The 55,993-nt window shown below is 62.2% G+C and carries 56 protein-coding genes and 1 tRNA gene (2 of these 57 cut by a window edge); 30 read left to right on the top strand and 27 right to left on the bottom strand.

Translation table 11 applies throughout. The annotated features are described in order from the left end of the window. The 5 genes in view from ISX84_RS01015 to ISX84_RS00995 are tightly spaced (at most 49 nt apart) and all read right to left on the bottom strand, a layout consistent with a single transcriptional unit that may run on beyond the window. On the bottom strand, positions 1–313 hold the start of the coding sequence (locus ISX84_RS01015; RefSeq protein WP_195818463.1) for a hypothetical protein. 407 nt of this gene lie to the left of the window's left edge; 313 of the gene's 720 nt are visible here — the first part of the coding sequence; its start codon is at positions 311–313; the stop codon falls past the left edge of the window. 35 nt (positions 314–348) lie between these two features. Continuing rightward, positions 349–1,836: an Asp-tRNA(Asn)/Glu-tRNA(Gln) amidotransferase subunit GatA gene (gatA, locus tag ISX84_RS01010; RefSeq protein ID WP_195818462.1), complete on the bottom strand. Its 1,488-nt coding sequence runs from the start codon at positions 1,834–1,836 to the stop codon at positions 349–351. Then, entirely contained in the window at positions 1,836–2,123 is a 288-nt protein-coding gene (gatC, locus tag ISX84_RS01005; RefSeq protein WP_195818461.1) for an Asp-tRNA(Asn)/Glu-tRNA(Gln) amidotransferase subunit GatC, read from the bottom strand. The genes gatA and gatC overlap by 1 nt, the downstream gene beginning before the upstream one ends. A 30-nt stretch (positions 2,124–2,153) precedes the next feature. Continuing rightward, positions 2,154–2,810, bottom strand: a complete 657-nt coding sequence (locus ISX84_RS01000; protein ID WP_195818460.1) for a ceramidase domain-containing protein — start codon at positions 2,808–2,810, stop codon at positions 2,154–2,156. Between the two features lie 49 nt (positions 2,811–2,859). Then, entirely contained in the window at positions 2,860–3,309 is a 450-nt protein-coding gene (locus ISX84_RS00995; protein WP_195818459.1) for a nucleoside deaminase, read from the bottom strand. A 63-nt stretch (positions 3,310–3,372) separates the two neighbouring features. Between ISX84_RS00995 and ISX84_RS00990 the strand changes: the two genes are divergently transcribed. The 17 genes from ISX84_RS00990 (at position 3,373) to ISX84_RS00910 (ending at position 20,983) form a co-directional block, all read left to right on the top strand. Next, a complete protein-coding gene (locus tag ISX84_RS00990) occupies positions 3,373–4,248 on the top strand; it encodes a pseudouridine synthase (RefSeq protein ID WP_195818458.1) in 876 nt (291 codons plus the stop codon). Between the two features lie 286 nt (positions 4,249–4,534). Next, complete coding sequence (locus tag ISX84_RS00985) at positions 4,535–5,422, top strand: 5-bromo-4-chloroindolyl phosphate hydrolysis family protein (RefSeq protein ID WP_195818457.1); 888 nt, start codon at positions 4,535–4,537, stop codon at positions 5,420–5,422. A gap of 29 nt (positions 5,423–5,451) precedes the next feature. After that, a complete protein-coding gene (locus ISX84_RS00980) occupies positions 5,452–6,648 on the top strand; it encodes a toxic anion resistance protein (protein ID WP_195818456.1) in 1,197 nt (398 codons plus the stop codon). A 6-nt stretch (positions 6,649–6,654) separates the two neighbouring features. Further along, positions 6,655–7,602, top strand: coding sequence for a DUF2927 domain-containing protein (locus ISX84_RS00975; RefSeq protein ID WP_195818455.1), 948 nt, complete (start codon positions 6,655–6,657; stop codon positions 7,600–7,602). Between the two features lie 26 nt (positions 7,603–7,628). Further along, on the top strand, positions 7,629–8,738 hold the full coding sequence (locus ISX84_RS00970) for an SPFH domain-containing protein (protein ID WP_195818454.1): 1,110 nt from the start codon (positions 7,629–7,631) through the stop codon (positions 8,736–8,738). 3 nt (positions 8,739–8,741) lie between these two features. Then, positions 8,742–9,134 carry a Rid family hydrolase gene (locus ISX84_RS00965; RefSeq protein ID WP_195818453.1) on the top strand — a complete coding sequence of 131 codons (393 nt, stop codon included), beginning with the start codon at positions 8,742–8,744 and terminating at the stop codon, positions 9,132–9,134. Positions 9,135–9,138: 4 nt separating this feature from the next. Continuing rightward, a complete protein-coding gene (locus tag ISX84_RS00960; protein ID WP_195818452.1) occupies positions 9,139–9,672 on the top strand; it encodes a cytochrome b in 534 nt (177 codons plus the stop codon). 15 nt (positions 9,673–9,687) lie between these two features. After that, positions 9,688–10,113: a hypothetical protein gene (locus tag ISX84_RS00955; protein WP_195818451.1), complete on the top strand. Its 426-nt coding sequence runs from the start codon at positions 9,688–9,690 to the stop codon at positions 10,111–10,113. Next, positions 10,110–11,216: a TFIIB-type zinc finger domain-containing protein gene (locus ISX84_RS00950; protein ID WP_195818450.1), complete on the top strand. Its 1,107-nt coding sequence runs from the start codon at positions 10,110–10,112 to the stop codon at positions 11,214–11,216. The genes ISX84_RS00955 and ISX84_RS00950 overlap by 4 nt, the downstream gene beginning before the upstream one ends. Then, the gene (locus ISX84_RS00945; RefSeq protein ID WP_195818449.1) at positions 11,213–11,884 is read left to right on the top strand and encodes a nitroreductase; all 672 of its coding nucleotides are present in this window, start codon (positions 11,213–11,215) and stop codon (positions 11,882–11,884) included. The genes ISX84_RS00950 and ISX84_RS00945 overlap by 4 nt, the downstream gene beginning before the upstream one ends. Then, entirely contained in the window at positions 11,881–12,327 is a 447-nt protein-coding gene (dtd, locus tag ISX84_RS00940; RefSeq protein WP_195818448.1) for a D-aminoacyl-tRNA deacylase, read from the top strand. Before ISX84_RS00945 ends, dtd begins: the two co-directional genes overlap by 4 nt. Next, positions 12,324–13,424 carry a glycerate kinase type-2 family protein gene (locus ISX84_RS00935; protein ID WP_195818447.1) on the top strand — a complete coding sequence of 367 codons (1,101 nt, stop codon included), beginning with the start codon at positions 12,324–12,326 and terminating at the stop codon, positions 13,422–13,424. Before dtd ends, ISX84_RS00935 begins: the two co-directional genes overlap by 4 nt. A gap of 112 nt (positions 13,425–13,536) precedes the next feature. After that, entirely contained in the window at positions 13,537–15,528 is a 1,992-nt protein-coding gene (locus ISX84_RS00930; protein WP_195819327.1) for a CocE/NonD family hydrolase, read from the top strand. A 113-nt stretch (positions 15,529–15,641) separates the two neighbouring features. Further along, positions 15,642–17,231, top strand: a complete 1,590-nt coding sequence (locus ISX84_RS00925) for an ABC transporter substrate-binding protein (protein ID WP_195818446.1) — start codon at positions 15,642–15,644, stop codon at positions 17,229–17,231. Positions 17,232–17,246: 15 nt separating this feature from the next. After that, positions 17,247–18,266, top strand: coding sequence for an ABC transporter permease (locus ISX84_RS00920; protein ID WP_195818445.1), 1,020 nt, complete (start codon positions 17,247–17,249; stop codon positions 18,264–18,266). Between the two features lie 175 nt (positions 18,267–18,441). Continuing rightward, the gene (locus ISX84_RS00915; RefSeq protein WP_195818444.1) at positions 18,442–19,254 is read left to right on the top strand and encodes an ABC transporter permease; all 813 of its coding nucleotides are present in this window, start codon (positions 18,442–18,444) and stop codon (positions 19,252–19,254) included. 91 nt (positions 19,255–19,345) lie between these two features. Then, positions 19,346–20,983 (top strand): ABC transporter ATP-binding protein, encoded by a 1,638-nt coding sequence (locus tag ISX84_RS00910; RefSeq protein ID WP_195818443.1) that lies wholly within the window; start codon positions 19,346–19,348, stop codon positions 20,981–20,983. A gap of 45 nt (positions 20,984–21,028) precedes the next feature. Here the strand turns inward: ISX84_RS00910 and ISX84_RS00905 are convergent, their stop codons facing one another. Continuing rightward, positions 21,029–21,349, bottom strand: a complete 321-nt coding sequence (locus ISX84_RS00905) for an ArsR/SmtB family transcription factor (protein ID WP_195818442.1) — start codon at positions 21,347–21,349, stop codon at positions 21,029–21,031. 48 nt (positions 21,350–21,397) lie between these two features. Here ISX84_RS00905 and ISX84_RS00900 point away from each other — a divergent pair, with 48 nt between their 5' ends. Beyond that, complete coding sequence (locus ISX84_RS00900; protein ID WP_195818441.1) at positions 21,398–22,213, top strand: alpha/beta fold hydrolase; 816 nt, start codon at positions 21,398–21,400, stop codon at positions 22,211–22,213. Positions 22,214–22,294: 81 nt separating this feature from the next. Here the strand turns inward: ISX84_RS00900 and ISX84_RS00895 are convergent, their stop codons facing one another. Continuing rightward, positions 22,295–22,798, bottom strand: coding sequence for a thioredoxin family protein (locus tag ISX84_RS00895; protein WP_195818440.1), 504 nt, complete (start codon positions 22,796–22,798; stop codon positions 22,295–22,297). Positions 22,799–23,026: 228 nt separating this feature from the next. Here ISX84_RS00895 and ISX84_RS00890 point away from each other — a divergent pair, with 228 nt between their 5' ends. Together ISX84_RS00890 and ISX84_RS00885 are read left to right on the top strand one after the other, a co-directional pair. Continuing rightward, positions 23,027–23,698: a PAS domain-containing protein gene (locus ISX84_RS00890; RefSeq protein ID WP_195818439.1), complete on the top strand. Its 672-nt coding sequence runs from the start codon at positions 23,027–23,029 to the stop codon at positions 23,696–23,698. Positions 23,699–23,874: 176 nt separating this feature from the next. Continuing rightward, positions 23,875–24,711, top strand: coding sequence for an alkaline phosphatase family protein (locus ISX84_RS00885; protein ID WP_195818438.1), 837 nt, complete (start codon positions 23,875–23,877; stop codon positions 24,709–24,711). Here ISX84_RS00885 and ISX84_RS00880 read toward each other — a convergent pair whose 3' ends face one another. The 9 genes from ISX84_RS00880 to ISX84_RS00840 all read right to left on the bottom strand — a co-directional run bounded on the left by ISX84_RS00880 (position 24,712) and on the right by ISX84_RS00840 (position 33,844). After that, the gene (locus ISX84_RS00880) at positions 24,712–26,607 is read right to left on the bottom strand and encodes an acyl-CoA synthetase (RefSeq protein ID WP_195818437.1); all 1,896 of its coding nucleotides are present in this window, start codon (positions 26,605–26,607) and stop codon (positions 24,712–24,714) included. A gap of 177 nt (positions 26,608–26,784) precedes the next feature. Beyond that, a complete protein-coding gene (locus ISX84_RS00875; RefSeq protein WP_195819326.1) occupies positions 26,785–28,596 on the bottom strand; it encodes an ABC transporter transmembrane domain-containing protein in 1,812 nt (603 codons plus the stop codon). Positions 28,597–28,729: 133 nt separating this feature from the next. Then, positions 28,730–28,803, bottom strand: a tRNA-Gly gene (locus tag ISX84_RS00870). A gap of 206 nt (positions 28,804–29,009) precedes the next feature. Further along, positions 29,010–29,633, bottom strand: a complete 624-nt coding sequence (locus ISX84_RS00865; protein WP_195818436.1) for a LysE family translocator — start codon at positions 29,631–29,633, stop codon at positions 29,010–29,012. A gap of 235 nt (positions 29,634–29,868) precedes the next feature. Further along, the gene (locus ISX84_RS00860; protein WP_195818435.1) at positions 29,869–30,468 is read right to left on the bottom strand and encodes a short chain dehydrogenase; all 600 of its coding nucleotides are present in this window, start codon (positions 30,466–30,468) and stop codon (positions 29,869–29,871) included. 242 nt (positions 30,469–30,710) lie between these two features. Beyond that, positions 30,711–31,451: a maleate cis-trans isomerase family protein gene (locus ISX84_RS00855; protein ID WP_195818434.1), complete on the bottom strand. Its 741-nt coding sequence runs from the start codon at positions 31,449–31,451 to the stop codon at positions 30,711–30,713. 10 nt (positions 31,452–31,461) lie between these two features. Then, positions 31,462–32,628, bottom strand: a complete 1,167-nt coding sequence (locus ISX84_RS00850) for a M24 family metallopeptidase (protein WP_195818433.1) — start codon at positions 32,626–32,628, stop codon at positions 31,462–31,464. Beyond that, positions 32,625–33,224, bottom strand: a complete 600-nt coding sequence (locus ISX84_RS00845; RefSeq protein WP_195818432.1) for a hypothetical protein — start codon at positions 33,222–33,224, stop codon at positions 32,625–32,627. Before ISX84_RS00845 ends, ISX84_RS00850 begins: the two co-directional genes overlap by 4 nt. A 155-nt stretch (positions 33,225–33,379) precedes the next feature. Then, entirely contained in the window at positions 33,380–33,844 is a 465-nt protein-coding gene (locus tag ISX84_RS00840) for an Lrp/AsnC family transcriptional regulator (protein ID WP_195818431.1), read from the bottom strand. 103 nt (positions 33,845–33,947) lie between these two features. Here ISX84_RS00840 and ISX84_RS00835 point away from each other — a divergent pair, with 103 nt between their 5' ends. Further along, the gene (locus tag ISX84_RS00835; protein WP_195818430.1) at positions 33,948–34,997 is read left to right on the top strand and encodes a pyridoxal-phosphate dependent enzyme; all 1,050 of its coding nucleotides are present in this window, start codon (positions 33,948–33,950) and stop codon (positions 34,995–34,997) included. 58 nt (positions 34,998–35,055) lie between these two features. Here the strand turns inward: ISX84_RS00835 and ISX84_RS00830 are convergent, their stop codons facing one another. From ISX84_RS00830 to ISX84_RS00795, 8 genes are all read right to left on the bottom strand, one after another. Then, the gene (locus ISX84_RS00830) at positions 35,056–35,250 is read right to left on the bottom strand and encodes a DUF2783 domain-containing protein (protein ID WP_195818429.1); all 195 of its coding nucleotides are present in this window, start codon (positions 35,248–35,250) and stop codon (positions 35,056–35,058) included. After that, complete coding sequence (locus ISX84_RS00825; RefSeq protein ID WP_195818428.1) at positions 35,241–36,866, bottom strand: FAD-dependent oxidoreductase; 1,626 nt, start codon at positions 36,864–36,866, stop codon at positions 35,241–35,243. The genes ISX84_RS00830 and ISX84_RS00825 overlap by 10 nt, the downstream gene beginning before the upstream one ends. 18 nt (positions 36,867–36,884) lie before the next feature. Further along, a complete protein-coding gene (locus tag ISX84_RS00820) occupies positions 36,885–37,835 on the bottom strand; it encodes an MBL fold metallo-hydrolase (RefSeq protein ID WP_195818427.1) in 951 nt (316 codons plus the stop codon). An 83-nt stretch (positions 37,836–37,918) separates the two neighbouring features. Continuing rightward, positions 37,919–39,400, bottom strand: a complete 1,482-nt coding sequence (locus tag ISX84_RS00815) for an aldehyde dehydrogenase (RefSeq protein ID WP_195818426.1) — start codon at positions 39,398–39,400, stop codon at positions 37,919–37,921. A gap of 15 nt (positions 39,401–39,415) precedes the next feature. Continuing rightward, on the bottom strand, positions 39,416–40,450 hold the full coding sequence (locus ISX84_RS00810; protein WP_195818425.1) for an LLM class flavin-dependent oxidoreductase: 1,035 nt from the start codon (positions 40,448–40,450) through the stop codon (positions 39,416–39,418). A gap of 1 nt (position 40,451) precedes the next feature. Further along, positions 40,452–41,351 (bottom strand): flavin reductase family protein, encoded by a 900-nt coding sequence (locus ISX84_RS00805; RefSeq protein WP_195818424.1) that lies wholly within the window; start codon positions 41,349–41,351, stop codon positions 40,452–40,454. Next, entirely contained in the window at positions 41,341–42,153 is an 813-nt protein-coding gene (locus ISX84_RS00800) for an alpha/beta fold hydrolase (protein WP_195818423.1), read from the bottom strand. Before ISX84_RS00800 ends, ISX84_RS00805 begins: the two co-directional genes overlap by 11 nt. Then, positions 42,125–42,724, bottom strand: a complete 600-nt coding sequence (locus tag ISX84_RS00795; protein ID WP_195818422.1) for an amino acid synthesis family protein — start codon at positions 42,722–42,724, stop codon at positions 42,125–42,127. Before ISX84_RS00795 ends, ISX84_RS00800 begins: the two co-directional genes overlap by 29 nt. Before the next feature lie 107 nt (positions 42,725–42,831). Between ISX84_RS00795 and ISX84_RS00790 the strand changes: the two genes are divergently transcribed. Further along, on the top strand, positions 42,832–43,731 hold the full coding sequence (locus ISX84_RS00790) for a LysR family transcriptional regulator (protein ID WP_195818421.1): 900 nt from the start codon (positions 42,832–42,834) through the stop codon (positions 43,729–43,731). A 116-nt stretch (positions 43,732–43,847) separates the two neighbouring features. Here ISX84_RS00790 and ISX84_RS00785 read toward each other — a convergent pair whose 3' ends face one another. Then, the gene (locus ISX84_RS00785) at positions 43,848–45,770 is read right to left on the bottom strand and encodes a fasciclin domain-containing protein (protein ID WP_195818420.1); all 1,923 of its coding nucleotides are present in this window, start codon (positions 45,768–45,770) and stop codon (positions 43,848–43,850) included. A gap of 23 nt (positions 45,771–45,793) precedes the next feature. Then, positions 45,794–46,285 carry a fasciclin domain-containing protein gene (locus ISX84_RS00780; protein ID WP_195818419.1) on the bottom strand — a complete coding sequence of 164 codons (492 nt, stop codon included), beginning with the start codon at positions 46,283–46,285 and terminating at the stop codon, positions 45,794–45,796. Positions 46,286–46,409: 124 nt separating this feature from the next. On the opposite strand from ISX84_RS00780, the gene ISX84_RS00775 reads away from it, so the two are divergent. Both ISX84_RS00775 and ISX84_RS00770 read left to right on the top strand, forming a co-directional pair. After that, entirely contained in the window at positions 46,410–47,252 is an 843-nt protein-coding gene (locus tag ISX84_RS00775; RefSeq protein WP_195818418.1) for a DUF6502 family protein, read from the top strand. After that, positions 47,239–48,162: a DUF5666 domain-containing protein gene (locus ISX84_RS00770; RefSeq protein ID WP_195818417.1), complete on the top strand. Its 924-nt coding sequence runs from the start codon at positions 47,239–47,241 to the stop codon at positions 48,160–48,162. The genes ISX84_RS00775 and ISX84_RS00770 overlap by 14 nt, the downstream gene beginning before the upstream one ends. A gap of 31 nt (positions 48,163–48,193) precedes the next feature. On the opposite strand, the gene ISX84_RS00765 is transcribed toward ISX84_RS00770, so the two are convergent. Further along, positions 48,194–49,210: a LacI family DNA-binding transcriptional regulator gene (locus ISX84_RS00765; protein ID WP_195818416.1), complete on the bottom strand. Its 1,017-nt coding sequence runs from the start codon at positions 49,208–49,210 to the stop codon at positions 48,194–48,196. Between the two features lie 177 nt (positions 49,211–49,387). On the opposite strand from ISX84_RS00765, the gene ISX84_RS00760 reads away from it, so the two are divergent. The 6 genes from ISX84_RS00760 to ISX84_RS00735 form a co-directional block, all read left to right on the top strand. Further along, positions 49,388–50,470 (top strand): ABC transporter ATP-binding protein, encoded by a 1,083-nt coding sequence (locus ISX84_RS00760; RefSeq protein ID WP_195818415.1) that lies wholly within the window; start codon positions 49,388–49,390, stop codon positions 50,468–50,470. Positions 50,471–50,503: 33 nt separating this feature from the next. After that, positions 50,504–51,841 carry an extracellular solute-binding protein gene (locus ISX84_RS00755; protein ID WP_195818414.1) on the top strand — a complete coding sequence of 446 codons (1,338 nt, stop codon included), beginning with the start codon at positions 50,504–50,506 and terminating at the stop codon, positions 51,839–51,841. A gap of 194 nt (positions 51,842–52,035) precedes the next feature. After that, a complete protein-coding gene (locus ISX84_RS00750; RefSeq protein ID WP_195818413.1) occupies positions 52,036–52,953 on the top strand; it encodes a carbohydrate ABC transporter permease in 918 nt (305 codons plus the stop codon). Then, positions 52,953–53,825 (top strand): carbohydrate ABC transporter permease, encoded by an 873-nt coding sequence (locus ISX84_RS00745; RefSeq protein WP_195818412.1) that lies wholly within the window; start codon positions 52,953–52,955, stop codon positions 53,823–53,825. Before ISX84_RS00750 ends, ISX84_RS00745 begins: the two co-directional genes overlap by 1 nt. Further along, positions 53,825–54,562 (top strand): cytochrome b561 domain-containing protein, encoded by a 738-nt coding sequence (locus ISX84_RS00740; RefSeq protein WP_195818411.1) that lies wholly within the window; start codon positions 53,825–53,827, stop codon positions 54,560–54,562. Before ISX84_RS00745 ends, ISX84_RS00740 begins: the two co-directional genes overlap by 1 nt. Positions 54,563–55,005: 443 nt before the next feature. Next, positions 55,006–55,993, top strand: the beginning of a protein-coding gene (locus tag ISX84_RS00735) for an EAL domain-containing protein (RefSeq protein WP_195818410.1). 2,348 nt of this gene lie beyond the right edge of the window; only the first 988 of its 3,336 coding nucleotides appear in the window; its start codon is at positions 55,006–55,008; its stop codon lies off the right edge, out of view.

Raw genomic sequence — 55,993 nt, 5'->3', positions numbered from 1 at the left:
CGGGCGCGGGATTGGACGGGCTGGCCTGCACAGGGGCCACGCCAGAGTTCAACTGGGGGCTGTCCGGGGCACCGGGCCGGGTTTCGGCCAGAATACGTGTGGTCTCGGCCGCGGTTGCTTCTGCAGAGCCGGGCGTTGGGGGCACAACCGTGTCCGGCAGGCGGGTCTGGCCGCCCGAAAGCGCCGCATCACGCTGCTGTTGTGCCTCAAAGGAATTGTCGAACCCGACCCCCTGCCCGCTGTCGGGCACCTGTGGCGCACAGGCGGAGACCGCCGCCAGAGCGATTGCTGCGAAAAAGACACGTGGTGCCATTGGATGTCTGCCTGTTGTTGTTGGTTGGCGCGAGATTACCACCATTTCGCAGGCTTGGCCACAAAGCCAGCGGCCTGCTCGAGCACATGAGCGGTGCACAGCAGATCGGCCTCGGCCCAGGGCTGACCGATCAGTTGAAGCCCCAAGGGCAGCCCCTGTTTATCGAGCCCGGCGGGTACGGCGATGCCCGGAAGACCGGCAAGGTTCACCGTGACGGTGAAGACATCGTTGAGGTACATGGCGACCGGGTCCGCATCCGTCATTTCGCCCAGCCCAAAGGCGGCGGAGGGCGTTGCCGGTGTCAGGATCGCGTCGATGCCTTGGGCAAAGACATCTTCGAAGTCCTTCTTGATCAGCGTGCGGACGCGGCGGGCACGGTTGTAATAGGCATCGTAGAAGCCTGCGGAGAGCACATAGGTGCCGATCATCACGCGGCGTTTGACCTCGTCTCCGAAACCTTCGGCGCGGGTTTTCTCGTACATCTCGGTGATGCCGTCGCCCTGGTCGAGCCGGGCGCGGTGGCCGTAGCGCACCCCGTCGTAGCGGGCGAGGTTTGAGGAGGCCTCCGCCGGAGCGATCACATAGTACGCGGGCAACGCGTATTTGGTGTGCGGCAGGGAAATGTCGACGATCTCGGCGCCTGCGTCCTTCATCATCGCGATGCCGTCGGACCAGAGTGTTTCGATCTCCTGTGGCATGCCGTCCATACGGTATTCCTTGGGGATGCCGATTTTCTTGCCCCGGATGTCGCCGCTTAGGGCCGCCTCGAAATTGGGCACAGGCAGGTCGGCGGAGGTGCTGTCCTTGGGGTCATGGCCGCACATCGCCTCCAGCATGATCGCGGCATCGCGCACGGATTTGGTCATCGGTCCCGCCTGATCGAGGCTCGACGCGAAGGCCACGATGCCCCAGCGGGAACACCGCCCGTAGGTGGGCTTGATCCCGACGGTGCCGGTGAAGGCGGCAGGCTGACGGATGGAGCCGCCGGTGTCGGTGCCGGTGGCCGCAAGGCAGAGGTCGGCCGCAACCGCCGAGGCGGAGCCGCCGGAAGAGCCGCCGGGCGTCAGCTGCGCGTCATCATTGCCGCGCCGCCAAGGGTTCACGGCGTTGCCGTAGGTCGAGGTCTCATTCGAGGAGCCCATGGCGAATTCGTCCATGTTGAGCTTGCCCAGCATGACGGCGCCTGCGTCCGCAAGGTTTTGGCTGACGGTGGATTCGTATTCCGGCAGGAAGCCTTCGAGGATGCGTGAGCCTGCCTGGCTCGGCACGCCCTTGGTGCAGAAGAGGTCCTTGATGCCGATGGGCAGGCCGCACATGCCGGGCGCGTCACCTTTGGCGATCCGGGCGTCGGCAGCAGCGGCACGTTCCAGCGCCAATTCCGGCGTGTGGTGCACGAAGGCGTTGAGCGCACCGGCGCCCTCAATGGCGCTGAGGCAGGCTTCGGTCAGCTCTTTTGACGTTGTCTCGCCCGCGCGCAGGGCATCGCGGGCGGCGCTCAGGGACAATTCGTTCAGCTTGCTCATCACTCAACCACCTTCGGCACGGCAAAAAACCCCTCGCGGGCATCGGGCGCGTTGGAGAGGACCTTGTCCTGCTGATCGCCATCGGTGACCACATCTACACGGCGCTTGAGCACCTGCGGGGTGACCGACGTCATCGGCTCTACACCCGCGATATCCACCTGGTTCAACTGTTCGATAAACCCCAGAATGGTGTTGAATTCGCCGGCAAGCGCGGGCAGCGCCTCGGGCTCAACCTTGATCCGGGCCAGCTTGGCCACACGGGCGGCGGTGGTCTCGTCAATGGACATTGCGTTTCCTCATCTGCTTGGCATCGGCGTTTAGCGGTCCGCGCGGGCCTTGCCAAGAGCGGCGCGCAGGTAAACCGCAATCATCCAGCCCAGCATCAGCCCGTTGAGCAGATGCCATGCGAAATGCGTGCCCAAGGGCCAGTTGGGGCAAAGCGGCATATCGAGTGTCCGGAAGGTGAGCGACAGGATCAGCAGGCCCGCGCCGATGGCCAGCCCGCGCGCGAGCTGTGGTGCGCGGCGGTACAGCAGCAGCGCGTAAATCCCGATCAGCAGTGGCACCGGTGCGTAACCGGCCGATGATCCGAGGCCGGGCACCTTCTGGAAGAGCGGCACGGTGAGAGCGGCGTAGGGGATGAAGAGCGCGGTCGCCCCCAGCGCGGCGAGAGGAGACATGCCCCAGCCCACGCGGTTGATTGCAAAGATATAGATCAGAATGAAGGCTGCGATGGGCAGGACATCGGTCAGGGCCGCCCAGGTCTGCGCATGGGTGTGAAAGAGGTAACTGCCGACCCCGATGGCGAAGAGCGTGGCACAGAGAAGCTGTGCCAGCCTGTCCCCCTGGCTGCGTCGCCACATGAAGATCGCGGCAAGAATGAAAGCGAGGTTGGTCACCGCATTGATCGGTTCGGCCCAATAGTGAGGCCCCATGCGCTCGCAGTAGCTGTCGATGGTCCGGGTCCAATCCATTCGGGTCTTTCCACATCAGTTGGCGGGTAAGGTGGCCTGAAAGCCCACCCTACCTGCGGGCGGTAAAGAAGGCGCGCAAATAGGCCTCTGATTCTGCGGCGGCGATACCGTCGAAGACGTCCGGCACGTGGTGGCATTGCGGGTGGGCAAAAACGCGAGCACCCTGCGCGACGCCGCCGGATTTGGGATCGCTTGCGCCATAGTAAAGCCGTGCGATCCGGGCTGCCGCGATGGCAGCGGCGCACATCGCGCAGGGTTCCAGCGTGACGTAGAGTGCGTGATCCACCAACCGCTCTGAACCGGCAGCGGCACAGGCCGCGCGGATCGCCAGTATTTCCGCATGGGCCGTCGGATCGTTCAACTCTCTTGTCCGGTTTCCTGCCGCCGCGACTACAGCGCCTGCGGGGTTGACCACCACCGCCCCCACGGGCACTTCGCCGCGCTTGGCGGCGGCGCGCGCCTCTGACAGCGCCGCCTGCATATGCGTGTTGAATTCCATGCTCCATGAGTGCCCGCAAAGCGCGCCCTTTCGCAAGCCCCGCAAAGAGGCTATGGCAGGCGCATGTCCAAGCCTGACCCTGAAAAACCGGCCGCCAAAACGCATGATGGCGAGCGCATCGCCAAAATCCTCAGCCGTGCCGGTGTTGCCAGCCGGCGCGAGGCGGAGCGCATGATTGAAGCGGGACGCATCAGCGTGAACGGCGCGCAGATCACTTCGCCCGCGCTGAACGTAACCGATGCGGATGAGATCACGGTGGATGGCAAACCGCTGACGGCACCGGAACCGCCCCGGCTTTGGCTCTTTCACAAGCCAACCGGGCTGGTCAGCACCGATCACGATGAAAAAGGCCGCGAGACGATCTATTCTGCCCTGCCCGAGGACATGCCCCGGGTGATGAGCGTTGGGCGGCTCGACCTCAATTCCGAAGGGCTTTTGCTGCTGACCAATGATGGGGGCATCAAGCGCAGGCTGGAGCTGCCCTCGACCGGTTGGCTGCGGCGCTACCGGGTGCGCGTCAACGGGCGCCCCACGGATGCCGTGCTGGAGCCGCTGCGCAAGGGTGTGACGGTCGATGGCGAGGCCTTTCAGCCGATGACGGTCACGCTGGACCGGCAACAGGGGGCCAATGCCTGGCTCACCATTGGCCTGCGCGAGGGACGCAACCGCGAAATCCGGCGGGCGCTGGCCGACGTGGGCCTGTCCGTGAACCGCCTGATCCGGGTCAGCTATGGCCCCTTCCAGCTTGGAGAGCTGAAACCCGGTGCCGTCGAAGAAGTCAGACGCAAGATCCTGCGCGATCAACTGGGCCTCGATGCGGGCGATGACACCGGCACCGCCGCGAAAAAGCCGACCCAGGCCACGCGCAGACGCACGGCCCGCCCGCCGCAATCGAAATCAAAGTCCGGCGTACATCGGCCGCAACGCCCCAAGCGATAGGCGGACGGCTGACACTTTTGAGCAAAAATTCCCCTCGCAACGGCGTGTTTCTGTCATCAAATGTGTAAAAAGCCATGGCACTGCGGGACCGGGCGTGGTCAGAATGGCCGATAAGACGCCCGGGCATCGGTAAAACTGGTCAGCGGCAGCGCATGCGCCTATATTTGCGGTAACGTCGGTCTGGGGAGACACTATGACGCCGAGCACGTTTCAAAAATTCGCCTATGTGGCGCTGCTTGTCCTGATGACAGGCGTGGCGTCCGGCATTCTGGGCGGTCTTTGACGCATGGCGAAACGGTTCGGCGGAAAATACAGCCCCCACGGAAGCCCGGAAACCGCGAACCCGCCGGCGCGGTCTGCCTATAGCGGCGCCAGCGTGGACCCGGTGGGCGCCCGTGCAAACCTGATGTTTCTGCCCGCTGTCGTGCTGCTTTTCGTGTCGCTGACCCAAGGCGCGCTGGGGATGAGCCTCGGCCTTGCGGGTGCGGGCGTTCTGGCGCTTGCGGCGTGGTTACTGCGGGGTGGATTGGTCGCCGAAGCCGCCTGGCGCGGCCGCAAGGTGGCGCGCCGCCCGGCTGTCCCCCGCAAGATCCTGGCCGCCGCCCTTGCCGGGCTTGGCACGGCACTTGCCGCGCTGAGCCATGACGGCAATCTGATTGCCGCGGTCCTCTTTGGCGCAGCCGCTGGCGGCTTGCATCTGGCCGCTTTCGGCATTGATCCGCTGACCAGCAAGGGCATGGAAGGCATCGACACTTTCCAGCAGGACCGCGTGGCCCGTGTGGTCGACGAGGCCGAAGCACATCTCACGGCCATGACCGACGCGTTGAGGCGTGCGGGCGACCGGCGTGTGTCTGCCCGGATGGAGCAGTTTCAGGACGTGGTCCGCGATCTGATCCGCACGGTGGAGGAAGACCCGCGTGATTTGACGGCGGCGCGCAAATACCTCGGTGTCTACCTGCTGGGCGCGCGCGATGCCTCCGTCAAATTCGCCGATATCTACGCCCGCACCCAGGACGCCAAGGCGCGCGAGGACTACCTTGCCCTGCTCGACGATCTTGAACGTAACTTCACCGACCGCACTGCCAAGATGATGCTGGATGATCACAGTGACCTCACGGTCGAAATTGAGGTCCTGCGGGACCGTTTGCAACGCGAAGGCGTGCGCCTGGACTGACGGCGCCCAAGGACAAAGGACTTGAACGAATGAGTGAGACAATACGCGAGAAAGCCGCCCAGGATCTCAAGATGGTCGAGGAAGTAACCGCCGTGGTGCTGCCTGAACCGGCAGATGCAGGTGCCATCGTGCCGCTGGCCGACGCGGACGCCCCGGTGAGTGCGGAGATTTCCAAGCGGATGGCCGAGATCGACATGGAAGACACCAATTCCATTGTCGCCTTTGGCAGCCGCGCGCAGGTCGAACTGCAGGAAATCAGCCAGGCGATGCTGGGTGGGGTGCGCAACAAGGATGTGGGGCCTGCGGGTGACAGCCTGCGCAACATCGTGACCACCATTCGCGGCTTTTCCATTGACGAACTCGACGTGCGGCGCAAGCGCAGCTGGTGGGAAAAGCTGATGGGCAAGGCCGCCCCCTTCGCCAAGTTCACCGCGAAATTCGAAGAGGTGCAGGACCAGATAGACCGCATCACCGACGAGCTTTTGAAGCACGAGCACACGCTGCTGAAAGACATCAAATCGCTCGACATGCTCTATGAAAAGACGCTGCAGTTCTATGATGAGCTGGCGCTCTACATCGCGGCGGGTGAGGAAAAGCTCAGCGAGCTGGACGAAAAGATCATCCCCGCCAAGGCCGCAGAAGTCGAAAAAGCCCCCGAAGACGATCAGGTCATGGTCGCACAGGAACTGCGCGATTTGCGCGCGGCACGTGATGATCTGGAACGCCGGGTGCATGACCTGAAACTGACCCGTCAGGTGACCATGCAATCCCTGCCGTCAATCCGGCTGGTGCAAGAAAACGACAAAAGCCTCGTGACCAAGATCAATTCGACGCTGGTGAACACCGTCCCGCTCTGGGAGACGCAGCTGGCACAGGCCGTGACCATCCAGCGGTCTGCGGAGGCGGCACAGGCCGTCCGGCAGGCCAATGATCTGACCAATGAATTGCTGACCGCAAATGCCAAGAACCTGCGCGAGAGCAACAAGATCATCCGCGAAGAGATGGAGCGTGGCGTCTTCGATATCGAGGCCGTGAAACAGGCCAATGCCGACCTGATCGGCACCATCGAGGAATCGCTGCAGATCGCGGATGAGGGCAAGGCCCGCCGCGCCGCCGCCGAAACCGATCTGCAGGAGATGGAAGCAAAGCTGCGCGACACGCTGGCCAGCGCCAAAGCCAAGGCCACCGGTCTGGGTGACACCGCCGCCACCTCCGTGCCGAACTGAGGCATCGTGGCGCGGCGCCAGACCTTCCTGCGCTGGGGCGCGCTCGGCATTGCCGGTGCCGCGCTGATCGCCTGTGACGTCCCGCAGCCGGTGGCGTCGGTGAAAACGCCGCGCGCACGACCCAGTGTGCTGGCCGAAACCCAGCTGCGCCCCACCTCCGAGGCCAGCGCGGCCCTGCGCAGCTATCTGGTTCAGGTGCAGGCCGCCCAGCTCAAGCAGGGACTGCTGCGTGAGGATGGCGGCGGGCCGGACACGCCCTTTACCTCGGAAATGCTGGCGCGAAACTTTGAACGGATCGTGTTTTTTAACGAATACGAGCGCGCCTTGCAGGGACGGGGCGGCGAAAGCCCGCTGCGCCGCTGGTCCGGACCGGTGCGGATCGGCACGATCTTTGGCAACAGCATCCCGCCCTCGCAACGCGCCGCAGACGGCAGCGCCATCCGCAGCTATGCTCGCCGTCTGGGCCAGATCACCGGGCATCCCGTCATGACCTTCGGCACACCGAATTTCGTTGTGATCGTTGCCAGCGAAGACGACCGGGGCGAAGCGCTGGATGCCGCCGCCGCCCGCGTCCCCGGCATCACGCCGGACAGCCTCAACGCGCTGCGCAGCCTGTCGCGCGATACCTATTGCGCGGTGGCCGCCTATGCGGCCGGATCGGATGCGAACACCTACACGGCAGCCGTCGCCGTGATCCGCGCAGAAAACCCCAGCTTGCTGCGGCTCAGCTGCATTCACGAGGAACTGGCCCAGGGCCTTGGCCTGGCCAATGACAGCCGCGATGCGCGGCCCTCGATTTTCAACGATGATGATGAGTTTGCCTTGCTGACCCGCCATGACGCGCTGTTGCTCAGGATGCTCTACGACCCGCGCCTGAAGGCGGGCATGTCAGCGTCCGAGGCCGCGCCCATCGCCCGCACCATCGCCCGCGAACTGACCGGCGGGCCGAGCTGAGACCACGCAATAAAGGACTGACCGATATGGGTATTTTTGATTTTCTTTCCGGTGAATTCATCGATGTCATCCATTGGACGGATAACACCCGCGACACCATGGTCTGGCGGTTCGAGCGCGAGGGGCACGAGATCAAATATGGCGCCAAGCTGACGGTGCGCGAAGGGCAAGCGGCGGTTTTTGTGCACGAAGGGCAGTTGGCGGATGTCTTCACCCCCGGTCTCTACATGCTCGAGACCAACAACATGCCGATCATGACGACGCTGCAGCACTGGGATCACGGCTTCAAAAGCCCGTTCAAATCCGAGATTTACTTCGTCAACACCACCCGATTCAACGATCTGAAATGGGGCACGAAAAACCCGATCATCTGCCGCGACCCGGAATTCGGCCCGGTGCGCCTGCGCGCCTTTGGTACCTACTCGATCAAGGTCAGCGATCCGGCGAAATTCCTCGTGGAGATCGTCGGCACGGACGGCGAATTCACGATGGATGAGATCAGCTTTCAGATCCGCAACATCCTCGTGCAGGAGTTCTCCCGCACCATCGCGCGGGCGGGCATCCCGGTCATGGATATGGCGGCCAATACGCGGGAACTTGGCCAGCTGGTGGGCAAGGAGATCGCGGCACAGCTCGCCGAATACGGGCTGGCGATGCCGGAGCTTTACATCGAGAACATCTCGCTGCCGCCCGCGGTTGAGGAGGTGATGGACAAACGTTCGTCCATGGGCGTGATCGGAAATCTCAATGAATACATGCAGTTCCAGGCGGCAGAAGCACTGGGCCGCGAGGGCGCGGGCGCTGCCGCAATCCAGGCCGGGCTTGGCGCAGGTCTGGGCATGCAGATCGGCAATGCCGCTGCACAACAGGGCCCCTGGGGCGCCCGCGCGGCCAGCCCCGCCGCCGTGCCGCCCCCGCCGCCACCGGTCGAGCATGTCTGGCATGTGGCGGAGAACGGCCAGACAAAGGGGCCTTACTCAAAGGCCGCGCTTGGCCGTATGGCCACCGACGGCGCTCTGACCCGCGAAAGCATGGTCTGGACCCCGGGACAGGACGGCTGGATGCGCGCCGAGGACGTGGCCGAACTGGCACAGCTCTTTACCGTGCTGCCACCGCCGCCACCGCCCCCGGCCTGAGAGATGAGGCAGGCCATCGTCCCGCAGGCGCTGAAACAGGCCGCAGCTGCAACCGGCTTCTCTCCGGCCATCCGCGCGGGTGACTTTCTGTTCCTGACCGGCGCGACCGGGGGGCGGGAAGACGGCTCGATGCCCGAGAGCGCCGCCGATCAGGCCAGAAAAGCGCTCGACAAGGTGCAAACCGTTCTGGCAGCCGCTGATGCGAATGAAACCCGTGTGGTCGAAATGACCAGCTACCACGTGAACATCAGCGCCACCTTTGCCGCAGTGCAGTCCGTCGTGGAGGATGTTTTTTCGCCCCCGATACCCGCCTGGACGGCCGTCGAAGTGGCCGGCTTGCGCCGCCCCGGCGCGCTGGTGGAATTCCGCATCGTCGCCCACGCGCCCGAGGTCTGACGCAATGACCCTGCGCCGTCGCACCTATCTCAAGTGGCTGCATTGGCTGCTGGTGCCGCTTTTTATCTGGTTCCTGCTGGTGACGCCCGACGATGTGCTGCCCTTCGGGCCCCGCGCCTTCCAGTTTCATTCGATCCTTGCGCTGATCTTCGTGAGCCTGTCGCTGCTCTGGACTGCGGATCTCATGTGGCGCGGTCTGGCCTCCCGTCCGGGGCCAAAACTCAAAGGCTGGCAGCGCCGCCTGCACCGCGGGCTGCATCTGACGCTGATCTGGGGGCTTTGCCTGATCGCAGTGGGGGGGTTTCTGCTGGGGCTGACGTCGTCACGGCTGCTCAAGGCGGGTGGGTTTCTGCCCATCGCGCCGCCGATGGGGTGGCCCGAATGGAACGCGGCGGTCGGCAGTTTTCACATCTACCAGTTCTACGCCTTGGGGCTGGTGGTCGTCGCCCATGCGGCATTTCACATCTGGCGGCACTACCGCTTGCGCGACGGCGCGCTGCGTATCATGCTACCCAGAGCCCTGCATCGCTACCTCTGACGAAAGGCCCCCCGCATGACCCGCCGCCGCGCCACCATCCTGCTGCACTGGTCCGTGCTCACCCTGCTGATGCTGGCGCTGGCAGGCGGGCTGGACAGCGCAGCACTCAATGTCGCCTTCGGGCTCACGGGGCTGGCGATGGTGGCGCTTGCGGTTGTCTTTGGTCTGATGAACGGTCCCGGCCCCAGGTTGGAGGGCGTGCTGCGCACAGCGCACCCCTGGCTCAGCCGCGGCATGTACGCCCTGCTCGGCTGGGCGTCACTGAGCGCCCTTGTACAGGCCTTTGGCGCCCCTCTGCCCGGACCACCCCTGCGCACCCTGATGGTTGCGCTTTTCGCCGCCTCCGCCCTGCACGCGATCTTTCACCTTTGGCGTCACACGGCCCTGGGGGACGGGGTGCTGCGCCGGATGACCCCTAAATCCTTGCACGGCATGTTATGAGTACAGACATTCAGGCCCCTCTGGCCGAGCACCATTTTCCCTGCGACGCCTGCGGGGGGGACCTGCGGTTCGATCCCAACGGGCGGCAGCTGGTCTGCGATCACTGCGGCAACACCCAGCGCCTCGACAGCGGCCCATGGGGCAAGGTGCAAATCAAGGAACTCGACTTCGACGCCGCGCTCAACAAGGCCCTGCCCGCGATGGAGATGGAAGAGACGCGCGTCTCCAAATGCCCCAATTGCGCGGCAGAGGTCGAATTCGACCCGGAGGTGCATGCCACCGAATGCCCGTTTTGTGCCACGCCTGTGGTCACCGACACCGGCATGCACCGGCACATAAAACCGCGCGGCGTGCTGCCCTTCGCCCTTGATGAGGCAACGGCGCGCGAGGCGATGACCCACTGGCTCGGGCGGCTCTGGTTCGCGCCGAACGGGCTGCAGGAATATGCGCGCAAGGGGCGCCGGATGCAGGGCATCTACGTGCCCTACTGGACCTTCGATGCCGACACCACGAGCCAATACACCGGCGAGCGCGGCACCGTGTATTACGAGACCCGCACGGTGATGCGTGACGGCAAGCGCCAGCAGGTGCAGGTGCCAAAAGTCCGCTGGCGCGGCGTGCGGGGCCGCGTGGCGCGGTTCTTCGACGATGTGCTGGTGTTGGCCTCGACGTCGCTGCCCAAACGGTTCACGGATGCGTTGGAACCCTGGGATCTGGGCGACATGCAGCCCTATGCGCCGGAATATCTCGCAGGGTTTCGCGCCGAGGGCTACGCGGTGACACTCAAGGACGGGTTCGTTGAAGCGCGGCAGAAGATGGACGGTATTATCGCCCGCGATATCCGCTTCGACATCGGCGGGGACCGCCAGCGCATTCACAGCGTGGAGACGGACATGCGCGACGTCACCTTCAAACACGTGCTGCTGCCGGTCTGGCTGGCGGCCTATAAGTACCGGGGCGAGACCTACCGTTTTGTGGTGAACGGGCGTACCGGCAAGGTGCAAGGGGAACGCCCCTGGTCCGCCGTCAAGATCGCTGTGGCGGTGATTTTGGGGCTCGTGGTTGCTGCGGGCATCGGCTATGTCGCGGCGATCAGCCAATGACCGATTTCGATGTTCTGACACACCTGCTCGAAGCGCGTTATTCCTGTCGTGCCTTTCGACCCGATCCGGTGCCGCGCGCGGATGTCGAAAAGATCGTGGCCGCAGCGCGCCATGCGCCGTCATGGTGCAATGCGCAGCCCTGGCAGGTGACGGTCACCGGCCCAGAGGCCACGGAACGCTTTCGCGTGGCCCTGAGACGCGCGGCCGAAAACAGCAGTGCAACACCCGATCTCGCATGGCCCGAAACCTACCCGGGCGTCTACGGTGACCGCCGCCGCACCTGCGGCTGGCAGCTTTATGAGGCAGTGGGCGTCAAGAAAGGCGACCGCGCCGCCTCCGCCGCGCAGATGATGCGCAATTTCGATCTTTTTGATGCCCCGCATGTGGCGCTGGTGTCCAGCCCGCGTGCCCTGGGCGGCTACGGCGCGATGGATACCGGTGGCTTTGTCACCGCGTTCACCCTGGCCGCGCGCGCGTTGGGGGTGGACAGCATCGCACAGGCCGCCGTCGCGTCCTATCCGGATGTCGCGCGCGAATGCTTTGAGATTGACGCAGATCGCATGATCCTCTGCGCGATTTCCTTCGGCTATGCCGATTTGGATCATCCCGCCAACAGCTTCCGTACCGCGCGTGCCGAAGTGGCCGATATCATGGAGTGGCACCCATGAGAGCGCTCGTTCAGCGGGTGCGGGAGGCACAGGTCACGGTGGACAGCACCCTTGTGGGTCGCACGGGACCCGGTCTGCTGATCCTTGTCTGCGCAATGTCGGGCGATGATGAGGCAACCGCCGCAGCCCTCGCCACCAAGATCTCGAAACTGCGCATTTTCAGAGATGAGGCAGGCAAGATGAACCTCAGCCTCGTGCAGACCGGCGGTGGTGCGCTTGTGGTCAGTCAGTTCACGCTGGCGGCGGATACCTCGCGCGGCAACCGCCCGGGCTTTTCCGGCGCGGCGAAACCGGATATCGCCGAAGCGCTCTACCTGCATTTTGCTAAGGTGCTGAAGGAGCTGGGCATCGCGACCGAAACCGGCCGTTTCGGCGCGGAGATGCAGGTGCAGCTCACCAACGATGGCCCTGTAACTCTATGGCTGGATACCGACATACCATGACCGACCTTCGTACACTCTTTGATGCCGGTGTGGCCGCCGTGGGCGGTGACACATCCGTCGCCACCAGTCTGACCGCGGACCCCGTCGCCCCGCCAGATCAGATCATCGCCGTGGGTAAGGCCGCCACCGCGATGGCGCGCGCTGCACATGAGGTTTTTCCGGAAACGCCGCTGTTGATCGTGACAAAGTATCATCATGCGGAAGGTGCACCTGCGGCGGCGGACGTCATGGAAGCGGCGCATCCCGTGCTCGATGAAAACAGCATCGCCGCAGGCACGCGGGTCCTGGAAACGGTGCAGAACATGTCTGCGGACCGTCACCTGATGCTGCTGGTCTCGGGCGGGGCCTCTGCCCTGGTCGAAGCCCCAGCAGACGGGCTGAGCCTGGATGATCTGTCCTCCCGCGCACAGCAGATGCTCGCCTCGGGCGCGGATATTCACGCGATGAACGCCGCGCGGATGCAGGCCAGCCGGATCAAGGGGGGCAAACTGCTGGGCGCATTTCGCGGCGCGCGGGTGACCACACTGGCGATTTCCGATGTGGAAGGCGACAGCCTGCAGGTGATTGGCTCCGGCATCGGTGCGGCGCCCGTAGAGCCTGCGTTTACCTTTGAGGCGCGCATTGTGGCGAGCAATGCCATTGCGCGTGCCGCCGTGTGCCGGGCCGCAACCGACGCGGGGCTGATCGTCGGTCATGATGAAGAAACGCTCTATGCAGATGTGAACGCGGTTGCGCCCCGCATTGCTGCCGCGCTGAAAAACGCGTCACCGGGGGTGCATCTCTTTGGTGGCGAACCGACCGTCGTGCTGCCCCCAGACCCTGGTCTGGGCGGGCGCAATCAGGCGCTGGCGCTTCTGCTGGCGCGGGAAATTGCGGGCGCCCAAGGCCTGCAGATTCTGGTGGCGGGCACCGATGGCACGGATGGGCCTACGGATGCGGCCGGGGCCATCGTCGATGGGGAAACCTGGGAGGCCTCAGGGCAGGAGGCGCTGGATCGCGCGGATGCGGGCCGGTGGCTGGACGCGCGCGGCGCGTTGCTGAAGACCGGGCCCACCGGCACCAATGTAATGGATCTGGTGATCGCACGGAAATCATGAGCACCTCAAAAGGTGGCCTGAAAGCCCACCCTACCTGCCAATACGAAAGTCCCGGCGCGTATCGGGGGTGCAGCCGCTTGACAACATTCGCCGTCAGGGCAACCGTCTGCGCATGACGCTCGACAACACGCTCCGCGAGATCGAAGACCTGCCGGATTTCGGCCTCACCCTCAGCGATGGATGCCGTCTGTCCGCCCGGGTCTGGCGCCCGGTGGACGCGGCGGATGATCCGGTGCCGGTGATCCTGGAATACCTGCCTTACCGCAAGCGCGACGGCACTTGCGCCCGCGATGCGCTGACCCACCCGTGGTTTGCCGCGCGGGGCTACGCCTGCGTGCGCGTCGACATGCGGGGCAATGGCGACAGCGACGGGCTGATGGCGGATGAGTACACTGCGCAGGAGCTGAGTGACGCGGTTGAGGTCATCGAGATGCTGGCGGCGGAACCCTGGTGTTCCGGCACCGTTGGCATGATGGGGATCAGCTGGGGGGGCTTCAACGGGTTGCAGGTGGCGGCTCTGGCCCCGGAGCCGCTGAAGGCAGTGATCACGCTCTGCTCCACCGTTGATCGCTTTGCGGATGATATCCACTACAAGGGCGGTTGCCTGCTGAACGAGAACCTCGGTTGGGGCGCGACCATGTGGTCCTACTCCTCCCGTGCACCGGACCCGGCCTTGCGCGACAACTGGCGCGAGATGTGGCTGCAACGCCTTGAAAACGAACCCTTCCTGCCCTCTATCTGGCTGCGCCACCAGCGCCGCGACGCCTATTGGCGGCATGGGTCCGTGATCGAGAATTACAGTGCGATCAAGGCCAAGGTGCTGGCCATTGGCGGCTGGGGCGACGCCTATAAGAACGCTGTGCCGCAGCTAGTGCAAGCGCTGCCGGGGGCCAAGGGTATCGTTGGTCCTTGGGTGCACAAATACCCGCATTTCGCTGTGCCGGAACCGCGCATCGGTTTTCTGCAAGAGGCGCTGCGCTGGTGGGATCACTGGCTGAAGGGCACCGACACCGGCGTGCCGGATGATCCTGACTATCGCGCCTACCTGATGGATGCGGTCCCGCCCGCGCGCTGGTACACGGAGCGACCGGGGCGCTGGGTGGCCGAAGCCGATGGCGCGATCAGCCATATCCCGCACCGGACGCTGTACCTGTCGAAACATGGGCTGTCAGACGGGCGCGGCCCGATTTCGGTGCCAGTCAACTCTCCACAGGACTGCGGGGCGGAGGCCGGAGAGTATTGCGCCATCTGGCTCGGTCCGGAGATGCCCGGCGACCAGCGGGGCGATGATGCGATGTCCGCCTGTTTCGACACGGCAGCGGCGGACCACGACACCGATATCTTTGGGGCGCCAAAGGTCCGGCTCCAGCTCACATCAGATCAGCCGCAAGCACAGATTGCCGTGCGCCTGTGTGACGTGCATCCGGACGGCTCCTCGACCCGCATCACCTACGGGGTGCTGAACCTCAGCCACCGGGAAGACGCCGAGGACCCGGTGCCGATGCCTATTGACGCGCCCGTGCCGATCGAACTCTGGCTCGATACCATCGCCTACCGCCTGCCCGAGGGGCACCGCCTGCGCCTTGCGGTATCCACCAGCTATTGGCCCCTGCTCTGGCCCGCGCCGAACGCCGCTACCGTCACCCTGCTCGGCGGCAGCCTGCACCTGCCCGTGCGCCGCACGGCCCGCCGGGACGAAGTCAGCTTTCCACCCCCCACGTCTGCCGATCCTTGGGAAACCGAAACCCTGCGCGCGGCGAAAAACACCCGCACTCGGGAAGTCGACATGGCCAGCGGTATTGTCACCCTGCGCATAGAAGACGATTTCGGCAAGCTGCGTGACAGCGACCACGGGCTGATCAGTGGCTCCGTCGCACGCGAAGAATGGGCGATCCACCCGAACGATCCGCTCTCTGCAACCGGGGCGTGCCACTGGCGCGACGAATTGGAACGCGGCGACATCCGCCTGCGCACCGAAACCAGCTGCCAGATGTGGTCGGATGCAACGCATGTCCACCTCAGCGCAAGGCTCGAAGCCTATGAAAACGACGTCCTGATCTACGAACGCGACCACACCGACAGCATCGAACGGGATCACCTCTGAAACTGGCCCTACAAAATGGGGGCAAAAGCCCTTGCGACAGGGCCAGAAATGCGCATGCTTTGGGCACAAATGAAAAAAGCACGAAACGTGCACCATCCAATCGGGAGACACCAATGAACGACGCACTCAAGCATCTCAGTACCCGCGTGACCAAAGGACTGATGACTCGCCGCGAATTCGTAGGACGCGCCGCAGCCCTGGGCGTCACCGCCGCCGTTGCCAATTCCATGCTCGCCTCGGCGGCCAAGGCCGCTGGTCCGGTGAAGGGCGGCACGCTCAAAATCGGCACCTCCGGCGGCGAGAGCACCAACACGCAGGACCCCGCTGCAGCCGCCTCCGAGGCGCCGATCACGAACCTGCGCCTATGGGGCGAACCGCTGGTCAACACCGCGCCCGATGGCGGCCTGGATTTCCGTGCCGCCGAGAGCGTCGAGGCTTCTGCAGATGCCAAGACCTGGACCTTCAAGATCCGCCAGGGCGTGGAATTTCACAACGGCAAGAGCCTGACCGCCGAGGACGTGCTGGCCACGATGCAGCGCCACTCCAACGACGACAGCCAATCCGGTGCCCTGGGCATCATGAAGGGCATCGAGAACATGAAGGCCGATGGCGACAACTTCGTTGTGGAACTGAGCGTGGGCAATGCTGACCTGCCTTATCTCATGGCCGACTATCACCTGATGATCCAACCGAATGGCGGGATGGACGACCCGACAGCCGCCATTGGCATCGGTGCATACACGCTGGAAGTCGATGAACCCGGTGTGCGCCACGGCTTCAAGAAGAACCCCAACTACTGGGACGACACGCGCGGGCACGCGGATGAGGTCGAGGTGCTGGTACTCAACGATTCCACCGCCCGTACCGCCGCGCTGCAATCGGGTCAGGTGCATCTGATCAACCGGATCGATCCGAAGGTGGCGGGCCTACTGGACCGTGCGCCGAACCTTGGCGTGAAATCCGTCTCCGGCCGGGGGCATTACGTCTTCATCATGCATGTGGACACGGCGCCCTTCGACAACAACGAACTGCGTCTCGCGCTGAAATACGCCATCAACCGCGAGGAGATGGTTGACAAGATCCTGCGTGGCTACGGCTCGATCGGGAACGACATGCCGATCAACAAGGCCTATCCGCTGTTTGACGAGACTATTCCGCAACGTGAACATGATCTGGCCAAGGCCGCGGAGCACTACAAGAAATCCGGTCACGACGGTTCCCCCATCATTCTGCGCACTGCCGATGGCGCCTTCCCCGGTGCTGTCGATGCAGCCGCCCTCTTCCAGCAATCTGCGCAAGCCGCTGGTATTCCGCTGGAAATCAAGCGCGAACCCAATGACGGATACTGGTCCGAGGTCTGGAATGTGCAGCCCTTCTGCGCCTCCTACTGGGGTGGCCGTCCGGTGCAGGATCAGATGTACTCGACCGCCTATCTCTCGACCGCCGACTGGAACGACACCCGTTGGAAACGCGAGGACTTCGATGCCAAACTGCTCGCCGCGCGGGCAGAATTGGACGAAGCCAAGCGCAAGGCGATCTACTCCGAGATGGGCCGCAACCTGCGCGACGAAGGTGGGTTGATCCTGCCCATGTTCAACGATTTCGTCGACGGCGTCTCCAACAACGTCGGCGGCTGGATCGAAGATCCCAACGACCAGATGATGAACAATCTGGCAAGCGTGAAGTGCTGGGTGAACGCCTAAGGCGGACGCGCACAGATGCACCCCATATTGACACTGGTTGCCCAACGCCTCGCGTTGGGCTTCCTGTTGCTCTTCGCCGCCTCGATCCTGATCTTCGTGGGCACCGCAATCCTGCCCGGCGACGTGGCGCAATCCATCCTCGGCCAATCCGCAACCCCCGAGGCGCTCGCCAACCTGCGCGCCGAACTGGGCGTGGATCAGCCCGCAATCACGCGATACTTCAGTTGGCTGGGCGGCGTGCTGCAAGGCGATTTGGGCACCGCGCTGACCAATGGCCGTGACATTGCGGAAAGCCTCAGCAGCCGGTTGGGCAACACGCTGTTCCTCGCCTTCTGGGCAGCTCTCATCGCCGTCCCGCTGGCGATCACTCTGGGCCTGCTGGCGGTGCGCTATAAGGACCGCTGGCCCGACAAGCTGATCTCTGCAATCACCCTGACGACGATCTCCATTCCTGAATTCATGATCGGCTACCTGCTGATCTTTTTCCTGTCGATCCAGCTGCCCCTCCTGATCGGCGGGATGGAATTCCTGCCGGACGGCCTGCGGTCCTGGCTGCTGTCGAACCTGCGGTTTTCCTCCGTTGCGCTGATGAACGACAGCATGACGCTGATCGAAAAGATCAAATCCATCACCCTGCCGATCATGGTGCTGACACTGGTGGTGCTGGCGCATATGATGCGCATGACCCGCGCCGCCATCCTAAACGTGATGCAATCGGCCTACATCGAAACCGCCGAGCTCAAGGGTCTCGGCATGCTCAAAATCATCCGCAAGCACGCTTTCCCCAACGCCATTGCCCCCATCGTGAACGTGGTGATGCTGAACCTTGCCTATCTGGTGGTGGGCGTCGTGGTGGTCGAGGTGGTCTTCGCCTACCCGGGCATGGGACAATACCTGGTCGACCACGTCAGCAAACGGGACGTGCCCGTGGTGCAGGCCTGCGGGTTGATCTTCGCGGCGGTCTACATCGGGCTGAACCTGATTGCGGACATCGTCTCGATCCTCGCCAACCCCAGACTGAGGCACCCAAAGTGATCGGACCTATTGAAAATAGGACCCGGTCACGTCGCGCGGACAGAGCGGGCTCACCCCACAAACCTGCGGCGTCCAGCACCCCCTCTCCATCTCAAGCGCCCGCACGGGACGGCGGGCGGGGCGCCTTGCGCGCCCGCGCAACAGCGCCGCCCAGCCGCCCCCGAAAGCAACGTCCATGAGAATACCCCTCGCCGCTCTCATCGGCCTCTTTTTCACCGGCCTCTTCTTTGCAATGGCCATCTTCGCCCCGCTGATCGCCCCCTATGGCATGGCCGAAGTGGTGGGCGACGTCTGGGAACCGCCCTCCGACCAATTCCTGCTGGGCACCGACAGTATTGGACGCGACCTGCTCAGCCGCATAATCTATGGCGGCCAGACCACCATCTTCATCGCCACCGCCGCCACGGCGCTCAGCTTCATTATCGGCTCTGTCCTCGGCTTCTTTGCGGCGGTCTCGGGCGGCTGGGTCGATCAGAGCATCAGCCGCTTCGTCGACCTGATCATGTCAATCCCCACACTCATCTTTGCGCTTGTCGTGCTCTCGGTCATGCCCACGACCATTACCATCCTGATCGTGCTCATGGGCCTTCTGGACTCAACCCGCGTCTACCGCCTCGCCCGTGCCGTCGCCGTCGATATCACGGTCATGGACTACGTCGAGGCTGCCCGGCTGCGCGGCGAGAAAATCGGCTGGATCATTTTCCGCGAAACCCTGCCCAACGCGCTCTCGCCGCTCGTGGCTGAAATAGGCCTGCGCTTCATCTTCGCCGTCCTCTTCGTCTCCACCCTCAGCTTCCTCGGCCTCGGCGTGCAACCGCCTCAGGCCGACTGGGGCGGCATCGTGAAAGAAAACAAGGAGGGCATCAACTACGGCATCTCCGCCGCCCTCTACCCCGCCTACGCCATCGCAGTGCTCTGCATCTCGATCAATCTGGTCGCCGACTGGGTGCTGAACCGCACCACCTCCCTCAAAGGGGGCCGCGGATGATCAGACCCCTTGCATCCCTGCCGCCCCTTCATTGTTCGTCAAATATGCCGGGGGTGTGGGGGCAGCGCCCCCGCCCGGTAGCGGAGCACCCATGACAAACCCCCTCCTGAAAGTGCGTGGCCTCAAGATCGGCGCCACCATCTACCCGCCCGGCGAGAAATCCCGCGATATCGAAATCGTGCATGGCGTCGACTTTGACCTCGCCCCCGGCAAGGTCCTCGGCCTCATCGGGGAATCCGGCGCGGGCAAATCCACCATTGGCCTGGCCTCCATGGCCTACGGGCGCGGTGGGGTGGAGATCACCGGCGGCAGTGTCGAGGTGAACGGCCGCGATATCCTGCACTCCGGTTTGCGCGACGTCCGCCGCCTGCGCGGCGCCGAAGTGACATACGTCAGCCAATCCGCCGCCGCCTCCTTCAATCCGGCCAAGCAGATCATGGAGCAGGTCACCGAAGCCGCCATCTTCCAGAACAAATTCTCCCGACAAGACGCTGAGGCTCGCGCGGTTGAGCTCTTCCGCAAACTCGGTCTGCCGGACCCCGAAAACATCGGCTCCCGCTACCCGCATCAGGTCTCCGGCGGCCAGCTGCAGCGCTGCATGACCGCGCTGGCCCTCTGCCCCCAACCCGATCTCGTGGTCTTTGATGAGCCAACAACAGCCCTCGACGTGACCACCCAGATTGACGTTCTCGCCGCGATCAAGGAGGCGATCCGCGACACCGGTGTTGCCGCCCTCTACATCACCCACGACCTCGCCGTGGTGGCCCAGGTCTCTGATCACATCATGGTGCTGCAACAGGGCGCCATGGTCGAATACGGCACCACCGATCAGATCATCAATGCACCCAAGGAAGACTATACCAAAGCGCTGGTCTCCGTCCGCTCGATCACCCATGAGGAAAAACAGCCTACTGCCACACCCGTACTCCAGGTCGAAGGCATCACTGCCCGTTACGCCGGTACAAATTTCGATGTCCTCAAGGACATCACCGTCGATCTGCACCCCGGTCAGACCCTGGCCGTGGTGGGCGAAAGCGGCTCGGGCAAATCCACCCTCGCGCGGGTGATCACCGGCCTGCTACCGCCCAGCGCCGGGCAGATCACCTTCGACGGGCGCACCCTGACCCCTGACCTCGCCACCCGCCCGCTCGAAGACCTGCGCGAGCTGCAGATGATCTACCAGATGGCCGATACCGCGATGAACCCGCGCCAGACCGTGGGCACCATCATCGGCCGTCCGCTGGAATTCTACTTCGGCCTCAAGGGCGCCGAGAAACAGAAACGCATCCAGGAGTTGCTCGACGAGATCGAACTCGGCGACGGTTTTCAGGACCGCTACCCGGCAGAGCTCTCGGGCGGGCAAAAACAGCGGGTCTGCATCGCCCGCGCACTGGCCGCCAAGCCCAAGCTGATCATCTGCGACGAGGTCACCTCCGCGCTCGATCCGCTGGTGGCTGACGGTATCCTGAAACTGCTGCTGAACCTGCAAAAGATCGAGGATGTCGCCTATCTCTTCATTACCCACGATCTGGCCACCGTACGGGCCATCGCCGACAGCATTGCGGTCATGTATCAGGGCAACGTCGTGCGCTACGGGCCCAAAAGCGAAGTGCTCTCGCCGCCCTTTGACGACTACACCGACCTTTTGTTGAGTTCTGTGCCGGAAATGAAGCTCGGATGGCTCGAAGAGGTGCTGGAACATCGCAAAATGGAAAGTGCCGGCAACTGACCCCGTCATATTGGCGCGTCGGAAGTGACCATCGACACAGTCCGATCAGGCATCGGATTGCGCCAGAACCTCCGTACTCAGCCACGTCAAATAGTCTTTGATCGCAGCCTCATTGCGTTTGCAATATGACCATTTCATATGCCTCTGTGTCGTGATGAAGCCTGCCTGTTTCAAGATGTCCAGATGGCGACTGGCCGTCGGTTGCGCAACGCCCAGAGCCTCGGCGATCAGCGTCATACACACCCCGAACTCCCCCGCATCCGCCGACCATTGATGGCCAAAATGCCGGTCGGGCTCCGCCAAGAGTCGTAGGGCCTTCAGCCGCGGCGCGCTCGCCATGGCTTTCATTTGCGTTGATCTATCCATATCGACAATCATATAGTTACTTAGCTAAGTGTAAATATGAGAATCGCAATGCTGGACTTGCCCTACACTTCCGTCATCGCAGGAAATGAAATCCGTTGGGGAAAATCCGGCCAGGGTCCGGCCCTTGTCGCCATCCACGGGACACCTTTCTCCTCTCAGGTCTGGCGGCGGATCGTCCCCCATCTCATCGATCACCGAACGGTCTACTACTTCGATCTCGCGGGATACGGGCAATCGGAGATGCGCGCGGGGCAGGACGTCTCCCTCGCTGTGCAAAACAAAATCCTCGCAGCACTTTTCCGGGAATGGGGGCTCGATCGTCCTGATGTTCTGGCCCATGATTTTGGCGGTGCCACAGCCCTGCGTGGCTACTATCTCAATGGGTTGCGCTATGGCTCACTGACGATTTTCGACGCCGTGGCACTCGCGCCTTGGGGCTCGCCCTTTGTCCAGCACGTCCGGCAACATGAAGACGCGTTTTCCGGGATGCCCGACTACATGCACCGCGCCCTATTGCGGGCCTATCTGCAAACCGCCGCCCATAATCCGCTTTCGGACGAAGCGTTTGATGTCTACTCCGCACCTTGGCTGAGCGCGACGGGTCAATCGGCCTTTTACCGCCAAATCGCACAAATGGATCAGGCCTATACCGATGAAATCGAAGGTGCGTATGCTGTGATGGAGTGCCCGGTCACGGTGCTCTGGGGCGCGCAGGATGCGTGGATTCCATTCGAAACCGGGCAGAAGCTGGCCGGATTGATTTCGGATCGGGACTGCATCGCAATTCCGGATGCCGGTCATCTGGTGCAGGAAGATCGGCCGGAGGCGATTGTGGCCGCCGTGCTGAAAAACAGTCTCCCCTGACATGAATTGCTTTCCCTCCACACGAGCAATGGGTCGCAACCATTAAAACGACCGGCGGGGTGGCCTACTGGCTCCGGCATCTCAGCTTGAGACGCCCCCATAAGCGTCCTGATGATCCCGAAGGATTGGCAAAAGCTGATCCTGGCTGCGCATCCCCTGCACCGTACGCTGCAACCCGCCCTCGGGATCGAAAAGCATAAGCGTGACGTTTCCCACGCCGTGGCGCACGGCAAAAGCCTGGCCCTCCGGCGTGTTGATATCCGCGATCAAATAGACCAGATCGCATTCGCCAAACTCTTTCAGCGCCTTTCGTGTCTGCTTTTGCAGCGCCGTGCAGGTCGGGCATTGCGGGTCATGCACCTGCACGACCACAGGCTTGCCCTGTCCCAGACGGTTGAGATCATGTTCAGCGGCGTAGGCCCGGTATGACCCAACCCCGAAATAGCCGCCGCCGGCAAGAACCGCCGCACCGATGCCACCGTTGCGCAGCAATTTCAGCATATCCCGCCGCGAAGTGTCCGGCACCGCAGCCCTGCTCGCCTTGGATTTTGACTTCCGCTTCTGGGATTTGCGGGATTTGCTCATGCCCTACTCCATGCGTTGCACTGATCGAAACGTATCGGACGTCAGGCGGTCCAGGCAAAAGCTTTCCCCGCTCCCGATGTCACAATCTCGTGCGCCCAGTGCGACGGACGGCCGGTGCACTGGCAGCGATCCCTTCACGCGATGGTTGAAATTCCCCCTGAACACACTTAGTTGTTAACAATTGGCTAACAGAATTTGCGGAAAAACGCATGGCAAAGGGGACGTAAGATGCCGGACGATCCGGGTTTCGGGGAGATGCTCGATGCAGCCGTTAGAGCGGCGGGCGACGCTCTGGACGTCCCGATCACCATTGCAGACCCCGAACAGGACGACACCCCTCTTGTCTACGTAAACCCGGCCTTTGAAAAACTGACACTTTACAAAGCCGCCGAAGTCATTGGCCGGAACTGCCGGTTCCTGCAGGGCGATGAAACCGATCGCACCGTCACGGATGAGCTGGCCGATACCTGCAGAAACAAGAAGGCAGACACCTACTGCCTGGTGAATTATCGCAAAGACGGCACGGCTTTTTTCAATCTGGTGGCCATCCAGCCAATCTCGATCACCCGTGCCCACAAGATGCTGATAGGATGCCAGTTTGCGTTCACACCAACGCAGACCGCAGGCACCTTAGCGCGAACCTGCGCCATAATCGACCGGGCACAACGTCAAGTACGGCATGGTGCCAGAACAGAGGCCACCCAGATCAACACCCATGATACTTTTCGTCTGGACACAGTTGCGATGCGGTTCGAGGCCGCGTTTGTCCGCATAAACGATCAATTGCTCAAAAGCGCCAATGGCAGAATGCTGAACGAGCTTGCCCTGGGTCGTGAGCACATGCGGTATCCGCGCGATCTGATCAACGCCGCGCCTGATGAGCTCGCCGAAACGCGGTAAATGCGATCCTGCCCAACCTGAACACGATGCTCCGTCTCCGGACCATTGCGGGGATGAGTTTGAGTGTAGACCGGACACCAGAGCACCCTTTGTGAATTTTTTCTGACAGGTCGCAATCGTCGTTGCGCGAAAATCTGAGTTCGCTTCAGATAGCGCTCAGGGCAACGGAGGGCGTCATGGACACCAAACTACTTCTGATCATCATCGATGGCGTGCCTTGGCGCAACTGGCGCCGGTTGTTCGGCAATCTGGAAGGCTGGGTCGACAGTGGCGACGCCCGCGTATGGAAGATCCGTTCCGTACTGCCCTCGACCTCGGCAAGTTGCTACGCCTCGATCCATACCGGCGTGGTGCCCGCAGCGCATGGCTGTACCGGCAATGACAATGTCTTTCGCCTCACCCAAGCGGATGTTTTCGGTCAGATCCGCAAGGCCTGTGGCATCACCGGGGCCGTGGCCCATTCCTACTGGTCGGAGCTTTTCAACCGGGCGCCGTTCGATCCGGTCCGGGACATCGAATATGACGAGCCCGAAAGCGACACGATCAACCACGGGCGGTTTCACACCATGTCAGGCTACGGGCTGATCAACCAGATGACCCCGTCGGATGCCGACCTCTTTGCCACCTTGACCCACTTGTGCGAGACCTACCAGCTTGACTACGGGATGCTGCACAGCTGCACGCTCGACAGCATGGGGCATCGTTTCTTTCATGACTGCCAGGAGATGGATCACGCCTGTTTCGTGCTGGACGCGATGCTGGCCCCCTACATCACCCGCTGGCGTCAGGCAGGGTACGAGGTGATCGTGACGGCAGACCACGGACAGGACGCACGCGGCCATCACGGCGGGCGGGACCCGCTGCAGCAAGAGGCCGCACTTTATTACTTTGGCCCGGCAGAGGGGCCTGCCCCGGACACGGTGATCGACCAGTTGCAACTGGCGCCCACGATCCTGACACGTCTCGGGGCGCCGATTGCCGATACAATGAAGGCGCGGGCTTTCCTGCGCTGATTACTCGGCGGCCACGGCAGTGCTGGCCAGCACCCAAGGACGCACAAAGGCACTGAGCGCGTGGGCAATGGCCTCTTCCCCTGCCCCATTCGCGTCGATCTGCGCGACCAACCCGCGTTTCTTATCATCCACCACAGAGACGACACGCGCCGCCACCCCGGCCTGCTCCAGTGCCTGATTGTAAATCCGGGTGATCGCCATCTTGCGCAGGTCGGGTTTGAAGATCTTGCCGACAGCCGTCTTGGGCAGCTCATCCATGATGGTCATATGCTTGGGCTGTGCCGCGCGCTCGTGCACGTGTTCCTTGCAGAAGGCCAGCAGTTCTTCCTCGCTCACACTCGCCCCGTCCACCAATTCGACAAAGGCACAGGGCACCTCACCTGAATGCGCATCCGGCTGGCCGATGGCCCCGGCAAAGGCGACCGCCTCATGGTGCAGCAGGGCTTCCTCGATCTCCGCCGGGTCGATGTTGTGACCGCCCCGAATGATCAGATCCTTGGCGCGGCCCGTGATCCACAGATAGCCATCGGGATCGACGCGGCCCAGATCACCGGTGCGCAGGTAGTCGCCATAGTAGAGCTCTTTGTTCTTCTCTTCCTCGGTATAGGTATGGCCGACAAAAACACCGGGGTTGGACACGCAAATCTCACCGATTTCATCGACATCAGCCTCGACCGGACCGTCATTGGTGGTCTTGTAGATCTTCACCTTGCAATAGGGGAAGGGAATGCCAATACTGCCGACCTTCTTTTCCCCGTCCACCGGGTTGCAGGACACAAGGCAGGTCGCCTCGGTCAGCCCGTAGCCTTCGACCAGCGTCACGCCCGTCGCCTTTTCGAACCGACGGAAAAGCTCCAGCGGCAGCGGGGCAGAGCCGGAAAACGCCGTCTTCACCGTGCTGACGTCGGCGTTGATCGGGCGTTGCATCTTGGCGGAAATCGCCGTCGGCACCGTGATGATAAAGGTGATTTTCCACCGCTCCACCAATTGCCAGAAATTATCCATCACACCTTCGCCGCGATAGCCCTGCGGGGTGGGAAAGATGACATGTGCGCCAGAGGTCACCGCCGCCATGAAGATCACGTGGCAGGCAAAGACGTGAAACAGCGGCAGCGGACACATGATGTTGTCTTCTTCGTTAAAGAGCAGCTCTGTCCCGATCCAGCCGTTGTAGATCATCCCCGAATAGCGATGCTGCGCCACCTTGGGCATGCCCGTGGTGCCACCGGTGTGGAAATAGCAGGCGACGCGGTCTTCATCGACATCCTCAAAGCTCAACGTCGTGGGTTGCTTGGCCACTTCCTCGCGGAAATTCAGATATTTTGCGTGGTTCTGCACGCTGCGCTTGGGCCGAATGAGCGGCACGATCCAGGACTTCGGCGGCGTCAGGTAACGCAGCAGATCAACTTCCAACACTGTGGTCACATTGGGGGCAAGGGCGACGGCTTCCGCGGTCTTGTCGGCCACATCCGTCTTGGGGAACGGGCGCAGGGTCACCACAACCTTGGCATTGGTTTCGCGCAGGATGGAGCCGATCTGCTCCGCGTCCAGCAGCGGATTAATCGGGTTGACGATTCCCGCCACGGCCCCACCCATCAGGGTCAGCACCGTCTCATTGGCATTCGGCAGAATGTAGGCGACGACATCTGTCTCCGTCACCCCGAGGGAGCGGAAGAGGTTGGCCGTCTGGGTGACCTGATCCTTGAGCGTCGACCAGGTGATGGTTTCCGCCTTGTCCTTCGGGCCCGAAAAAATCTGGTAGCTCACCGCGTTGTGGTTGGGGAATTTCCCTGCCGTTTCACTCAGCAAACCATAGAGGGTATTCGGCAGCGGACGGTCCGCCCACGGCATTGCAGCCTCGATGGCATCGCGATCTTCGATCCCGGCAAAAGTCATTCAGTTTCCTCCCAAAACGCCCATTTTCGAGCTTATTCTCAGTGGCAAGAAAGATGGAGCCAAATACCCGATTGTGCAAGCTTTCCCGGCACGCACGCGCCTTTCGGAACGCTGCGTAAAATCATGTGACGTAAGGACACGAAAAGACTGTAGCCGCAGCAGCTCTGCAATCACAGGTTATTCTGCAGCGATGCCATCTGTGAACTGCAACCGCGCCAACCGGGCATAAAGCCCGTCTTCGGCCACCAGCTTGTCGTGCGGGCCGCTGGCCACCACCCTGCCCTGATCCAGCACGACAATCCGGTCGGCCTTTTTGACCGTGGCCAGCCGGTGCGCAACGATCAGCGTCGTGCGCCCTTTGCTGAGCGTGTCGACGGCGGTCTGCACCGCGCGTTCGCTTTCCGCATCGAGCGCGCTGGTGGCTTCGTCCAGCAAGAGCACGGGCGCATCCCGCAGGATGGCACGCGCAATGGCGATCCGTTGTTTCTGTCCGCCAGACAGCATGACGCCGCGCTCGCCCAGATAAGCGTCATATCCGTCAGGCAGCTTTTCGATGAACTCATGCGCGGCGGCGGCGTTGGCAGCGGCCTCAATCTCGGCATCTGACGCATCGGGGCGGCCAAATCGAATGTTGTCCCGTGCAGAAGCAGCAAAGATCACCGGATCCTGCGGCACCAGCGCCACGACCTTGCGGAACACATCCCGCCGCAGGTGCGACAGGTCCACGCCATCAAGGGTTATGCGCCCTGAATCCGGGTCGTAGAACCGCAGGATCATCTGGATAATCGTGGTTTTACCCGCGCCCGACGGGCCGACAAAAGCCACGGTTTCCCCCGGTTCAATCTCAAGGGTCACCTGCTCGAGCGCGTTGATCCCCGGGCGCGCCGGATAGGCGAAACTCACATCCTCGAAGCCGATGCGCCCGGTCACGGGCTCCGGCAGGTCGAGACCGGTGTCAGGGTCCTTGACCGTGTCTTCGGTCTGCAGCAGTTCCACCAGACGTTCCGTCGCCCCTGCAGCACGTTGCAATTCGCCCCAGATTTCCGACAGGGCGGCCACGCCACCGGCCACCATCACGGCGTAGATCACGAACTGCACCAAAGCGCCTTGGGTCATGTCGCCGGCGCGCACATCCCGCGCCCCGATCCAGAGCACGCCGACGATGCCGGCAAAGACCAGAAAAATAACGATCACGGTCATCAGCGCCCGTGTGGATATCCGGCGACGGGCCGCATCGTAGGACAGCTCCGTGACGTCCGAAAACTGCGTGCGGCTGGCAGCTTCATGGGTGAAGGCCTGAACGGTCTGAACGGCGCTCAGGGTTTCGGAGGCATTCCCGGAAGAGGCCGCAATCCAGTCCTGATTTTCCCGGCTGAGCACCCGCAGCCTGCGGCCCAGCACCAGGATCGGCACGATGACCGCAGGCACGATCAGCAGCACAAGCCCGGTGAGTTTTGCGGATGTCAGCAGCATCAGGGCAAGACCGCCCACAAAGATCAGCAAATTGCGCAGGGCAATCGACACGGAGGACCCGATCACCGACAGGATCAGCGTGGTATCCGTCGTGATGCGGCTGAGCACTTCGCCGGTCATCACCTGTTCATAAAACGCCGGACTCATCGCGATGACACGGTCAAAGACGGCCTTGCGTATGTCGGCCACCACGCGTTCACCCAGCCGGGTCACCAGCATGTACCGAAGCCCGGTGCCAATGGCGAGCAGCGCCGCGATACCCAAGGCGGCAGCGAAGTATTGGTCGAGGATATAGGCGTTTTCCGTGTCGAAATTATCGACAACACGCCGCACCGCCAGAGGCAGTGTCAGCGAGATGACCGCCGTCGTGACCAGAGCCGCGATTGCCGCAAACATCAGCCGCCGGTAGGGCCAGATGAAAGGCAGCAGCGCTGCAAGCGCGCCAATCCTTTTCGACTTTGCGCGTTCTTCTGTCTGCCCCGGCGCTGCGGGAGCCGGGGGCGTGCCACGGGCCATGTCGTATCCTTCGTCGTCTGCCTCTGTCATGGCGACCTGCGCCGCGAGGGTCAAGAGATCGCGTCTTTTGAAGGCTTGATAGAGCCAAAATGCCGCGTCCGGGCGATGGGCTTCAATTGTCGTGGGAAGGGGATGGAGCGGGCGGCGGGAATCGAACCCGCGTCATTAGCTTGGAAGGCTAAGGTCTTACCACTACACAACGCCCGCGTAGCGTCACTTGGAATATGGTACGGTGCCAATGCCGTCAAGTAGCTAAGCCAAGCCAACCTTGTCACACTTCAAATGCTCAGGATGACACGGTTTCCATATCTGATCACGGCCGTTCAGCGCGCGGCTGCTGGCCACTCGAGACTGTGTTGGGCTGCGACACTATCCGGCAAACCGCGCGAAGACCAAGCGCGCCGGTGCAAGCCCTAAGTCTCGGGAATGGCCTTGTAGCCCTTGATGACCATGGCAAGCCCGACACCACTCAACCCCAAGCCACTCAGGATGTCCGCATTCAACCAGCGCGATGTGGTACGCTTGACCGTGTGCATCGTGAACAATGCGTAGGCCAGGATGGAAATCGCATCCAAGGTCAGGAAAATCGCACCGTAGACCACGCTTTGGACCAGAATACTATGCTCGGTCGAGATGAATGCCGGAAAGAGGGCCACGAAGAACACAATCGCCTTCGGATTGGAAACACAGGCGAAAAACCCCGCCCAGAATGTCGCCTTGTCCGACGCCTTTGCTCGTGTGCCGTTGCCTGATCGCGCGTGAGAAAAGGACTGATACGCCATGTACAAAATGAAAAGCCCGCCCGCGATCTGCAGCGGGGGCAATATTATGTCCGACAAGGCAATCAGGACGGTCAGGCTGCTGGCGGCGACCGCGATATGCACGACAGTGCCCAAGGCGTCCCCCGCCACCGTCACGCAAGCCCCGCGGGTGCCATGGCGCAGCGCCTGTGCCGTGGCAAAGGCAACCGATGGTCCCGGTGCCGCGACAAACAGCAGCGTCGTTGTCAGAAAGGCGATGAGCAGTGTGGTATCCACGCGCGTTTCCCTTATTCGCTTGAGCGCGTTTCATGGTACTGGGATGCGTCTCAGGTGCAAGACGCATTCCTTCGGTCGATGACGTCCCCGGACATCGCGGCACCCTGCGGCATCTCTCTCCTGATGCGTCCCGAGGTTTAAGGCCTGGCAGATTTCGACCGCCAGCAGTTTTGCCGTGAGGTGAACAAGTGACTTCGCCCGGCGCGGCGACCGGGCGCTCAGTCAGACCGGCGCGTCACGCGACGATGACCACTTCCCCGGTAATGGCGCCCTCCACGGATTTGGCATAGGCGCGCCCGACCCGCTCTGATGACACGCGCTCGTGCCCGGGAAAGAGCGTGCCATAGCGGTCTTCGGACGCCTTCAGAAGGCCGGGGCTCACGACATTGATCCGAAGGCCGCGCTGCAGTTCGATCGCGGCGCTTTTGATGAACCCTGCCAAGGCACCGTTTGCCGTGGCGGCACCGGTTCCCGAGATCACGGGATCACGATCCAGCACGCCGCTGGTCAAGGTGAAGGACCCGTTGTCCGACACATGGGCCATCCCCGCAAGCACAAGGTTGATTTGCCCCATGGCCTTGTTCTCCAGCCCAAATCTGAACGTCTCTTCTGTGTAATCTGAGAGAGGTGCGAAATGCGCGCCACCTGCGGTAGACACCACGGCATCAAACGCCCCGACGGTTGCATACATCGCCTCGATTGACTGTCTGTCGCCGATATCGACCGTGACGTCGGCAGCCTTGCGCCCCGCCCGGACGATTTCGTGGCGCTTGGATAACGCGTCATAGGCGGCCCGCCCGACGTCGCCCGATGCGCCAACCAATATGATCTTCATGGTATGTCCTCCTCCGATATCTCGAATGTCCCTGGGCGGATCTCTTCACGGCGACGTTTCGCCAGCCTCGCTGAAGTCTCTTCTGCGGCATATATTGATTCATCGCCTTGGACAAAGAGCGAGGCAAATGAATACTCCGGATAGCACGATAGACACCAGGCGACACAGACGGAAGACTTTCGGGAGAACGTCGAGAGCCAGCGGCCATGCGGGCCCCAATGCTGTCCAATGAGAAGCAATGTCTAGGCAAACAGCCGACCACATCCGGGTCGCCGGTCCGCCACCCCCGCGAGAGCGAGCATATGCCAAGCGAGCGCCTGATTGCTTGTGATGACGGGCAGGCCAATCTTCGCCTCCGCGTCGGCAATGACATCAAGGCAGCGCAGATTGGTGCAGGACACGACAACGGCATCACAGGATGCCTTGCCCGCAACTGCCTCGATAGCCGCTGCAATCGCCGTCGGTGTGATCCGCGCCACCACCCGGTCATTGCCTTCCTCGAAGGAGCCGAAACTTGCGATCTCGAACCCGGCCAGTTCAAGCTTTTGCCGCATGCGTGCGGAGACGTCGACGACGTAGGGTGTGACAAAGCCAAGGCGCCGCGCCTGAAGCGCGCGACCTGCGGCAATGATTGCCGCCAGTGGATCCGTTACTTTCGCGCCCGGACAGGTGGCCGCGATGATCTCCGCCACCCGGTCAGATCCGATCACGCTCGACGCCGAGGTGCAGCCGAACCCAATGGCATCGAAGTTCAGCGCCGGTGGCAGAAGGCCCGCCGCCGTCGGCAGATCCATCTCCATCTGTGCGAGCGTTTCAGATCGGATTTCCGGCACCATCGCAATCCGGCTGACATAAAGCGCGATGCCCGCGCCGCTCACCAACTGCCGGAACTCATGCTCCAGCGTCTCATCGGTTTCCAGAACGATCACACCCAAATTGGCGCGCGTGCCGATCCCATCATCCGTCTGGTATGCGAGTTTCATGCAATAGCTCCTAGATCACCGGCAAGTCCGGTGCAGCGCGGTCGGTCAAAAGCTCTGCACCGCCTGCGCGCACGACGATGTTTTCCTCATGCACCATGATGCGATCGTCCCCGTAGGATAGGGAGGGTTCAATGGTCAGCACCATGTTTTCTTCGATCACCGTGTCATCCCAGGCAGCATGCGACGGCCATTCCGTCAGTTGCATACCCAGACCGTGACCAAGGCGCCCCACGTCTCCCCCCGTGTCATCAAGCTCAGAGATGACGGACCGCATCGCATGAAAGAGATCGCGGCAGGTGGCTCCCGGACGGGCGGCGGCAATGCCCGCTTCGGTCGCGCGCCACAGGACGTCGTAAGCGCGCCGAGATGCATCATCCGCCCCGCCAATGGCCCAGTTCCGGTCAAAATCGCAGAAATAGCCGTCCCAGGTGGCGCCGCTGTCCAGCATCAGGATGTCCCCTTGTGCCAGAGGGCGGCGCGACGGCGGTGAAATCACGTCACGATATCCGCCCTGGTCCGCACCCCCGACCAGATAGGGCACATCATCGGCGCCCTGAACCAGTGCTTCCCGGCGAAACGCGCGGAATACCTCTTCCAGGGGCATGCCCTCGCGGGCAACGTCCGGCACGGCGGCAAAGCTGCGAGAGCCGATGGCGCACACATGCCGGATTTTGGTAATTTCCGCGTCGGATTTCACCATCCTGAGGCCACGCACCAGATCAGTGGCATCGGCCATCCGAAGCCCCGGCAGTGCCGCTGAGAGCCGTTCGAAGTCACGCAACGGCATTCTCAAATGTGTCTCATGCCCCTTCATGAGGCCGATGGCAGCGCCTGAGCGTGCGAAGGGCGCAAGCAGATCGATCAACAATCCGATGCCGTCGTCCAGCGGTGCCGGGGCACCCCAGGTGCGGATATCCTCCACCCACGTTCGGCGCATGAGGTCCGCGCCAATCTCGGGAATGATTGCGATGGGTTTGCCAGAGGCGGGTACAAACAGGAACCAGGGCCGTGTCGGGCTCTGCCAGAAAAGCGTGTGGAACCCGCTGAAATACCGCACCTCTGCCTCGGTCGTCAGCAACACACCGACCAGACCCGCCCCGGCCATGGCGGTCTGAGCCTTGGCCGTACGATCTGCAAATTCGCGTTCGGAAAACCCCCTGTCCGGCGTGTCGGTCACGGCTGCTCCTTTCGCAAAGGTAGTCGATCCTGAACCAGCTGCACCCAGAACCCAGCCCCGATCGCCGACAGATCATCGTTGAAGTCACATTCCGATGCGTGCAGCGGGCGGCCATGACGTCCCGTTTCACCATTGCCGAGCAAGAGGAAACACCCCGGCACCGCGGCCGCGAAATGGGCAAAATCCTCAGAGAAACGCATCGCAAGCCGGTTCCGCACAAGCGTGCAGCCCGCCGTCTCCGCGGTCCGGTAGGCGGCCTCGGTCGGGCCGCCTGCGTTGATCGTCTCAACGAATTGCGTGTCAAAGGCGACCGAAACACCAACACCATGCGCACTCCCGATGCCGTCGGCAATTTGCTGAATGAACTGCGCAATGCGGGCACGGTCATCCGCGGAACGTGCTCGGAAATCCCCCTTGAGGACGGCCTTGCCCGGCAGGACATTCCTTTGCCCGTCGGTCAGAAACTCCGTCACCGACACCACCGCCCCGGCGGCGGGTGCCCGTTTCCGCAATCGCGTGGCGATGATTTTTCTGGTACACATCTCGTCGAAGCCAAGCTCCGGGTGGCGATGCAAATCCCGGCGGAGCTGCGTCATTCGCGTCCGAAAATCAGCCATTTCCGTGCCTTTCGCCACCATGCGCAGAACTTAGCGCTCTATGATGCACGTTTGGCATCATCTGTGCGGGTACCGTGCAGAAATACTTTCACGGATCGGGCCGCAGACAAGATTTTCTGTCGACGGCCTGCCCATCAGATCGGGATGCTCAGGCTGACCTTGGTGCGGTCCATCGCCACGGAGGTCCGAAACCGGCGCACATTGGAATTCTCAAAGAACAGCCGATGCGTCAGCGCCTCGAAATCCTGCATGTCCTTTGCCGAACAGATCAGGATGAAATCCGCGTCGCCCGTGACATAGTAGCATTGCTGAACCTGCGGCTCTGCCGTCGCGCGCTTGCGAAACAGTTCCAGCTGCTGGAGCGATTCCCGCTCCAGTTCGACCATGACGATGAAGGTCATCTTGTAGTCGAATTTCGCCGGGTTGAGGACGGCAATCTCCTTTTCAATGAGTTTTGCCTGCCGCAACCGTTTCAGGCGACGCTGCACCGAAGGCACCGACAAGGCGCACTCATGGGCGAGCTTTTCCAGACCAATGCGGCAATTGGTCTGCAAGGTGCGCAGGATTGTCAGGTCTGTCTTGTCGAGGTCGGTGGCCATGATGCGTTTCGACGCTCCACTGCTAAAACTACGCAAAATATTATCGGGTAACTCGCGAAGAATGCAAAATGTACCGTATCAAAAGCCCGTATCTTGCCAAGCCATGACACATAACGATTCTCTCGACTTCTCGCCAAATGCCGCAGCTGCCCACGCATTTTTCAGGGCGCAGGACAAATACAAGCCCACGCCACTGGTCGAAATTGTGGGTCCGCACGGCGGCGGCGTGTTGGCCAAGGATGAAACGAACCGCATGGGGCTCGGCGCGTTTAAGGCGCTCGGGGCGCCCTATGCCGTTGCCCGGATCCTGCAGCAGAGATGGCAGTCGAGGGCGGGTGAAACCCCGACGCAGGACCGTTTGGCCGATGCCGATCTGCGTGCCTTTGCAGCCACACAAACCTTCGTCTGCGCCAGTGCGGGCAATCACGGCATGGGTGTCGCAGCAGGCGCGCGGGACGCCGGGGCTGCGGCCCGCATCCACCTCGCCGACACCGTGCCGGAGAGCTTCGCGCAAAGGCTACGGGCGCTGGGGGCATCGGTTGTCCGTTCCGGCGCGGTGTATGAGGAGAGCGTCGCCGCCGCGATCGAGGATGCGGGTGCCACCGGCGCCGTTCTGCTCGCCGATGGGACCTGGCCTGGCTACACAGAGATCCCGAAATGGGTGATGGAAGGCTATTGCGTCATTGCCGAAGAGCTTCGGGAGAGCTTTGAGGCATCGGGGCAGTGGCCCACCCATGTCTATCTGCAGGCAGGGGTCGGCGGGTTGGCTGCCGCGACGGCACATATGATCCGGCTGAACTGGGCGGAGCAGCCGGATCTGGTGGTGGTGGAACCTGCCGCAGCCGCCTGCCTTCGGGCCAGCCACACGGCGGGGCACCCAACCCGCGGGGACGGGCCAGCCTCCGCCATGGGGCGCTTGGATTGCAAGGATCCCTCCATCGTGGCCTGGGCCGCGCTCGAACGCTGTGACGTGCGCTATGTCACCCTGTCGGAGGAAGAGGGCGAGGCCGCCGCTGCACGCGTTACTGCGCTGGGGCTTCCTACATCGCCGTCAGGAGCCGCTGGCTACGCTGCGCTCTGCCAGGAGGCCGCGCAGCACGCGCAAAACGAGACGTTCCGACCGCTTGTCATCGTTTCGGAAGGACCGGCTTAGCCGCACACCTGCGCAGATTGGAAAGCCACCCATTGTCTTCGGAAAGCGATCTCCGCCCTCATTCCGACCTGTTGCACGCCGCTGTAAGGGCCTCGCGCAGCACATCGACATCCCCGATGTGATTGGCCAACACGAGGATCAAGCGCGCGTTCAACGCGTCGCTCTCATCCTTGCTCAACCCCTGATGCGCGGCCAGCAACAGGTCGTAGAACCCATCCGGATCTGGGATGTTCGGCTCAAGGTTCAGGGGCATCCCACGTCCTTTCCCAATGCGGTTTGCATCGCCGCTCTCACCTCATCAGCGGAAACCGCAGGCCACCGCGCCACCACATGCTGGTCCGGGCGAAGCAGGTATACGGCACCTTCCGCATCCCCGAGATAGCGGTCCGCCAGAAGCGGGTTGCCCTCTGCGCTCAAGTTCAGATGGGTCAACGACACCCCATCTACCGCCTCAAGATCCGGCGCGGATGCATCAATGCACAAAAGCGTAAACCCCTCGGGCAGATGATCCAGAAGATGGCTTTCACCCAGCGGTGCATCCACCGCAGGTGCCCCCACCCGCGTCCGTTTTGGCCCATCCAACAGGTCCGGGCCGTTCAGGGACAATCCGTCATAGACACACGGCATGGACAACCGTCCCGAATTGACCAGCGGGCGCGCAAAAGCGTGCTCCCGCGCAAGCGCCAGCACGGCATTTCGGAAAATCTGGCTCATCTCGCTTTTCGGCGTCAGGAAATCGGTGGCGCGGGTGGAATTGAGGATGTTTTCATCCGCGCCGTGCACCCGTTCCTCGGAATAGCTGTCCAGCAACCGTTCCGGCGCAAGCCCCCGGATCACAAGATCAAGCTTCCAGGCCAGATTATCCGCGTCCTGAATCCCGGAATTTGCCCCGCGCGCGCCAAAGGGTGAAACCTGATGCGCAGCGTCCCCGGCAAAGAACACGCGGTCATGGCGGAACGCCTGCATCCGACGGCATTGGAACGTGTAAATCGATGTCCATTCCAGCGTGTATGCGACCCCCTCACCCAGCATCGCGTCAACCCGCGCACGGACGTTTTCCTCTTTCAGCTCCTCGGCGCGATCGATGTCCCAGCCCAGTTGGAAATCAATCCGCCAGATGTCGTCCGGCTGCTTGTGCAGCAACGCAGACTGACCACTGTCCTTGAAGGGCGGTTCGAACCAGAACCAGCGCTCGGTCGGGAAGTCTGCCGTCATCTTCACATCGGCAATCAGGAAGTTGTCCTCGAAGACGCGCCCGTCAAAACTCAGCCTCATCATATCGCGCAGCGGAGAGCGCGCGCCGTCGCAGGCCACCAGCCAGTCGGCCTCGACCTGATAGTGACCGTCCGGCGTCTCGACGGTCAGAACGACATGATCTGCGGCCGGCGTGAGGCCCGTCACCGCATTGCAGCCCCGAATTTCGATGGGTGCGCCGTCGTCCTGCGCCTTGCGGATCTCGTCAACGATGAATTTCTCAAAATAGGGCTGTTGCAGGTTGATGAAGGCGGGGTTCTTATGGCCGCCTTCCGGCTGCAGGTTGAATTCGAAAACCTGATCATCCCCATGAAAGACCTTGCCGACGTTCCAGACGACACCCTTGTCCACCATCGCCTGCCCGGCGCCGAGGCGGTCCGCAATCTCAAGCGTGCGCTTGGCAAAACAGATCGCGCGGCTGCCCTGCCCGACCCCTTCGTGATCGTCCAGCACCAGCACCGGTGTGCCCTTGCGTCCCAGATCAAGCGCCAGCGCCATGCCGATGGGTCCGCCGCCGACGATGACTACCGGGTGCCGCTTGGGCGGCAGGTCCTGATCCGGGACTTTCTCGTAGGGGTAAAGCCGGAAAGCGATGTCATATCTGACGTCTACCATATCGCGCCCTCCCTGTCGTCAGCCCTGCAGTTGCTCCCACATCTCCAGATCGCGTTTGTCGGTCCAGGTTCGCGGTGTGTCGATGCCGCGCGCTTCGTCATAGGCGCGGGATACGTTGAAGGGCAGGCAGTGTTCGTAGATCGCATAATCCTTGAACTTGGGATCACAGGCCGCACGCACGGCGTCCCACGCCTCTTTCAGCGATCCGCCCCGCGCCGCGACCCGAGCCGCCGGTGCATAGGTGCTGTCGACAAAATCGCGGGTTGAGGCAATCGCGCGCTCGACCGCCTCCTTGCCGATCAGCGCGCCGCCGCGCCCCGGCGCAATCGCGTCAACATCATAGGCGGCAATCGCATCCAGCGTGCCGCCCCAATCGCCGAAATGCCCGTCGCCACAATAGCAGGCAGAGCGATCTTCCACGATGTCGCCGGTGAACATCACGTTCTGATCCGGCACGTGGATCACCGCATCCCCAGCCGTATGGGCACGACCCAGGTGTTTGATGTCGACCCGGCGCTGCCCCAGATAAACGGTCATGGCATCGCTGAAGGTCGTGGTGGGCCAGGTCAGGCCGGGAATGCTTTCGTGCCCTTCAAAGAGGCGCGGAAAGCGCTGGAATTCACTGTCCCAGTCTTCCTGTCCGCGCTCGGCGACCATGGCGCGGGCGGTGTCCGACATGATGATCTGCCCAGCGCCATAGGCGGACGCCCCCAGCACCCGCACGGCGTGGTAATGCGTCAGAACCAGGTGGCTGATCGGCTTGTCGGTGACTTCGCGCACCTTGTCGATCACCTTGCCCGCCAGCCGCGGCGTGGCCTGCGCTTCGACAATCATCACGCTGTCATCGCCGATGATCACCCCGGAATTCGGATCGCCCTCCGCGGTGAAGGCCCAAAGCCCTTCGCCGATTTCATCAAAGGTGATTTTCTTTTCCGACATATCCCCCTGGGATGCGAATGCCTTGGCCACCTGCTGTTTCCTCCCTGCGCGCATTTCCACCTCCCGCAGCTACCAGTTGCTTTTGTAACTAACAACGGGTTTGAAGGCGCAGTTCAGCGCATGACGAAAGGATTGGCCATCGGGTCCTCGGACGTGTCGATCCAGGTGGTTTTTGTGCGGGTATAGTCGAGGATCGCCTCCTGCCCCGCTTCGCGACCGTAACCGGATTGATTGAATCCCCCGAAGGGCGCCATGGGGGAAATCGCGCGGTAGGTGTTCACCCAGGTGATCCCTGACCTGATGCGCCGCGACACACGGTGGGCCCGCGCCACGTTCTGTGTGAAGACGCCCGATCCGAGGCCGAAGTCACTGTCATTCGCCAATTGGATCGCCTCTTCCTCAGTGTCGAAGGGGATCAGCGTCATCACCGGGCCGAACATCTCCACCGTCAACGTCTCCACACCCGGCCCGTCCGCCAGCACCAGTGTCGGCTGGAAATAATGCGCACTGTCGCCACCCGCGCGGCTGCCGCCAAAGGCAATGCGTGCACCCTGCGACACGGCCTTGGCCAGCGTCGTTTCGATCTTTTCCACCTGCGCCATGGTGCAGAGCGGTCCGAGATGCGTGGCCGGGTCATGCGGATCCCCCACGACCAAGTTGCGGCATTTGTCGATGATCGCCGCGACCAGCGCATCGTAGACGGGGCGCTGCACCAGACCGCGCGTGCCTGCCACGCAGGACTGTCCGGAGGCGCCGAAATTGCCCGCGATCAGCCCGTTGGCGGCGGCATCCAGGTCCGCATCCTCAAACACCAGAATGGGTGATTTCCCCCCCAACTCCAACGTTGTCACGGCGAAGTTTTCCGCGGAATTGCGCACGACATGGCGCGCGGCGTCCGGCCCGCCGGTAAAGGCGATCCGGTCCACGCCGGGATGACAGGTCAGCGGAATGGCGCAATTCTCTGCATCCCCGGTCAGGACGGAAACGACGCCGGGTGGAAATCCGGCCTGCTCGATCAGCCTGGCAAACTCCAACATCGGAGCGGGGGCGATTTCAGAGGCTTTCAGAACCACGGCGCATCCAGCCGCAAGGGCGGGTGCCAGCTTGGTTGCCGCCAGAAACATCTGCGCATTCCAGGGCACGATGGCGGCCACCACACCGATGGGCAGGCGCTGCGTAAAAACATGCATGTCAGGCTTGTCGATGGGCAGCACCGCGCCCTCTATCTTGTCGGCCAGCCCGGCGTAGTAGCGATAGTAGTCTGCCACATAGCCGGTCTGCGCCCTCGTCTCCGCAGCGAGCTTGCCGCTGTCGGTGGTCTCGATCCGGCCCAGGTGCTCGGCCTTCTCCGCCACCAGATCGGCCAGGCGGTAGAGCAGCTTGCCCCGCGCGGTCTGGCTCATGTCCCGCCAGGCAGGCGCATCGAGTGCTGCCTGTGCCGCCGATACCGCGTCCGACACGTCATCGGGGCTGGCACAATCGAAACGGGCCCAGGCCTCTCCTGTTGCCGGACTTACGCTCTGTAACGTCTGACCTTGCGATCCGGCACGCCACTGGCCCGCGATAAAAAGAGAGTACTGAGGAAGATCGGGCATAGTCCCTCCGAAGGTTTAGCAGAAAGCTGGCATGACATGATCGATGAAGCGCGCAAGCGAGGCGCGCTTGCGCTCGAAGCTCATCCCGCTGTCGATCCAGAAGGAAAACTCATCATAGCCAAGGTCTTCGAAACGTTTGAGCCGGTCGATCACCTCCTGCACCGTGCCCACCGTCAGATCGCGCCGCATGTTTTCCGGGCACATCATCGCGTTTTGCGCCATGTCTTCCGTGCTGATCTTCTCCATCAACCCTTGAGACACCGGCCGCTTGTTCTGAAACCAGGCGCCGAAGTAATTGTAGAACCGGCTGAGCTCCTGCGCTGCCAGATCGACATCCTCTGCGTCCGAGCCGACATAGGTGTGGTGCAGCAGCATGATCTTGGGCTTGGGTCCGGCGTGGGCCGCACAGGCAGTCTTGAAAGTCGCCATCAGGTTTTCGATCTCCGCGTCGCCCTGCCAAAGCGGGGTGACCTGCACATTGAACCCGTTCTGGACGGCGAATTCGTGGCTGTTGGGATCGCGCGCGGCGACCCAGATCGGTGGGCCATCCTGCTGCACCGGTTTTGGCGCCGAGGTGGTGGGCGGAAATCTGTGGTAGGTGCCGTCATGGGCGCAGTCCCCCGCCCATAAGGGCCGCAGCAGCGGCAGGGTTTCCCGCATCCGCTGCCCCGCATCCCAGGCATCGAGCCCCGGCATCATCCGCTCGTATTCGTAAGAGTAAGCGCCCCGCGCCGCACCGATTTCCAACCGCCCGCCGGTGATCACATCGGTCATCGCCGCCTCGCCCGCCAGCTTGATGGGGTGCCAGAAGGGGACGATCACGGTCCCGGTGCCAAGCCGCACGTTCTGCGTATGGTGGCTCAGATCCACCAGCGTGGTGAAAGGGTTGGGGGCAATCGTGAACTCCATGCCATGATGTTCGCCCGTCCAGATCGCCCGCATCCCGCCCTGATCGGCCATCTTGCACAGCGCCACGAACTCCCCGTAAAGCGCCTCATGGGGCTGATCGGCGCTCAGCCGTTCCATATGCGCAAAGAGTGAGAACTCCATCTCAATCCCTCCCTTGGGCGGGCAGCACGTCACCCGCCTCTGCGTCGCCGACGTAGAGCCCGAAGCTCTGCGTGCGGTGTTCCTGTTGAAACCGCTCCAGCAGGGCGCGCACGGCGGTGTTTTTCACACTTGCGGCATCCAGCGTCGCGATCTCATGGGCCTGCAGCCCCGGTTGCGTGCCCTTGGTCCTGCCGCGAAAGACGATGTGCCTGCGGCTGTCCGCTTCGTCGTAGATGGCGTAGACGACGCTCAGATCCGCCCGGACGTGCCGCGCGACAAGCCCGGCCTCCAAAGCGCTCAGCGGGCTCTGGCCCCTTTCAACCGGCACCATCGGCAACTGCCCGTGATCCGTCAGGTAAATCCTTGCCCCATCCTCCAGTAGCACGCTGGCACGCGTTGCGGCCGCATCCGCCGCTTCGGCCTTGCGCTCCTTGGCCTGCGAGAAATAGCCATCGGGCCCGTAGCCAAGGCCGGGCCGCGCGGCATCATCGAAGTGAGAGACCTGGCCGATCAGCACGATGTGATCGCCCGCTGCGACCACGGAAGATGTCGTGCAGACAAACCCCGCGGCGCGTCCCGCGATAAGGGGCATGCCGCCTGCTTCTTCCCAGTCGCAGTTTGCAAACCTGTCCGCTGCGCGGGATGCAAAGAGGTTGGAGACGGCCTCCTGCCCTTCCGCCAAGATGCTGACCCCGAACTGCGTGGCGTCGCGAAAGACGTGAAAACTGCTCAGGTGATTGCCGGGGCAAACCAGCAGCATCGGCGGGTTGAGCGACACGGAGGAAAAGGAATTGGCGGTGAAGCCCACCGGCTCCCCGGTTGCAGTTCGTGTGGTGACCACCGTGACCCCGGTCAGGAACCGGCTGAAGGCCGCGCGCAAGGTTGTCCGATCAATCCGCATCAGCTTGGACCCTGCGGGTAAAACAGCTGTGCAGCGCCTCCGCCACCGCCTCGGGATGGGTCATGGGCATCATATGCGCGGCACCCGGGACGGTTAGTGCCTGACCAAACGGCGCCTTCGCCGCCATGGCCTGTGACATATCGGGCGTCGAGTTCGGATCATCCGCCCCGGTTTGGAACAGGGTTGGCATCTGCAGACGCTGCAGCCTGTCTTTTGATGGCCCGTCGTGCCGCGCAAAAATCCCGTAGGCGGTTGCGTAGCCATCGGGATCGACCTGCGTCAACCAACTCCGGCAGGCCGCAGAAGCCTCCGCCGTTGCTCCGGAGGGCGCCGCGCCAAACCAGCGCGCGAGGGTCGGTGCTGGATCGGGCACACCCGATTGCGTCAAAGCTGCCGCCCTGCTCTGGACAGCGGCAGCGGCTTCGGCGGACCGGCGGTAGATTGCATTCAGACCTGCAACCGCCGCCACCCTTTCGGGCGCTTGCGCTGCCACTTCCACAGCGATCATCGCGCCCATGGAATGACCGGCCAAACAAATGGGTGCATCCAAGGTATGGATGAAGGTCAATATCCGCGCCACGTAGTCATTCAGCCGTGCTGCACCTTCCAGCGGTGATGCGCCGTGCCCCGGCATGTCCAGCGTGTAGACCGTAAAATCGGGCGCAAGGGCCTGAGAAACCGCGTTCCACGCTTCCGCGCGCAGCCCGACACCGTGGATCAGAACCACTGCTGGACCGCGCCCTTCGACGCAATAGGCCAGCGCACCCGCGCCTTCAGACCGCTGCCGGGTTGTCCACGTCATGGCCCATTTCCTTCAGATCCTGATATCTGTCCCCGATCCGGTGGTGCGGACGTCCGCTTGTTGCGGCCCCCAGCGCGATCACCAGTTCGTCCGCGCGCGGCGCGTCCGAAATGGCGAAATGGACCGTCAGGTAATGTGACCGACGCCCGGCATCGTTCTTGTCCATCAGAGGGATCTGGATGGGCGCATTCGCCCCGCCGCGAATATTGGTGAAGGCGAGGTAGGATTTCGCCCCAACCGCCTGTCGGAAGTGATTGCCGAACCGCAACGTGTGGATCAGACCCGAGGCATGCTCAATCTCTCCGTCCAGCCCGACCACGGCGGCCTTGCCGAAGGCTTCGACCTTCTCTCCACCCCCGGTCATTGCCGTGACCCGTTCGGTCAGCAAAGCGCCCAGCGGCGGGCCGAAAGCCTGGATTACCGGGCTGAGATCCTCGACAAAGCGCCCGGCCCAGGGGTTTTTGACTACAGCTGCCGCAGCGCACATCACCCACGGCTCGGCTGCAGGCTTGAAGCCTTCCACCAGAACATCTTCCTGATATGTAACGATTTTCCGGATATCCGGCTGCATGACCACACCTCTCCCTGTTGTCGTGAAACCCTATCCACGGCAAAAGAGTGTGACAAACGATAGAAAATGATATGAATTCATTAGATACTCTAATGAGATTACCGCCTATGTCGAAATCCCTGCCTCCGCTCACCTGGTTCCGGGCGTTCGAAGCCGCCGCGCGGCATCTGAGCTTTACCCTCGCCGCAGACGAGCTGGGCTTTACGCAATCCGCGATCAGCCAGCATGTGCGGGCCCTCGAAGACCGGCTGGGATGTCAGCTTTTCGTGCGCGCGAACCGGTCCCTGCAACTGACAGATGCCGGGCGCCTGCTGGTGCCGGATGTGACGGCAGCCATGGGCCTGCTGACCCAGGCCGTGCGCCGGTTTATACCCGATGGCGATCGGGCAAAGCTGACCATCGCCACCAGCGCCAGTATCGCCCATTTCGTGATCGCTCCACATATGGCTGCTTTCACCGCGCGCCATCCGGACATTGCGCTGCAGCTGATCACGACGATCTGGCCGGATGACTTCGCCGCCAGCACCGCCGACATCGAGATCCGCTTTGGCGCGCCGGGGGTTGTGGGGGCCGGTGCCAGCCTGCTGGAACCCTCTTATCTGCATATTGTGGCCGCCCCCGAGGTTGCGGGCGCGTTGCCAGCGCCCGTGCGTCTGACGGATCTGCGCGCGTTGCCCCTGATACAGGCGGTTGGCCTGTCGACCGGATGGACCGCTCTGTCACGTCGACAAAAGCTTTCGGACACGCTGGAAGCCGACCTTTATGTCGATACCCACGGGATGGCTGTGGACCTTGCCATCGCCGGGGCTGGCGTCGCGCTGACCCACTGTCAGATCACGCGCAACGCGATCCAGCGCGGTGAGCTTTGTGAAATCGCCCTGCCACATGTCCCTGCAGAAGAGGGGTATTACGTTGCCCTGAAGGCCACCGCGCTGCCGGAACAACAACAGCAGTTCATTGACTGGTTTCTGGACGTCACGAAACCATCCCCTGTGCTCGGGGGCTGACCGCCAGAACGCCGCGCAGCACATCCATCCGGTCGCAGGACCGCGCCGCGTTCTGAGCACTGACCCGGCACCACCAATTGAGCGGCGCCGGGCCTTGGAGCCAAAAGCGTTGACCGTCAGAAGATGAAATCCTCTTCCGTCAGATCCAACCGCACCCCCTGAACCAGAATGCTCTGATCGTCGCTCAGCGTGATCTCTGCCCGGTGGCCTCGGACATGAATGGCATCCTCCAGCTCGGCGAAACTCTCGAACCTTGTGCCGCTGAGATCAATCAGGTCCAGACCGTCCTCAAAGCCGATGATGCGGTCGTGCCCGTCCCCGGTGTTGAAGATGAAGACATCCGCATCTCGACCACCGTAAAGCTTGTCGTTGCCTTGACCGCCGGTCAGCATATCCTTGCCGCGCCCGCCCGCGATGACGTCATTGCCGTGACCGCCAAAGCCGACGTCGTCACCGCGCCCCAGCGAAATGAAATCCCGCCCGCCATTGCCATCGACCAGATCATTGTCGCGCCCAGTGCGGATGTGGCTGTTGCTATCGTCATCAATGATGAAATCCACATCGTTCGACCCGTCGGATTGCAGCAGGTCAGCGGGCAGGAGCACGCCGTCCAGCACATGCGCAATGCCGTTCGAGGCGGCGATATCGGTTGCAATCAGCGTCGGATCGGGCACGTCCGGGTCGGCATCCACAAGCGTGACCCCATCGACCCCCAGCGTACCGCCCTGCAGGGTTTCGAGTTCTGTGGCGGCCAGCACTGCCTCTGATCCAAGCGCCTCGGGGGCCACGTGATAGGTCAGAACCTCGGTCAGGAGCGGGATCGGATCGCCACCGCCCAGAAGCGTCAGCGCCTCCACGAGATAGGCAAAGGCCTCGCCTTCATCACTGCCCTCAAACCCAAGCGCTTGCGACAGGCCGACAAAGGCCGCGTCGTTGGGTGCAAAGACCGTCAGGTCAGCCGCCGGATCGTCCAGCGCTCCGGTCAGGTTCGCCGCCTGCACCGCGTTGAACAGCAAGTCGAAGTCGGTCCCGTCCTGATCGAAGGTACCCCCGCTGGCTGCGACGATACCGGCCAGGGTCGGCAACTCCGGCTCCGGCGGGGTGTTGCCGGGAATGTCGATGGGCAGCAGCACCCGGTCGATCACCTGAAGAGTGCCATTTGACGCCGGGATGTCCTCCGCCACGATGTTCGGATTGGCAACGTCAGGCTCGTTGTCCACCAGCTCGGTGCCCTCCGATCCGAACGTCGCCCCGTCGAGCAATGTCGTCACCTCACTGGCCTCATCGACTTCCTCGGCGGTCTTGGCGCCCGGAGACACATGGTAAAGCAGGATATCCGCAAGCAAGGGGATCGGGTCGCCATCTGGCGCAAGCCCGGCCAGCGCATCGGCGATGAAGCCAAAGACCGCGTCTTCATCCGTCTGGTCGCCGTCAAAGCCCAGATCAACCGCCAGCGCGGTGAAGGCAGCGTCGGTGGGGGCAAAGACGGTGATGTCGTCCGAGGCCCGCACCGCCCCTGCCAGACCCGTGACCGTCAAGGCCTGCACGAGGATGTTGAAATCATCAGATCCCGCCGCAATGTCTACAATGTTGGGCGGTGGCGCCGGCAGATCCCCCGCAGAGAGGTCATCGTATTTCAGCCCCCGGAACACATTGGCGCTGCCCCCGACGGTGAGCGTCACCCCCGCAGGCGGCACAGGCCCGAGGAAGGTGAAGCTGTCCGGCAACCGGCCCGGCTGTTCCAGCTCCACCAGCCGGTAAGTCTGACCGTTGTCGCCGTAGAGATGCCACACCTGTTCGGCGTAAAGGCGCCCACCATTGCCGACCTCCTCGCCGTCGCGGGTAATGGTTGCGGTCTGGCCGGAACGGTCATCGCCGCGCTCGTTTCTGAACGCGTCCCCCGACAGGTAAGCGTCGTCATCGGTCACGCTGAAGTCGAGGGTTGCCGCTTCAGGCATTGTGAAACTGGCGTGTCGGGCAATATGACCTGCACCAAAGAGATCAGCCGCAGCAAACCCGGTGAAAGTAAAAACACTCATGTTAAAGTCCTCTCTGTCTTGGATCAGGGCAAAAGCACTTTGTCGATCACGTGAATGACGCCGTTCGAGGCCGCGATATCCGCGCTGACCACCGTTGCATTGTCGACTTTCACGCCATTGCGCCCGTCAACCTTCAGGGCCTTGCCGTTCACCGTCGTGGGGCTGAGGCGCTTGCCCGCCACATCCGCCGCCATCACTTTGCCGGGCAGCACGTGGTAGGTCAGGATCGCGGTCAGCTGGTCTTTGTTCTCCGGCTTTAGCAATGTCTCAACGGTGCCTGCGGGCAAGGCGGCAAAGGCCTCATCGGTTGGCGCAAACACTGTGAAGGGGCCATCGCTCTTCAGCGTGTCCACCAGATCGGCGGCGCTCACTGCGGCGACCAGGGTGTCGAAGGAGCCCGCTGACTGCGCGACCTCGACAATATCGGGATTGGGGGGCGTGGTTGTTCCGGCGCATCCCGCAAGGGCCACGGTCGCGGCCAGAGCAGATGCCTTCAGCAGTTTCGAAAACGTCATCAAGTGGGTCCTCCTCTATATTCGTGTGCATTTTACACACAACGCATGCGACATATCTGTACCGAACACCGGAATTGGCAAGATTTTTGTGGAAATTTTTCACACTTGCACCCATGTTGCCGCCATGACTGCGCGCGACCCCATCTCTCAATCCCGCCTGTTCGAGCGGGCGCTGAGACGTCTTCTCAGACCACTGGTGCGCGCGCTGATTGCGCAGGGCGTGTCTGCTCCGGCACTCTACCGGATCGTGAAACAGACCTACGTGGAGGTCGCTTCCGATGATCTGGGCGCGGCGGCAACAGACAGCCGGATCACGGTGTTGACCGGGGTACACCGGCGCGACGTCAAGGAGTTTCGCACCCGCGATCAGGAAGAGGATGGCGAGACACAGCGCAAGGTTTCCATCCTGCTGACCGTGGTGGGACGCTGGATGTCGGACCCTGTCTATCTTGATAACGGCCAGCCCCGCGTCCTGCCCCGTTTTAGTCAGGACGGCCCGAATTTCGAAACGCTGGTGCAGTTCATCAGCAGAGACATACGGCCCCGTACGGTGCTGGATGAATTGACACGTCAAGGCATCACAGGCATCGACGAGGATCAGGTCAGCCTGATGTCAGAGGGTCTGGTCGGCTCTGCAGACACCGATCAGAAACTGCATTTTTTCGCGCATAACCTGGGGGATCATATGCAGGCGGCGGTTGAAAACCTGCTGTCCGATGACCCGCAACATCTGGAACGCGCGGTGTTCTACAACCACCTCAACGCGGCATCCGTAGAGGACGTTGAAAGCGAGGCGCGGCGTCTTTCGCTGGATGCCTTGCGGCAAATCAATGCGCTGGCTGCGGGCAAACAGGCAAAAGACAAGACAGAGGCCTCTGCCACCCACCGATTCAGATTTGGCGTGTTTTTCTACAAGGAAGATGAAGACGCCGAGACAAAAGGAAAGACCTCAGATGACGACCGGTAAACTCTCCCGCCGTGCAGCCTTGGCCGCAGGTCTGTCCGGCCTGATGCTGCCGGGCACCGTCTGGTCGCAACCGGCGGAGCGCGAGGTCGAAGGCGGGATCGGCGGCACCGGGATCGTCGGCGTGCTGACCGATTTCGGCAGCCTGATTGTCGGCGGCAACCGCGTGCAGACGGACGCGACAACAGGGTTCAGCGATGGCTTCGGCGGTCTGCGTGAAGAGGATGTGCAGATCGGTGACAGCCTGACGATCGAGGCGACCGGCGCTTCCGACGCCTTGATCGCACGCCGGGTGCATGTGACACATCCGCTGGTCGGACGGATCAGTGCCGCATCTGAAGACGGGCGCAAGCTGACGATCAATGGTGTCGAGGTTGTGACCGGCAGCCGTGATCGCGGATTTGTCCTTGGCGATCGTGTTGCTGTCTCCGGCCTGTGGCAGAGCGCGCGCGTGATGGCGAGCCGTCTCACCGCGGCGCGTTCCGATCTGGATCTGATCTCGGGCGACGTCAAGCGCAGCGCAGGAGACATACGCCTTGGTACAGTTTCCGTGCGGGGCCGAGGTGTTGGCGCTCTGGCACAAGGCTCCTTCGCAAGCGCCACCGGTCGCTATGACGCGGACACCGGACGCTTCCGGGTCGACGCGCTGAGCACACAACGTTTTGTCGGCGCTGCCGGGCCTTTGGCCCGCCTGTCCATCGAAGGATACCTCGAACCCACCGACACGGCACCGGGCTACCGGATTTCCGGCCTCGGCCACAGTTTCGAACGGACCCTTGATCTGAAGCAGTACGCCGAGGCGCGGGTTCGGTTCAGCGGCGCCTATACGGGGCGGTTTGCCGCCGACAGCGCGGTGATTTTGCCCGAAGCTGTGGAGGCACGCCGCCGGTTGCTGCGCCGATTGAGCCGGTAGCACTCAGGAAGACGTTCTCGTGCGGTCTTTGTCAGATCTGCGCCCGCGTGGTTTCACCCGGGATCAGTTCCAACGGCAGGGGTTTGCTCTTTTCCGTCGGCACCCCGTTGATCCGCGCCAGAAGCTGGGTGGCGCCGGTGATCCCCATCAGGCGCCGCAGCGTCCGAACGGTTGTCAGTTTCCTCGGCAGTACACTTGCCAGATCCAGTTGATTGAAACCAACGATACCGAGGTCTTGGGGCACGGACAGCCCACGCATCTGGCAACACATCAACCCGCCAAAAGCCATGTGGTCATTGAGATAGCAGATGATGTCGGGCGCGCCCGCGTCCAGCAATTCGGCGGTGCCGTCAAACCCCGTGGCGAATGAATTGCCAGACTGCGGGCGGGCAGAGAGCACCTCGGTCCCTCTTTCGCGCGCAAACACGTCCCGGAGCCCTGCAAGGCGATTATCGGCGCGCGTGTCGTGCCCGCGCGGGGTGCTGACAAAAGCCGGACGACGATACCCAAAAGACACTGCGTGATCCCCGATCATCTGGCCCGCCCTGTAGTGATCGATCCCGACACAGATATCGATTGGGGTGTCCGTGTGATCCCATATCTCCAGAACCGGAATGGGCGAGGCCCTGAGCAAGTCCACCGTCTCCGGCTGGTGATCGAGGCCGGTCAGGATGATGCCTGCAGGCTGCCAGGACAGCAAGCGGCGGACCCAGCTCAGCTCCGCCTCGGGGCTGTATTCCGTGGTGTCGATCACGCTGGAATAGCCCGCTGAATCAAACGTCCGTCGCATCCCGTTGAGGATGTCGGCAAAGACCTCGCCCGCGAAGGTCGGCAGCGAAATGCCAATCAGGTTGGAGTTCGCGACGGCGAGGGAACGGGCATTGCTGTTGGGCACGTATTTCATCTCGCGGGCAATCCTGAGGATCTCCCTGCGCTTCTTTTCAGACACCCCGTCGACCCCGCGAATGGCGCGCGAAACGCTCATGATGCTGACGTTCGCGCGGGCTGCGACATCCTCAATCTTGGCTGGTTGACGCTTTTTGGTCATGGAACCGTTTCTTCCAGATTTGATTTTTCATCAATATTTTCAGCACATTAAACACTGGTTAACGTTAACGCTAACGTTCATTTTGGCTTTTTCGCTTCGTTATTGGAACCCCTTTCGGCACTCTGGAGCCCAAAGCTGGGAGGCTTTTCTAAGGAAGTCGGCGCGTCAGGGGGGCAAGTGCCACGTATCGTTTTTGATCAGGTGTCAAAGAGCTATGGCGCGGTGGAGGTTCTGCCTCCCTTCGACCTGCATCTTGACGATGGGGAGTTCACGGTTCTGGTTGGTCCGTCGGGCTGCGGCAAGTCCACGACCTTGCGGATGCTCGCGGGGCTGGAGACGCTGTCCGGTGGCGAGATCTTTTTTGATGACACACCGATCAGCAGGCTGGATCCGAAAGAGCGCGACCTTGCGATGGTGTTTCAGGATTATGCGCTCTATCCGCATATGAACATCGCCAAGAACATGTCCTTTGCCTTGCGTCTCGCCCGGGTGTCGAAATCCGAAATTGAGACCAAGGTGCAGCGCGTGGCAGAGATGCTGAACATCGCACATTTGCTGGACCGCAAACCGGCGGAGTTGTCGGGCGGGCAGCGTCAAAGGGTCGCTATGGGCCGGGCGCTGGTGCGGGACGCGGGCACGTTTCTCTTCGACGAACCGCTGTCCAATCTCGACGCCAAGTTGCGCGGCAAGATGCGCGCGGAGCTTGCCGAGATGCGCGACACTATCGACAAGAACATGGTCTATGTGACCCACGATCAGGTCGAGGCGATGACGCTGGGCGACCGGATCGTCGTGATGAGCGACGGGTTCATCCAGCAACAGGGCACGCCGGAGGAACTCTTCAAGGCGCCGGTCAATAAATTCGTCGCGGGCTTCATTGGCGCGCCGACGATGAATTTTGTGGACGGCGATCTTGTTGATGAAAAAGGCACGCTTTGGGTGCGCGGGGATGGGTTTGCCTTGCCTCTAACCGCCGACGCGGGCCAGCGTCTGGCAGTGGCCAAGGATCGCGCCGTGACGGTCGGACTGCGCCCGTCCAGTTTCACCACCGATCTGACACAAGGCGCCCCCATTGAGCTGAAGGTGGTCGTGTCCGAATACCTCGGCGCACAATCGGTTCTGGTCACCCGCTGCGGCGGTGCGGAAATCCTGGTCGAGACGCAGAGCGCCTCGCCTGTCCGCTCCGGCACTCAACAGACCTTTGGGGTTCTGACCGACGAGATCATGATTTTCGACAAAACGTCCGGGCTTCGGCTCTGACACATCAGAAATAGCATCAGGGAGGACTGACGAATGCTATCACTCAAGACAATCCTGACGGGGACAGCCGTTTCCGCGACACTGGCGAGCGCTGTCTTTGCCGCGGGTCACGGCGGGCCGTACGAGCCCTACGCTGGGACCACGCTGGTGATCAACGTGCCAGCGCACCCGCATTACAACGCGATGATGAAGGTGCTGCCCGCCTTCACCGAAGAGACCGGCATCGAGGTCGAAGTCGACCAGCTGCAATACCTGAAAATGCGCGAGCGCCAGACGCTGGAATTGACCAAATCCGAAGGCGACTATGACATGATCGCCTATGTGGTCTTTTCCAAGGCCGACTACGTCTATGCCGATCAGCTGGAAAATCTGGCGAAGTATTTCATGAATCCCGCGCTAGCCGATCCGAACTATGATCAGGCGGACCTGATTTCAGGCTACGTGGAAAACATCGGCGTGGCGGGTGGTCAGAAGGGCTATCTGCCGGGTCAGTTGGGTTCGGCCTTTGGCATTCCCTTTGGCTCTGAGACCTCCGTTCTGGCTTATCGCAAGGATATCTTCGAAAAGCATGGCATTGCGGTGCCGGAAACCTATGACCAACTGCTCGACGCGGCCTGCAAGATCCCCGAGGTTGAGCCGGGTATGGGCGGCATGGCGTCGCGCGCAGCATCCGGCCACCAGGCCAGTCACGCGTTCCTTTTGCATCTCGCGCCATTGGGCGGTCGTGTCTTTGACGACAACTGGGAGCCGATCATCAACAATGAGGCCGGTGTCGCTGCGGCCAACGCATTGAAAACCATCGTGGATTGCGGACCCGAAGGGTCGCAGACCTTCGGTCCGGCAGAGGCTGCGGCTGCGTTCCAGCAAGGCCAAGCGGCCATGTTCATGGACAGCATCGCCTTTGCGGCTGGGTTTGAAGATCCGACCAAATCCACGGTGGCCGGTAACGTTGGCTATGCGTTGCACCCCGAAGGTGTGCGTCGTGGCAGTCAGACCGGCGGCTTCGGCATCGCCATCCCCAAGAATGCCCAGAACAAGGAAGCGGCCTTCCTGCTGATGCAGTGGCTGACCTCCAAGAAGGGTGATCTGATGGTGGCCATGGCGGGCGGCAACCCCTCGCGCTTCTCCACCTATGAGAATGCGGAGTTGAACGAGAAGTACCCCTACTCCGCCACCTTTGGTGAAGCGTTGAAGCATGCCGACCCCGACTGGCGTCCGATCATCCCCACATGGGGCAAGATCAACGCCGACATCGGCACCACCATGAGCCAGGTGCTGACCGAGGGCCTCGACCCGCAAGAGGCGCTGAACGGTGTCGCGGAACGCGCCCGCGCGATCATGGACGAGGCCGGATACTACACCTGGCAATAACGGTCAGCGCCGCTGACCGAGTGGGGAAAAGCGGGTTTTCCATCGGAAAACCTGCGGCCCCACCCCCTCACCACTCTAGGCGATGACGGTGCAACCCTGTCCTCGCCCAGACCGAACCTACCTCCAAGGCCCCGGCGCGCCGTTTTAGCGTCGGGACCCCACCTTCAACGCATCGTAGCACGGACCCGCACCCCATGCAGACCGCCAACGCAAATCGGCTTACGCCCTATCTCTTCCTGGCGCCAGCAGCGCTGGTGATGGCGGTGGCCCTGCTCTACCCCATTGGCTACATGATCTACGCCAGTTTCCTCGACTGGAACCCCAGCCAGCGGATCGGCGAGGCGGAGTTTGTCGGGCTGAAGAATTACATCGGCCTGCTGAGCGACGCGGCCTTTCGCGAGAGTTTCTTTGTTACGCTGAAGTTCGCCGCCGTGGTGGTCACGCTGGAGATGGTGCTGGGTGTCGGTCTCGCGCTGCTGCTCGACCGCAACATCCGCGGCATGTCTGTGCTGCGGACGCTGTTCATTCTGCCGATGATGATTGCGCCGATCGTGGTCGGCCTCATGTGGCGGTACATGTATCACCCGTCGGTTGGCATATTTAACAGAACGCTGAAATCACTAGGGTTTGAGCCGGTCCCCTGGCTGAGTGACGGCAGCTGGGCCTTCGCCTCGGTGGTGATCGCGGATGTCTGGCAGTGGACGCCGTTCATCTTCATCCTGTCGCTGGCGGCGCTGCAATCGCTGCCCCAATCCGCCATGGAGGCCGCGCGGATTGACGGGGCCACCGGCTGGCAGCAGATCGTCTATATCAAACTGCCGCTGATGATGCCGGTGCTGATTGTGACGCTGCTCTTGCGTCTCATCGATGCCTTCAAGGTGCTGGAGGTGATCCTCGTGCTCACCAACGGCGGGCCGGGGCTGTCGACGGAAATCCTGTCGCTGCGCATCTCGCGCACGGCGTCGGAATTCCGAGAACTTGGCGAGGCGGCGGCCATGTCGAACTACCTGCTGATCCTGCTGGTGATCCTGACCTTCGCGATGTTTGCCTACAACAAGGCGGTCGAAGCCCGTGCCGCGCGGCTGCGCAAGGCGGCAGAGGAGGACCTCTGATGGCCGAGAAAATCTACGACAAGCAGAACCCGGCCTTTTACGCGCTTTTGGTGGCGCTGGTGGTGATGGCCGTGGGGCCCATCGTTATGATGCTGACCACTTCGCTGAAGCTGAACGTGGACATCATGTCGGACAGCTCTTCGCTGCTCTTCATGCCGACCATCCGAAACTACGAGACCGCACTTTGTGATTTCCTGTGGTACGAGGCGCCGCATATCGACTATTGCGACAAGACGTTCGGGCGCGCGCTGATGAACTCGCTGATCATCGCGCTTGTCTCCACCGTGCTGACGCTCGTGATCGGCTGTATGGCCGCCTACGCGCTGGTGCGGTTCCGTTTCATGGGGCGCGATACGGTGTCACTCTCGACGCTCGCGATGCGCATGGTGCCGCCCGCCGTGCTGCTGGTGCCCGTCTTTGGCATCTGGACCTTCCAGTTCCAGATCGACGGGACGCGCGCGGGCATCATTCTGGTTTACGTGGCGATGAACCTCCCCTTCGTCATCTGGATCCTGCAGAGTTTCATCGTGCAGGTGCCGATCCAGCTGGAAGAGGCCGCACGCATGGACGGCGCGGGGCCCTTCCAGGTTTTCTTTCTCGTCGTCCTGCCGCTGATCAAGCCGGGGCTGGCGGCGGCGGCGATCTTCACCTTCAGGGTGGCGTGGAACGAATTCCTGCTGGCCAATGCGCTGGCCGACCGCAACTCACGCACCGTGCCCGTGACAATCGTGAATTCCATCACCGAGTTCGACATCGACTGGGGCGTAATCATGGCCACAGGCATGTTGCTGGCCATTCCGCCGATCATCTTTACCTTCGTGGCGTCGCGCCAGATCATCACCGGCATGACTGCGGGCGCGGTCAAGGGCTGATGCTGGACTGGCTTGCCGCCCCGATGGATCCCAGCCGCCTGCATGATGTGGGCTTGCATCTGAGTTGGCACGCCCGTTTCATGGTTGTCTCCTGGGGTGTTCTTGTCCCGCTGGGGATATTCATCGCCCGCTACTTCAAGATTGCGCCCGGCCAGAACTGGCCTGAAACGCTGGACCATCATTTCTGGTGGAATACCCATCGTATCTGTCAGTATTCGGCCTGTGTGCTGATGGTGGTCGGGCTCTGGTTCATTCGCAGCGCGCCACCTCTGACGACGATCCCCGGCCCGCATCAGTTTCTGGGATGGAGCGTGCTGGCGCTGGCAGTGGTTCAGCTGACCGGAGGGGTGCTCAGGGGCAGCAAGGGCGGCCCGACAGAGCCCGCGCCGGACGGCAGCCTGCATGGCGACCACTATGACATGACGCCCCGGCGGCTGGCATTTGAATATGTACACAAGGGGGCCGGATATCTGGCGCTCCTGCTCTCCATCGCGACCATTCTGTCGGGTCTCTGGCAGGCGAATGCGCCGAACTGGATGTGGCTGTCGCTGGCGGGTTGGTGGGCAGGTTTGGGCGGCGCGTCCCTGGTCCTGCAATCGCGCGGCATGGCTGTCGACACCTACCAGGCAATCTGGGGCCCGGACCCCACCCTGCCCGGCAACCGACGCAAACCAATCGGTCTGGGCGTACACCGCTTCACGGCAAAGGATCAACGCACCCGACGCTCTGATGGCTGACGTCGCCGGGCCAGCGTTCAAACAGTGCAAGATCGGTCTGAAGGAACCGCTCTTCGGTCACGACGCCAAATGGCAATGCGACCGGCCCGGCCTTGAACGAACTGACAAGGTTGCAAAGTAGCGCCCCGCCAGGTTGAACGCGGAAAGGGAACTGAGGCAAGACGGCGATAGTCTGTTCTCCGGGCATCCAGCGGCCGACGACTGGTCCGCCCCGCAATCCGTCCAGAGCCACGCCCAAGATATCCTCTGCGCTCGGGAAAGACTGAAAATGCATTGAGTTTTATGTATCAGCGGGCTTTTGGCAGCAAATCACCGCTGCAAGACCTCGAAAACACCAATTTACACCGTTTTCAGCGCGAAACCCGAATAGTTAAAAATCTAGGATTACGCTTCGGGTAACCTATCAACTGTATGTTTTGCGTCATTTGCACAAAGGCCGGCGCATGCAGCTGTCAGATGTTCTGAAGGACTTTCTATCGCTGACCCAGGACGCGGTCGGGATTGGCTATCGCGGCCCCTCGGATGACACCGCACGGCTTGTCTATATCAACCCGTCCTACACCAAGCTCTTTGGCCACAACCCCGAGGACATCCTCGGTGGTCCAGTGGACATCGTGCATGATCCCGACACCTGGGACGACTACGTAGCCGAAGTCGCGCCAAAGTTCGAGGCCGGAGAACAGCAGTTCCGTGCCGAAACCACTTGCATGCGGGCCGACGGCAGCAAGTTCTGGGCCAGCATTTCCTTTTTCGCCTTTGATGATCCGGAAGGTGGTGGGCGGTACAGCTGCGCGACATTTCGCGACATCTCCGACCTGAAGGCCCGCGAAGATGCCGCTGCACAGGCACTGAAGGATCGCGACGCCCTGCTGGCCAAGCAGGATGGCATGTACCGTGAGCTCCTGGCCACGCAAACCCGCCTGCTCTCGGCGATGAACGCCTATCCCGACCCGTTCGTGATTTACGACAAGGACATGCGGCTGGTGATCAGCAACACGGCCTATCGCAAATCGATGTCCACCGACCCCGAAGCGATCACGCCGGGCATGCATATTCGCGATGTCATGCATACCGCCTTTGATTGCGGGTTGATCGACGTACCACCGCAAGACCGCGACGCATATTTCGACAAGCTCAGAGAACCTGCCAAACTCCAGCGCACGGCGGAGGACATCGAGCTGGCGGGCGACGTGCACCACCGTATTCTACGCAGCGTGGCAGAAAACGGTGACTGGGTGATTATCCGGATGGACATCTCCGAGCTTGTCCGCCAGCGCCGCCAGTCCACGGAGGTGCACGAGCGTACTATTGCGGCCTTGAACGCCTATCCTGATCCCTTTGCCATCTATGATGCCGAAGAACGTCTGGTGATGTGGAACGACGCCTTCACAACTTCGATCACCGGCACACCGGATGACTTGCAGGTCGGCA

Source organism: Roseobacter sp. MH60115 (genome assembly GCF_015644665.1).
Classification (GTDB): Bacteria; Pseudomonadota; Alphaproteobacteria; order Rhodobacterales; family Rhodobacteraceae; genus Roseobacter.
The sequence above is the reverse complement of the archived record's forward strand: the minus strand, read 5'-3'. Positions and strand labels throughout refer to the sequence as shown.

Excerpts from the sequence above, each read along its gene's own strand:
- gatA (WP_195818462.1), bottom strand. The coding sequence starts at position 1,836 with ATGAGCAAGCTGAACGAATTGTCCCTGAGCGCCGCCCGCGATGCCCTG.
- gatC (WP_195818461.1), bottom strand. The coding sequence starts at position 2,123 with ATGTCCATTGACGAGACCACCGCCGCCCGTGTGGCCAAGCTGGCCCGG.
- ISX84_RS01000 (WP_195818460.1), bottom strand. The coding sequence starts at position 2,810 with ATGGATTGGACCCGGACCATCGACAGCTACTGCGAGCGCATGGGGCCT.
- ISX84_RS00995 (WP_195818459.1), bottom strand. The coding sequence starts at position 3,309 with ATGGAATTCAACACGCATATGCAGGCGGCGCTGTCAGAGGCGCGCGCC.
- ISX84_RS00990 (WP_195818458.1), top strand. The coding sequence starts at position 3,373 with ATGTCCAAGCCTGACCCTGAAAAACCGGCCGCCAAAACGCATGATGGC.
- ISX84_RS00985 (WP_195818457.1), top strand. The coding sequence starts at position 4,535 with ATGGCGAAACGGTTCGGCGGAAAATACAGCCCCCACGGAAGCCCGGAA.
- ISX84_RS00980 (WP_195818456.1), top strand. The coding sequence starts at position 5,452 with ATGAGTGAGACAATACGCGAGAAAGCCGCCCAGGATCTCAAGATGGTC.
- ISX84_RS00970 (WP_195818454.1), top strand. The coding sequence starts at position 7,629 with ATGGGTATTTTTGATTTTCTTTCCGGTGAATTCATCGATGTCATCCAT.
- ISX84_RS00965 (WP_195818453.1), top strand. The coding sequence starts at position 8,742 with ATGAGGCAGGCCATCGTCCCGCAGGCGCTGAAACAGGCCGCAGCTGCA.
- ISX84_RS00960 (WP_195818452.1), top strand. The coding sequence starts at position 9,139 with ATGACCCTGCGCCGTCGCACCTATCTCAAGTGGCTGCATTGGCTGCTG.
- ISX84_RS00955 (WP_195818451.1), top strand. The coding sequence starts at position 9,688 with ATGACCCGCCGCCGCGCCACCATCCTGCTGCACTGGTCCGTGCTCACC.
- ISX84_RS00950 (WP_195818450.1), top strand. The coding sequence starts at position 10,110 with ATGAGTACAGACATTCAGGCCCCTCTGGCCGAGCACCATTTTCCCTGC.
- ISX84_RS00945 (WP_195818449.1), top strand. The coding sequence starts at position 11,213 with ATGACCGATTTCGATGTTCTGACACACCTGCTCGAAGCGCGTTATTCC.
- dtd (WP_195818448.1), top strand. The coding sequence starts at position 11,881 with ATGAGAGCGCTCGTTCAGCGGGTGCGGGAGGCACAGGTCACGGTGGAC.
- ISX84_RS00935 (WP_195818447.1), top strand. The coding sequence starts at position 12,324 with ATGACCGACCTTCGTACACTCTTTGATGCCGGTGTGGCCGCCGTGGGC.
- ISX84_RS00930 (WP_195819327.1), top strand. The coding sequence starts at position 13,537 with ATGACGCTCGACAACACGCTCCGCGAGATCGAAGACCTGCCGGATTTC.
- ISX84_RS00925 (WP_195818446.1), top strand. The coding sequence starts at position 15,642 with ATGAACGACGCACTCAAGCATCTCAGTACCCGCGTGACCAAAGGACTG.
- ISX84_RS00920 (WP_195818445.1), top strand. The coding sequence starts at position 17,247 with ATGCACCCCATATTGACACTGGTTGCCCAACGCCTCGCGTTGGGCTTC.
- ISX84_RS00915 (WP_195818444.1), top strand. The coding sequence starts at position 18,442 with ATGAGAATACCCCTCGCCGCTCTCATCGGCCTCTTTTTCACCGGCCTC.
- ISX84_RS00910 (WP_195818443.1), top strand. The coding sequence starts at position 19,346 with ATGACAAACCCCCTCCTGAAAGTGCGTGGCCTCAAGATCGGCGCCACC.
- ISX84_RS00905 (WP_195818442.1), bottom strand. The coding sequence starts at position 21,349 with ATGGATAGATCAACGCAAATGAAAGCCATGGCGAGCGCGCCGCGGCTG.
- ISX84_RS00900 (WP_195818441.1), top strand. The coding sequence starts at position 21,398 with ATGCTGGACTTGCCCTACACTTCCGTCATCGCAGGAAATGAAATCCGT.
- ISX84_RS00895 (WP_195818440.1), bottom strand. The coding sequence starts at position 22,798 with ATGAGCAAATCCCGCAAATCCCAGAAGCGGAAGTCAAAATCCAAGGCG.
- ISX84_RS00890 (WP_195818439.1), top strand. The coding sequence starts at position 23,027 with ATGCCGGACGATCCGGGTTTCGGGGAGATGCTCGATGCAGCCGTTAGA.
- ISX84_RS00885 (WP_195818438.1), top strand. The coding sequence starts at position 23,875 with ATGGACACCAAACTACTTCTGATCATCATCGATGGCGTGCCTTGGCGC.
- ISX84_RS00880 (WP_195818437.1), bottom strand. The coding sequence starts at position 26,607 with ATGACTTTTGCCGGGATCGAAGATCGCGATGCCATCGAGGCTGCAATG.
- ISX84_RS00875 (WP_195819326.1), bottom strand. The coding sequence starts at position 28,596 with ATGGCCCGTGGCACGCCCCCGGCTCCCGCAGCGCCGGGGCAGACAGAA.
- ISX84_RS00860 (WP_195818435.1), bottom strand. The coding sequence starts at position 30,468 with ATGAAGATCATATTGGTTGGCGCATCGGGCGACGTCGGGCGGGCCGCC.
- ISX84_RS00855 (WP_195818434.1), bottom strand. The coding sequence starts at position 31,451 with ATGAAACTCGCATACCAGACGGATGATGGGATCGGCACGCGCGCCAAT.
- ISX84_RS00845 (WP_195818432.1), bottom strand. The coding sequence starts at position 33,224 with ATGACGCAGCTCCGCCGGGATTTGCATCGCCACCCGGAGCTTGGCTTC.
- ISX84_RS00840 (WP_195818431.1), bottom strand. The coding sequence starts at position 33,844 with ATGGCCACCGACCTCGACAAGACAGACCTGACAATCCTGCGCACCTTG.
- ISX84_RS00835 (WP_195818430.1), top strand. The coding sequence starts at position 33,948 with ATGACACATAACGATTCTCTCGACTTCTCGCCAAATGCCGCAGCTGCC.
- ISX84_RS00830 (WP_195818429.1), bottom strand. The coding sequence starts at position 35,250 with ATGCCCCTGAACCTTGAGCCGAACATCCCAGATCCGGATGGGTTCTAC.
- ISX84_RS00825 (WP_195818428.1), bottom strand. The coding sequence starts at position 36,866 with ATGGTAGACGTCAGATATGACATCGCTTTCCGGCTTTACCCCTACGAG.
- ISX84_RS00815 (WP_195818426.1), bottom strand. The coding sequence starts at position 39,400 with ATGCCCGATCTTCCTCAGTACTCTCTTTTTATCGCGGGCCAGTGGCGT.
- ISX84_RS00810 (WP_195818425.1), bottom strand. The coding sequence starts at position 40,450 with ATGGAGTTCTCACTCTTTGCGCATATGGAACGGCTGAGCGCCGATCAG.
- ISX84_RS00805 (WP_195818424.1), bottom strand. The coding sequence starts at position 41,351 with ATGCGGATTGATCGGACAACCTTGCGCGCGGCCTTCAGCCGGTTCCTG.
- ISX84_RS00800 (WP_195818423.1), bottom strand. The coding sequence starts at position 42,153 with ATGACGTGGACAACCCGGCAGCGGTCTGAAGGCGCGGGTGCGCTGGCC.
- ISX84_RS00795 (WP_195818422.1), bottom strand. The coding sequence starts at position 42,724 with ATGCAGCCGGATATCCGGAAAATCGTTACATATCAGGAAGATGTTCTG.
- ISX84_RS00790 (WP_195818421.1), top strand. The coding sequence starts at position 42,832 with ATGTCGAAATCCCTGCCTCCGCTCACCTGGTTCCGGGCGTTCGAAGCC.
- ISX84_RS00785 (WP_195818420.1), bottom strand. The coding sequence starts at position 45,770 with ATGAGTGTTTTTACTTTCACCGGGTTTGCTGCGGCTGATCTCTTTGGT.
- ISX84_RS00780 (WP_195818419.1), bottom strand. The coding sequence starts at position 46,285 with ATGACGTTTTCGAAACTGCTGAAGGCATCTGCTCTGGCCGCGACCGTG.
- ISX84_RS00775 (WP_195818418.1), top strand. The coding sequence starts at position 46,410 with ATGACTGCGCGCGACCCCATCTCTCAATCCCGCCTGTTCGAGCGGGCG.
- ISX84_RS00770 (WP_195818417.1), top strand. The coding sequence starts at position 47,239 with ATGACGACCGGTAAACTCTCCCGCCGTGCAGCCTTGGCCGCAGGTCTG.
- ISX84_RS00765 (WP_195818416.1), bottom strand. The coding sequence starts at position 49,210 with ATGACCAAAAAGCGTCAACCAGCCAAGATTGAGGATGTCGCAGCCCGC.
- ISX84_RS00755 (WP_195818414.1), top strand. The coding sequence starts at position 50,504 with ATGCTATCACTCAAGACAATCCTGACGGGGACAGCCGTTTCCGCGACA.
- ISX84_RS00750 (WP_195818413.1), top strand. The coding sequence starts at position 52,036 with ATGCAGACCGCCAACGCAAATCGGCTTACGCCCTATCTCTTCCTGGCG.
- ISX84_RS00745 (WP_195818412.1), top strand. The coding sequence starts at position 52,953 with ATGGCCGAGAAAATCTACGACAAGCAGAACCCGGCCTTTTACGCGCTT.
- ISX84_RS00740 (WP_195818411.1), top strand. The coding sequence starts at position 53,825 with ATGCTGGACTGGCTTGCCGCCCCGATGGATCCCAGCCGCCTGCATGAT.